A 57,671-nucleotide genomic window follows, 5' to 3' on the forward strand; every position below is an offset into this window, starting at 1 on the left:
CGAACCGAATGGCGCCCTCATCGAGCGCGATGACGTGCGCGTCACCCTCCGCGACCGCCGAACGACCGAGGACCTGCGCCCAGCGCGCTGCCATCGCCGCGGGGTCGTCGGCCTGAATCTCGACCGCGACCAGGTCCGTCACCACGTTGGACTTGATGTGGTTCTTCCAGTCCGGTCCGGCCCACGCCCACTCGCCCCAGTCCTCGGTGCGGTCGACGGACAGAATCGCCCCGCCGACATCGCGCGGGTGCAGGTGGATGCCCTCGATCCCTGCGCCACGGGCGACGTGCACGACGCGGACGCCGTTGGGCTCGAAGGAGGACTTCAACGCATCAAGGTCATCGACCTGCAAGATCACCATGTAGCCACCGTCCCCGCCACGCTTGTCCAGCAGCCGTCCCGCGGTGGTGCCGTCCTCGGTCGGCGAAACCACCTCAAGTAACTTGTCGCCGACCGGGTAAAGCGCATTACGCAGTCCGAAGTGCCCCACCCCCGGGTCGCGGTAACACAACTCGACGCCCAATTGTTGTTCGATCTCTCGCTCGACGGGCCCGAGATCGGCCGCTACAAGCGCCACCTGACGAAGTCGCATTCTCATACCCGGACGCTATCGTCTTGCCATGGTGTTGCGATATCCAGCGAGCAAGGAGATCCGCGATGGATAAGGCGCGAGTGCGCGTAAGGCCCGTGAGCGAGCGGGACGGCGAGCGGTGGCGCGAACTCTTCGCGGCGTACCGTGCGTTCTATCGGCAGCCCGCCGACGAGCAGGTAGTGCAGCGAGTGTGGCAGTGGGTGCACGACGACAGTCACGAGACGAATTCATTGGTGGCTACCGCCGACGAACACGTCGTGGGGATCGCGAACTATCGCCGTTACGCGAGGCCGCTCGCCGGCGGCGCCGGGTTGTGGCTGGACGATTTATTCACCGATCCCTCGGTGCGCGGCCTCGGCATCGGACGCGCTCTCATCACGCGGTTGCAAGGTATCGCACACGATGAAGGCCTCGGTCTGGTGCGCTGGATTACCGCAGCGGACAACGTCACCGCGCAACGGCTATACGACACCTTGGCAGAGCGCACGACGTGGGTCACCTACGACGCACCACCACGCGATCAGTCCTCGCGATCGTCGTGACGGTGGTAGATCGGCCCCAACGCCCCATTGGGGTCAAGCTTGTTCAGGATCGCCTCAGCGATATCGCGAAGCTGGCCGATCTGTTCCGGGGTCAGCACGTCGATCACATGTTCGCGGACGTACTCCAAGTGGTGCGGCGTCGTCTCCTCCAGCGTGCGTAACCCGGTCGCCGACAGCCGCACGATTCGCGATCGCCTATCGTCCGCGGAGAGCGCTCGTTCGACAAGATCACGCGATTCAAGCCGGCGTACGACGTGAGACAAGCGAGGCAGACTGGCGTTGCACTGCGCGGCCAACTCGGTCATCCGCAACTGCTGATCAGCAGACTCCGACAACACCACCAGCACGTAGAACTCGAAGTTGGTGACGCCAGAATCGCGCCGCACTTGGGAGTCGAGTCCAGCCGGTAGCAGTTCCAGAAGCGCCACCAGACGTACCCAGGCCGTCGCCTCTTCTTTGTTTAGCCACCGTGTACTCACCCGTTCATCCTGGCGTAAGTCTGGCGGGCCTGCCAGGAGCCCCGCGACCTCGGCGCGTTGAGGACTCCGCAGCGCCACCACCTCGGCGCGTTGAGCGCAACAGCGGCACAACCGCCACGAGGGCCTGCACCACCTCTCGGCGGTACAGGCCCTCACCTTCGGTGCAGTTATGCCGCCGCTAACGCCTCGACCGGGGTCACCTTCCCGGCGCGAATCGCTGGCAGTACGGAGGCCAACAGACCGCCGACGATCGCCAGGGCGAGCAGGCCGCCGAGCATCCCCCACGGAATCGAGTAAGTGATGTCTCGATCGCCAAGCACGGAGTACGCCGCAACGGCGCCATACCCAAGGCCCAACACGACTCCGATGACGCCACCGATCAGCGCCAGCAGGAAGGCTTCGATCGAAATCATCGAGCGCAACTGGCCACGCTGGACGCCCAGCGCCCGCATCAGGCCACTCTCCCGCTTCCGCTCGATCACCGACAACGCAAGAGTATTAGCGATCCCGACGATCGCGATGATCGCGGTCACGGCCAGTAACCCGGTAGCGACGTTCGTCATGATGTCGACAACGGCCTCGATTTCCTCGCGTAGGTCACTGTCACGTGCACTCTCGAGCGCGGTCGCTCGGGTGATCTCCGCGGCCACCTGGATCATCGAAATAAGCCCGACCCCGACGATGATCGCGACGACCGTGTTAGTGGCGCGGGCAGCATGCCGAGTGACGTCTCGAGCGGCGATCGTACCGGGAGTGCCGCCAATCCGACCCAGCGGCCGCAGCAGTTTGCCAACCGGTACGACGAGCAATTGGGCACCGAACAGCAGACCGCACACCGACACCAGACCGCCGAGGGTAGCGATGGCGACCTGCGTCGAGAACGCACCGAGCGCCATGATCGCCAATCCGCCCACGAGCAGGACGCCGGCGACGCAGATCCGCCAGACGGGAAGTTTCGCGCCACCGACCTGTGACTCGGCCGGGCGAAGCGCTTCGATCGGGGCGACTCGGCAGGCTGAACGGATCGGGATGTAAGCGCCAAGCAGCGTCGCTGCGATGGTTGCTGCGCAAGCGATTGCGATCGTCACCGGGTCAAGGGCGAGACCGCCCGCGGCCGCACCGAACACCTCGGCACCGACCCACCCTGCAAAGATTCCTAATATTGCACCGATCGCGGTACCGCCGACTCCGATAACCGTCGCCTCGACGAGGATTTGCCGGCGCATCTGACGTGAGGTCGCGCCGACCAGGCGCTGCAACGCAATCTGCCGACGGCGCTGTGCCAGCAGAATGACGAAGGTGTTGCCGATGACGATCGCGGCGACCACCAACGCGATGGCCGCGAAGCTGCCGAGCAGCACCGTGATCGCGATCGTGCCGTCGCTAATTTGATCGACCAGCTGGGCACGCGCCTCGGCGCCGGTCAGCACCTCCCAGTCGCTGCCCATGGCCTGTTGCAAGGCCTGGGACGTCGCTTCGGGATCGTCCGCGCGGACCACGAAACTGTCCACCCAGGCAATGTCCTCGTTCATCGCTTCCGGAGTGAGCCAGATGGTCGCACCGGTGAGCGCCGCGACTGATGACTCCTCGGAGATTCCGCTAACGGTGTACGGCACCACATCACCGTCCGGGTTCTCGAAGGAGATTGTGTCGCCGATCTTCACACCTGCGTCGTCCGCGACGGACTGCGGAATGGCGACCTCGTTGTTGGCCGTGGGCCACTGTCCCGATTCGAGTTCGGCGTACGCCAGTTCCGGATCGCTGAAGATACCGCGCGCGTTGATTCCAGTGAGGCTCGAGGATCCCTCGAGCGTGACGTACGAGGAAATGATTGGATCGACGCCGAGTACGCCGTCCACGGAAGCGATTTCTGCTTTTGTGTCCTCGATGCCCGTGGCACCGTCCGGGTACCCCTTCACGACGATGTCGGCGTTCTGCAGGTCCTCGGCGACAGCAACTTCGATCGCGCGACCGGCGGTCGAGGAGAAAACGGTGGTCGCGACGGCGAACAGACTGCCGATCACGATGGCGAGTACGACGGCGGCGAGTCGTCCGGGCTTGTGTTTCAGCTCAGCGAACGCCGCTCTGCTGGTCACAGACATTGCTGCTACACCCCCAGTCCGCGCATCGCGTCAACGACGGAGTCGACGGTCGGGTTGGGGATCTGGCCGGCGATCCGGCCGTCGCTGAGCAGCAGTACGTGATCTGCGTACGACGCGGCGATCGGGTCGTGCGTGACCATCGCGATCGTCTGGCCGCCCTCACGGGCAGCGTTGCGCAGGATGGTCAGCAGTTGCTGGCCAGTGCGGCTATCGAGGGCACCGGTCGGTTCGTCGGCGAACAGGACGTCCGGTTGACTGATCAAGGCCCGGGCGACGGCGACGCGCTGCTGTTGACCTCCGGACAGCTGCCCCGGTAGGTGGCTGAGCCGATCGGCGATATTCAGCGCGCCGGCGATTTCGGCGAGTCGCTGTTCGTCGACGCGGCGGCCGGCGAGTTCAAGCGGCAGCGCGATGTTCTGCTCCGCGGTGAGCGTGGGCAGCAGGTTGAACGATTGGAAGATGAATCCGACGTGGTCACGGCGGACCTCCGTCACGTACTTGTCGGGACGACCGGTAATCATGGCGTCGCCGATAATCACATCGCCGCTGTCGACGGAGTCGAGCCCCGCCAGACAATGCATGAGGGTCGATTTGCCTGAACCCGATGGGCCCATGATCGCCGTGAACGACCCGCGGGGGAACGCCACAGACACGTTGTCGAGGGCTCGGACGACCCGCTCCCCTTCGCCGTAGGTCTTATGCAGGGCGCGACCTTGGACGGCCGGCATGGCCTCAGGCAGGGTGCGCTGGGGTCCGGGGGCGTCCGCACCCGATCCGTGGGCAGTGGTGGCGCTCATCAGCGGATTCCTTCACTGTGTTGACATCTCGTTGACGTCTTCGACGCTAGTGAGCCCATCGGTGCCTGGGAATCCACTTATGGTCGTGATCTGTTGTGGCCAGCAGTACCCCTTTGAGAGGCCTCAGGTACGACCACGGTCGTACCTGATCCGCCCGATAGCGATACCCCGGTCGACGCGGGATCCGTTAGGCGCATTGGCTTAGAGCATCCCGACTTCGTGGGCAAACAAGACGAGCCCGACCCGGTCTCGGGAGGCGGTCTTGCTCAGCAGCCGCCCGATATGCGTCTTCACGGTGCCCTCGGCCATGTGGAGCTGCGCGCCGATTTCCGGGTTCGTGGCGCCGGTGCACACCTGCGCCAGCACTTCGCGTTCACGCTCGGTCAACGATTGCAGCCGTTCGTCGGAAGCGGCCGCGATCGGCGGCCGCGGCGAGAACTGCTGCAACAGTCTCTTCGTGGCACTCGGCGCCAACACGGCGTCGCCGCTGGCGATCGAGCGAATCCCGGACAGCAACTCCTCCGGTCGCGCCCCCTTGAGCAAGAACCCGCTCGCGCCGGCGTGCAAGGCAGAGACGAGGTGTTCGTCGGTGTCGAACGTCGTTAGGATCAGAATTTTCGGGGCGTCATCGCCGTACGCCGCGATCACCCGCTCGGTTGCGCTGACGCCATCCAGTTCGGGCATCCGGATATCCATCACGATGAGGTCGCACTCGGTGCTCGCGAGCGCGTTAACGACCTCGGAGCCGTCGGAGCATTCGGCGACGACCTCCAGGTCATCCTGCGAATCGATCACCATCGCGAAGCCGCTGCGGACCAGCGCCTGATCGTCGACCAGCATGATTCGGACGGTCATCCTCGCTCCATTCGCTCGCTGTGTCCACATCCATACCAACACCCGCCGTTACGCGCTGGGCTGGAGGTCATCGGCCTGACCTGGAGGCCATCGGCCTGCACATCACGGCGCGGCATCCGGCAGCGGCATCATCGCATGGACTTGGAATCCGCCGCCTACCCGCGGGCCGGCCGCGAGTACCCCGCCGTACTGCTCGACTCGGGCGCGCATTCCGGCCAACCCGCTGCCACTGCCGTCCGAGTGCACCACACCGCGTCCGTCGTCCTCGACGGTGATCCGAAGTCCGCGTGCTTCACGCGCCACCTCAACATTCGCATTCACTTGCGGTCCGCCGTGTTTGAGCGCGTTCGTCAGCGCCTCCTGCACGATGCGGTACGCCGAAAGCGCCGGACCAGCCGCGACGCGATCGAGTTCTCCGTGCGTGCTGAGGGTGACAGTCAACCCGGCGCGGCGGACGTTCTCGATCAGCGCCGGTAGATCCGTCAGGGACTTGGCCGGGGCCAGGTCGGAGGTGGGATCCTCACCGCGACGTAGCGCAGCGACCTTCTGCCGAACCTCGGCCAACGCCTCACGACTGGTCTCGGCGATCTGCTCGATCGCCTGCTGTGCGCGGCCGGGATTCTTAGCAACCACCATGGCGGCGCCGTCCGCCTGCGCCACGATGATCGCGAGCGAATGCGCGAGGATGTCGTGGGTTTCCGCAGCGATCCGGCCGCGTTCTTCCTCCGTAGCCAGACGCAGCTGCTGTTCATGTTCATGCCGCAGCAGATCGTTGCGTTCGGCCAAGCCGGCAAGTTGTGCACCGATCGCGCGCACCTTCGCCAGTTGGGTGCGGCCCAGCACGTAGGACCCGACCACGACCAGCGTGAGCGCTGTGCCGACGAACAGGGCTTGAGCTACTTCGTTTCGATAGCCGGTCGCGTAGCTCGGAAAGAGAACCCATTGGACCGTCGCCCACCACGCCCCCACAATGGCGACGGCGAGCGCCCCGTAGGCGAACCATCGAGTCCCGTACCGAGCCGCAGCGTGCACGGCAACGAGGACAATCAGGTCTGCGGCGGTCATCAAGCCATACGGATATATCAGCATCTCGATGATCGCGATCGCGGCGACGAGACTGACAAATAAGACGGTGCGGGTGCGCCGGAACACCAGCGCGGCGCACATGCACAGCGGCAGCAGCACGCCAAACACAACTGCGTCGCTGGCCACGATCATCGCCGAGGACGTCACTCCGAGCACCACGAACGCGACGATCGCTATCACCAGATCGACAACGAACACATGCCGCTCGTACCAGTTGGCGGGCGCGACGTCGGGGGTGCTCACCCCTCCACGCTAGTCAAGGCGCACCAGCGATGACATCGGTCCGCGGTCGTGTCCTGATCTGACCGCGGGCCGATCGATCAGGTCGAGGTTCTTGCGCTCGACTGCGCAAAAAACGCAGAGAAATCGAGGGGGCATCGCTCATACAGCGATGCGCCCTCGATATTGCTGCGACTTTTGCAGCATCAGTGCGACTTTTGCGGCGACTGTGCGACGTCAGTAGGCCGATCAGTCCTCGGTCGGCAGCCTGAGTCGTCGTTGGGCGGGACTGCTGGACTCAAACTCCGGCTCACGCGGGCGGTTCCGCTCGCATCGGGTGGACTCGCCACGCCGTCCGGGAATAGGCGCGATCTCGGTCCGGTGTATGCCGGGGATAGAGGTCCCGGGTAATCCGGGGATAGAAACGAACTGCGGCGCACCCCGACAGGGTGCGCCGCAGCTTCGGTAGTGCAGTGATGCGCTAGGGGCGCATAACCGGTACGTCGTCCTCGGTCTTCTTCGCTGAGCCCAGCATCGGGTTGATCTTGAAGGTGCCGTCGTGCTTGAGGATCTCGCGGCGAGCAATGGTCATCTTGTGGACCTCGTCCGGACCATCGGCAATCTTCAGCGTGCGCATGCTCGCGTACATCTCCGCCAGCGGCGTGAACTGGGTAACGCCTGCCGCACCGAACACCTGGATCGCGTCATCGATGATCTTCAGCGCCATCCGCGGTACGGCGACCTTGATACCCGAGATTTCGGTAGCGGCGGCCTTGTTGCCCACGGTATCCATCAGGTGCGCAGTACGCAGCACGTACTCGCGGTGCATATCGATATTGATGCGCGCTTCGGCAATCCAATCCTGGACCAGGCCCTTGTGCGCCACCAAACTGCCGAACGTCTCACGCTCCAACGAGCGCTGCACCATCAACTCCAGCGCCCGCTCGGCCACTCCGATCGACCGCATGCAGTGGTGAATGCGCCCCGGGCCCAGACGAGCCTGCGAGATCGCGAAGCCCGAACCCTCTTCGCCGAGCAGGTTCTCGGCCGGAACACGCACATTTTCGTAATGGATCTCCGGGTGACCGCCACTGTGATCGAAGCCGAACACGTGCGGCTGACGACCGATCGTGATACCCGGCGTGTCCTTCGGCACGACGATCATCGACTGCTGCACGTGGCGCGCGGCATTCGGGTTCGTCTTACCCATCACGATCAGGACCTTGCAGTTATCGCGCACCGCACCCGAGGAAAACCACTTCGTACCGTTGAGCACGTACTCATCGCCATCACGCTCAATGCGCAGACCGATGTTGGTCGCATCCGAGGACGCCACCGCAGGCTCGGTCATCGAGAACGCCGAACGAATCTCGCCTTCCAGCAGCGGCTCAAACCAGTCCTTCTTCACCCGCTCCGAGCCGTACAGGTTCAGGATTTCCATGTTGCCGGTGTCTGGCGCTGCGCAGTTGAGCGCCTGCGAGGCGAACCCGACCTTGCCCAGTTCCTCAGAGATCGGGGCATAGTCGACGTTCGACAACTTGGTGCCAGGCGCGTTCGGGTCGAGGTGCGGAATGAAGAGGTTCCACAGGCCCTGCTCACGCGCGGCCTTCTTCATGTCATCAAGCATCGCCGGGAAGCCCGAGTGCCCCAGACGCTCCTGCTCCTCGTGGTACGCCTCTACGTTCGGGTAGATGTGTTCGTCCATGTAGGTCTTGACCTTCTCCAGAAGGTCCTTGCCCTGTTGAGTGAACTCGTACGCCATCTGTCGGCTCCTTGCGTTCGCGGGTATACAACCACGTGCTGTATATCACGCGTGCGCTGCACCAACATACTGAGCGCCCGTTATAAACGTCACGACGGGTAACCGGGCATCGGCGTACGCCGCCTGCGCATTCGCTCGCGGCGCCTCGCCTAACGGGCGTCGTCCGGATGCGGATCCGCTGGCATGCTGGCCGCGCGCCTGGTGAGGCGCTGCGCGATCATCGGGAAGAGCAGGACGGTCACCGCGCCGGCAGTGACCATCACCGACGCATTCGTCGCGGTGATGATCTCCGCCGAGACGCCGATGTGCGTGACGGCGACGATGATGGGTAGGCCGGTGGCCGCGAACAATCCGAGCGATACCTTCTCACTGGTGCTCCGGATGCCCGAATCGGTCTTGACTAGCAATTCGCGGATCACGATCGGGGCTCCGCGAACGATCGCGATCATCGCGACGAATCCGATCAACAGCGGCCACTCTCGCAGCACCGCAAGGATGTCGATGTTCATCCCGCTGGTCACGAAGAACACCGGTACCAACAGGCTGAACCCGACGATCTCCAGTTTGTGGGCGATTTCGTCGGCATGTTTCGGCGCCGATGCCCGGAACACCGCATTTCCGAGGATCCCAGCGGTGAAGGCGCCTAGCGCGACGTCGAGATCGAGCGCCGCGGTCAGCAGCATCAACGTAATAAGCAAAAGCACCGTTAGGCGCAACGTTGTCTGCATCGTCGTATTCGACGCGTACGAGAACGCCTTCGCGAGCAGTGGCACACGACGAAAGAGCCGCGCCGGAATGACGACCGCGAGCACTGCCGCTACCGCAAACACGATGAGTACGGCGGCTGCTTCCCAGGTGCCACGAGTCGACAGCAGCAGCGACATAGCGACGATCGGCAGCAGCTCGCCCCACGCACCATGAACCATGGTCGCGGCGCCCAGCGGTTTAGCGATGAGTCCTGAATCCTTCAGGATAGGTAGCAGGACGCCGAGAGCTGTCGACGTACTCGCCAGCGCGATCACAATGGCGGCGCGCACGTCACCATCGACCAGCAGCAGCCCGGCGCCCACACCCAGTACCGCGCAGATGATCCAAGTGAGCGCGGCATGTTTGCCCTGGCGAGAGCGCATGTGCGACGTGTTGAGCTCGAACCCCGCGAGCAGGAAGAGGAACCCGACGCCGAGTTCGCTCAGGAACTCAACCGCCTCGGTCTGTCCGGCGATACCGAACACGTTCGGGCCGATGATCACGCCAAGGGTCAGCAGCCACACCACATCGGGGACGACACGACGAGTGAGGATGGCCAGCACGGGGGCCAAGAACGCCGCTGCGGCGATCCACCACATCGACTGGAGGTTATCGAGTAGCAGGTGTCCTTCGGCCATACGAGAAACCTACTGGGTCCGCGGCGGCTCTACCCCATGGCGACTGCGCATTGATCGACGCGCCCACGCCCTGTTAGCGAGCGGCTCTGCTCGACGGCCGCGTGCCGCCTGCACATGACCCCCACTTGGGTGACATAACTAGCACGACTACACCTATTCGGATTAGATTCATCCGGTCGGATGAGGACGAGAAGATAGGTGATCCGGGATGAATCGGGATCGTCGCGGCCAGATCGCGCGCGTGGCGATCGTCGAGGACCATCTATTGCAGCGACTGCGTACGACCGAACTATTGGAGAGCCAAGCCGACCTACAAGTTGTACACGTCTGCGACACCCAGGCTGAATTCCTGCAGTGGCTCCGTGTAGCACCACCGCACCAACGCCCGCACCTGCTCATCCTCGATCTCGTCGCCGACCGGCAGGCGAACGCTGACCCACGAGTCACCTCCGCGCTGGTTCGGGCCGGACTGCGGATCCTCGTGCTGTCGGCTATGACTTCGCCCGCGCTCGTCCGCTCGATGCTGCGCGCTGGAGTCACCGCCGTTGTCGGCAAACGAGACACCGAGGACGACGTACTTGCCGCCGTACGGGACGCGCTACGTGGCCAGCAGTGGCTTACGCCGGAACTCGCCGGCATCATCGCTGGCGATAGCGAACGGCCGCCGCTGAGTATTCAGGAGGAACAGACGCTGATCCTTTATGCGTCGGGACTCACCCTGCAGGAAGTCGCCGACTCGATCGGCGTCAAACCGGCCACGGCCAAGCAGTACCTAAAGCGAGTCAAGGCAAAGTATGCCGCCGTAGGACGCCCAGCGCACACGAAGCTCGACCTCAGCCGTATTGCGGACGCCGACGGCTATCTCACTTAACCGCGACGAATCGAGGACGCCGACGGCTATCTCGCCTGACCGACCATCGGCGCGACGCCACAGGACGAGCACCTATTAAGGTCGACACATGCTGACGTTCATTCTGGTTCTACTGATCATCTGGGCTGCAATCTCCGTGATCGGCTTCGTCGTAAAGGGCCTGCTATGGCTCGCAATCATCGGGCTGGTGCTGTTCGTGGGCACCGCTCTCTACGGGGCAGCGAAACGCAAAATCAAGAGTTAACCGCTCCAGACAGGATCGGTTCGCACCCTTCAGCGACCCGTCCGATACGTCGTCCGCTGATCAGTTCACCAGTACGCTGGCGCGATCGATCGCGAACAGGTCGGGCTGTGCGCGCATAAAAGCGTCCTCGAGGGCGCCCACTCCACGCTCGGCTACCAGCGCTGCCTCGTCGTCCGTGATCGGCACAAGTTGTAGCCAGGTCACATGTACCTCATCGTCGTCGTACTGCGCGAACCGTCCGTCCCAAGTGAATGGCGGGACCGACATCAGGTGCGGCGTCGTGGCCTCCGGATACCGGTTTGAGACCGCGTCACGATAAACCGTCCCGGGCCGTACATCGATCGTCGGGGCGATCTCGAAGCCGCAGGACGCGACCGCGTCGCCGAACAGGTCGAGAGCGCCATCGACCGCCGCAACGAACTCGACTCGGAGCCCACGGCCATCAGGGGTACGAAGCGGTGTCACGAACGCGCTCGCCGCCACACTCGCCCACGAGTTGACTCCTCGCGCCGGGCAATCGCTCACCTTCAGAATGCCCATGGCACGGGTTCCGTCGGGCGTGGTTCGCGTGGTCGGGGCTTCCCCAAGCTCGGCCTGGAATCCTGCAAGCACCCGGTCGACAACCTCGTAAGAATTGATCACTTACTCCCCTTCGGTGATGCATGTGTATCGAACCCGGCGGGGCTCCCACTCCGAGCCTAATGGCGCGTACTGCCCGTGCGGTGACCGTCGGCGCACGATCCGGGTCAACAGCGGCAACAAGCACGACCTCGTACCGAAAGCGAAAATGCGCCCCACCCGGCGGGGCCAGGTGGGGCGCGGTATGCGAGCCGCCTTGGGGAATCGAACCCCAGACCTATTCATTACGAGTGAATCGCTCTGCCGACTGAGCTAAGGCGGCGGGTGACGCGATCAGTAAGTATACGCACCGGGTCCGCCGCGCCGAAGCCCGGCCGGGGTGATCTAGCCCGCGTCCGAACGGCTGTCGTAAGCCTTACGCGAGGTACAGACGGACGCAACCGGACACGTCACTTGAGACCCGTCAGCGTCGAGTCGTACGACGACCGAATCCGACGGAACCGACTCCGAAACCACTCGCCCGGCGCCGACCGAGGTATCAACCTTCGCGCCGCGCCCGGGTGAACGTTTACGAAAACTCTCGTACAGCGGATGCTCGTACTTCAAGCAACACATCAACCGGCCACACGCTCCGCTGATCCGCAATGGATTCAGCGGCAGATCCTGGTCGCGAGCCATCTTGAGACTGATCGGCTCGAAGTCCTTCAAGAAAGTCGAGCAGCAGGTGTCTCGTCCGCAGGAACCGATCGCGCCCTGGAGTTTGACCTCATCGCGGGCCGACACCTGGCGCAACTCGATTCGGCAGGTGAGCGTGGCACCGAGATCGCGCACCAGCGCGCGGAAGTCCACGCGACGCGAGGCCGAAAAGAACACGGTCACGACGTCGGGGTTCGCTTGTGCATCAGCAATACTGACGTCGGCGCCGATGATCTTCATCGGCAAGTCGTGCTCCTGCACAAGCCGACGCGTCGCGACCAGAGCTCGCGCCTTGTGCTTGCGTACGGCGCGGGCCCGCTTACCGTCGGCGTCCGTCGCCCGGCCGACTAACCGCTCAAAGCCGCTGGTGTCCTCGCTGACCCATTCGCCGGCCCACATCACCTGCGCCATCTCGGGGCGTTCACCCACGGGCACCAGCACATAGTCACCGATGGCGATTTCGAGGTCACCGGGGTCGTAGTAGTACAGCTGCCCATTGCGGTTGAACGAAACCGCGCACAGCATTCCCATTCGCGCGAGTCTACGCGTAGCCGCGGCCAGTGCGCGGTCCGCGAATCAAATCCGCGCCACTGCCGGAGGCCGATCAGTTATTCGCGCCTCTCGGCGCGCACTTTCACCCCGTAGTCGGGGCATAACCGCGCTACGTAATGCGCAATCACGAACTCCAAGCCGTAATGCGCATTTACGAACTCCACGCAAATGCGGCGCCCGGGCACGTGCGGCTAGGTAACCCGATCAGCGGACGCCGCGTCACACCGCGACCCACCCATGGCGGCTCAATGCCGTCCACGGGCACGACGCACCAAGGCCACGATGCCGACGACGAGGAGCACCGTCAGGATTCCGCGAAGTACGCCGCCGACGAACCCGAGCGGGCCACCGACCACCCCACCGATCAGCCACAGCGCGCCGAGTATGCCGATGATGATCCAGACCCGATTCGGATGGCGCTGCAGGCGCTCGGCGTGTGCACGCCATTCGGCGCGGTCGACGCCTGGATGCCGCGGCCGGCAACCCGGCCCCGCACCGGGACGCCCACTGCCGGCCCACGCAGTTGACTCGGCCCTTGGATTCCGATCACCCTCGGCGGGAAGATCCACCACCAATGCGTCCAAGTCACCGCGCACCCGCGCGTCGTACGCGAGTTGAGTCCGTGAATCGAACTCGTCCAGTTGCAGTTGCCCCAGCGTGTGCGCGCGCGACAACCGCTTGACCATTTCTTCCCGATCGGCGTGACCCACGCGCATCTGCTGCGGGTCGATCGGTTGCTCTGTCGTCATCCTGGCTCGCCCTTACTCGTCGTCGGTTTCGTCGCGGCCGCGCGGTCCACAGCCGTCGCGGTGCGGGCCGCGTCCCTCACGGTGGGCTCCGGGTCCATCGCGCCGCGGGCCTCGGCCCTCGCGATGCGGCCCGCCCCGGCGGGGGCCCGGTCCGCCTGGTCGACGCGGGTCCTGTCCGCCGAATACCTCCGACAGAACGCTGGCGATGCTGTTGGCGGTGTCGGCATCAATCCAGCCGCCCGGCCCCCAACCCCCGCGTCCTGGCCCGCGACGCGGGCCGGGCCCGAACGGTGGCCCCGGCCGCTCAGGGCCGCCTTTCGGCCACCCACCGGCGATCTCGCCGATGATGACTTCGGTCAGGTAGGCATTCGTGGACATCCCGCGCCGCTCCGCGCGATCGTCCACCTTGTCTTTAGCCCACTTCGGCAGCCGTAGCGAGAAACGCACCAGCGTTTCGTCGGCTTCCTCGTCCTCGAGAACATCCTCGTCGGTGTCGTCCTCGTCGATGAGTTCGAAGTCGACGTGTTCGCCGTCCGGCTCGGGCTGGGTCTGCTGCACCACGAACGTGGGATCGAGACCGTCCATCGCGACCGTTACGCGCGACGAATATAGACCGTCATTGATTTCATCTGCAGCCTCGGTGACCGCATCGATCAACGCCAAACGCAGCGACGGCTCTGCAGCCGACGCCACCCGTGACGCCACATCTTTCGTAGCGTCGTCCGCAAGAGAGAGCGCGCCGTCGATACCTTCGCGCACCTTCCCGATGTGCTTTGAAATATCCATGACGCCATGGTGCGCGCATTTTGACGCCACCGCAACCCCATAAAGCACACCATTTTGGCGCCACGGGCTCGATAGCCTCCGTCACGTCGGGAGACGCCTCGCCTGTCGTGAACAGAATCTCGACTCACACAGGCTGGGCCACAAGATTTATTGAGATTAGTTCTCCTTTAAACGAGGATTACGTCATGAGCGCGACTGCATCGAGTTCAGACAGTTCCTCCAACGCCTCTCTCACGACCTCCGCCCTCGGCAGCACCACCGCAACCACCCGCTCGGGCAACCCGTGGTTTCAACTCACGCTGGCGACCATCGGATTCGCGGTCAACTTCTGGGCTTGGGCGCTGCTCAGCCCGCTTGGGCCGCTCTTTCGCGCCAACGGAACACTCGGCGACATCACCGAGGGCCAGGTATCGCTGCTCGTCGCGGTCCCGGTCATCGTCGGGTCGATCGGACGTATCTTCATCGGCGGGCTGACCGACAAATACGGCGGACGCCTGATGTTCCCCTTGGTCACCGGCGCCACGATCATCCCGGTACTGCTCATCGGATTCTGGGCCCAAGGCTCACTCGCGGCGATTCTCGTCATGGGATTCTTCCTCGGCATCGCAGGAACGTCGTTCGCCATTGGCGTCCCCTTCGTCAACGCGTGGTTCCCGCCGGCCAAGCGCGGCCTGGCGATCGGCATCTTCGGTGCGGGCATGGGTGGTACCGCGATCAGCGCCCTCACCACCGTGCCGATGTACGAGAACATCGGCGATACGGCGCCCTTTGTCATTTGCGCGATCGTTCTGGCGGTGTACGGCGTATTCGCCTGGTTCTTCATGCGCGACGCTCCGGGGCGGGTCGCGCCCACCACCTCGCTGATGTCGCGGATCGTCGCCAACTCCAAACTGCCGATCACCTGGCAGGCCTCGATTCTGTACGCGGTCGCATTCGGCGGGTACGTCGCGTTCTCGGTTTATCTGCCGGTGTACCTGCGCAATGCCTACGGACTCGAACCCGCCGACGCATCCAACCGGATGGCCGGATTCGTGCTTATCGCGGTAATCGGTCGCCCACTGGGTGGATGGCTCGCCGACAGACTCGGCTCGATCCGGGTGCTTGGGGCAGTCTTCGCCGTCGTCGCCGTTTGTGCGGCAATCGCATCTAGTAACCCGCCGCTGGAGAATTTCGGCACGATCGTCTTCTTGCTGTTAGCCCTCGCGCTCGGCGTCGGATCGGGCGCGGTATTCGCTCTCATCGCGCAAGCCACCGAACCCTCCCGGGTGGGTGGTGTCACCGGGATCGTCGGCGCAGCGGGCGGACTCGGCGGTTTCGTGCCACCGCTGATCATGGGCGCGATCTACGGCCTCACCAGTTCTTATCAATGGGGCCTCTGGCTGCTGGCCATCACCTCCGCGCTGACCCTGCTGCTTACCCTCACGGTGGTTCGCAAGACCAGGGCGCGAGTTGACGCGGCGCCGCACTGACAACGTCACGCGTCACGGATCGGAGGCATATATGCATAACGCAGCAGGCGAAGGCGCCGTACGCCGCCTACCGACAGATGAGTGCGTGAACCAGCCACCTCACCCAAGCAAGGCCGCCGACCTAGTTCTCCTCCACCATGTCGAGCCTGCGTCGCAGGCTTCAGGCGCTGCACACCCGGCCGCTAATCGCGCCTCACCTAGGAGCACCCGATGACCGACAACAACATCGACGACCCACTGAGCGAAGCTCTCGTCGGAACCCGACGCTTCTTCACCAAGGCAGAGGTCTCTGCCGATACGCGTTCGATCTACAAGATTGGCGGCCGCGAAGGCGACCGGTTCTATCGCGACCGGTGGAGCCACGACAAGGTGGTGCGGTCCACCCATGGGGTCAACTGCACGGGTTCGTGCTCCTGGAAGGTCTACGTCAAGGACGGGATCATCACCTGGGAAGCGCAGCAGACGGACTACCCGTCCACCGGCCCAGACAAACCTGAGTACGAACCGCGCGGGTGCCCCCGAGGTGCCGCGTTCTCCTGGTACACCTACTCCCCCACCCGCGTCCGCTACCCGTACGTGCGCGGCGTACTGCTCGAGATGTATCGCGAAGCCAAGGCTCAGTACGGCGATCCAGTCGTTGCTTGGGGCTCGATCATGCAGGATGCCGACAAGACCAAACGCTATCGGTCTGCCCGAGGTAAGGGCGGTCTGGTCCGCTCAAATTGGGAGGAAGTCGCCGAGATCGTGGCGGCCGCAAACGTCTACACGATCAAGCGCTGGGGCCCCGATCGGATCGCCGGTTTCTCACCTATTCCTGCGATGTCACAGGTGTCTTACGTGTCCGGTGCTCGATTCATCGAGCTGATCGGTGGCGCGATGTTGTCGTTCTACGACTGGTATGCCGACCTACCGAACGCCTCACCACAGATGTTCGGCGATCAGACCGACGTCCCCGAGTCCGGCGACTGGTGGGACGCCGGATACCTGATGATGTGGGGATCGAACGTACCGCTGACACGTACTCCGGACGCGCACTGGATGACCGAGGCCCGCTATCGCGGCCAGAAGGTGATCGCCATCGCGCCCGACTACGCCGAGAACGTGAAGTTCGCCGACGAATGGATCGCACCGGCCCCCGGGACGGACGCCGCCCTCGCGCTGGCGATGGGCCACGTGATCCTGAAGGAGTTCTTCGTCGATCGGCTCGAACCGTTCTTTGCCGACTACACGGCAAAGTACACCGACCTGCCCTACCTGGTCACTCTGGACGCACAGGACGACGGTACGTACAAGAGCGGCAAGTTCCTGGTCGCCGGCGACTTCGACAACCCCGAACGTGACTCCGAGAACGCCATGTTCAAACCGGCGTTGGTCGACGGGCGCACCGGCGAGGTGAGCATCCCCAATGGCTCGCTCGGACATCGGTTCGGCGAGGAGGGCGTCGGTCGCTGGAACCTGGACCTTGGCGATGTGGAACCAATGCTGAGCCTGCTGCGAGACGGCGCAGAGCAGGTCGCAGTATCCCTGCCACGATTCGACGCCCTCGACGGCAAGGTCAGCGCCACCGCACGCGCGGTACCTGCCCGCCGCATCGACGGCTACCTCGTCACCACCGTCTTCGACCTGATGCTCGCGCAGTACGGTGTCGCACGCGACGGCTTGGACGGCGACTGGCCCAGCGGCTACGACGACGTCGCCGCGCCGTATACCCCGGCCTGGCAGGAGGACATCACCACCGTCCCGGCCGAGGCCGTCGAGCGGATTGCACGCGAGTTCGCGCAGAACGCTATCGACACCGGTGGCCGGTCGATGATCCTGATGGGTGCGGGCGTGAATCACTGGTATCACGCCGATCTGATGTATCGCGCGATGCTGGTGTTGACCACGATCACCGGCTCGCAGGGGCGGAATGGGGGCGGCTGGGCACACTACGTCGGTCAGGAGAAGGTACGCCCACTAACCGGATTCCAGCACACCGCGTTCGCGCTCGACTGGCAGCGACCACCGCGACACATGAACCAGACGAACTACTGGTACCTCAACACCAGCCAGTACCGCTACGACACGTACGACTCCGACATGATCGGCGCCGGGACCGGCGCGTTCGATGGCGCCAGCGTCGCCGACCTGGTCGCCCAGGCCGCGCGGTTGGGGTGGACACCGTCGTACCCAACCTTCAACCGGTCTCCACTCGACCTCGCCGATGAGGCCGCGGACGCCGGCAAGACTCCCGCCGAACACATCGTCTCCAGGCTGAAGGACGGCACGCTGCGTTTCGCCGCCGAGGATCCCGAGGCCGAGGAGAACTGGCCACGGGTGCTGATGCTGTGGCGCGCGAACCTATTCGGGTCCTCTGCGAAGGGCGATGAATACTTTCTCAAGCACCTGCTCGGGACCAGTAACTCCGTGAACGCCACCGAGGCGGGGCCGGATCAGCGCCCACGCACCATCGAATGGCCCGAACATGCCCCGGAGGGCAAACTCGATCTACTGATGACGATCGACTTCCGGATGACGAGTTCGACGCTGCTGTCGGACATCGTGCTGCCGGCAGCGACCTGGTATGAGAAGCATGATCTGAACACCACAGACATGCACCCGTTCATCCATTCCTTCAACCCGGCGATCAACCCGCCCTGGCAAAGCAAAACTGACTGGGACGCCTTCAAGGTGATCGCCAAGCGCTTCAGCGAACTCGCCGTCGATCACCTCGGCACCCGCACCGACATCGTCGCCAAACCGTTGTGGCACGACACCCCCGAGGCAATGGCAACCGAACATGGAATCGTGCGGGACTGGCGATCCGGTGAAGTTGAGCCGATACCGGGTAAAACGATGCCCGTGCTGGTTCCGATCGAGCGGGACTACCCACTGACCTACGCGAAGTTGACCTCCGTCGGCCCACTACTGGACAAACTCGGGACCACGACGAAAGGCGTCACGTTCGACGTACGCGCCGAGATCGAATACCTACGGGGAAAGAACGGCGTCGTATCGCACGGGCCAACCGCCGGACGCCCGAAGCTGGAAACCGATATCCACGCCGCCGAGACGATCCTCGCGCTTTCTGGCACGACCAACGGGCACCTCGCGACCCAGGGATTCACGACGCTGGAAAAACGGACCGGGTTCGCCATGCACGACCTAGCAGCCGAGCACGAGGGAAAGCGGATCACCTTCGCCGACACCCAAGTCGCACCCGTCCCGGTGATTACTTCCCCGGAATGGTCGGGATCGGAAACGGGCGGACGCCGCTACTCCCCATTCACCATCAACATCGAGCGCAATAAACCATTCCACACGCTTACCGGGCGCCAGCAGTTCTACCTCGATCACGACTGGCTGCAGAAGATGGGAGAGGCGCTACCGGTGTTCCGTCCGCCGTTGAATATGACCCAACTGTTCGGCGAAGCAGAACTCGGCACCACCAACGAGCTCGGCGTATCGGTGCGCTACCTCACCCCGCACAACAAGTGGTCGATCCACTCCGAATACCAGGACAACCTGTTCATGCTGTCCCTATCCCGCGGTGGACAGGGCGTCTGGATGTCGGATAAGGACGCAGCCAAGATCGGCGTCAAAGACAACGACTGGATCGAGGCGGTCAACCGCAACGGCGTCGTGGCCGCCCGCGCCGTCGTGTCGCACCGCATGCCGGAAGGCACCGTGTATATGCACCACGCCCAGGACCGCCTGATCGACGTACCGCTGACCGAGCACAACGGGCAGCGCGGCGGGATCCACAATTCCCTGACCCGGATCATGGTCAAGCCCAGCCACCTCGTCGGCGGGTACGCACAACTGTCCTACTTCTTTAACTACATCGGCCCCACCGGAAACAACCGCGACGAGGTCACGATGATCCGCAAACGCATCACCCCGGTCGAGTACTAGCGGCGAAGGAGAACACCAATGCGAGTCATGGCGCAAATGGCGATGGTGATGAACCTCGACAAGTGCATCGGCTGCCACACCTGCTCCGTCACCTGCAAACAAGCGTGGACGAACCGAGCCGGCACCGAGTACGTGTGGTTCAACAACGTCGAAACCCGACCGGGGCTGGGATATCCGCGGACATACGAAGATCAGGAGACCTGGCAAGGCGGATGGATCCGGGACCGTAAAGGTCGGCTCAAGTTGAAGGCTGGTGGGCGGTTCAAGAAACTCGCGAGCATCTTCAGCAACCCGAAGATGCCGAGCATCCAGGACTACTACGAGCCTTGGACCTACGACTACGAGACATTGCTGAACGCCCCCGTGCAGCAGCAATTCCCAGTCGCTCGACCGCACTCGCTGATCTCGGGCAAGCAGATGAACGTCGAATGGTCAGCGAACTGGGATGACGACCTCGGCGGCTCCGGTGAGCATGCCGCCAAAGATCCCATGCTGAAAGGGATCGAGGACAAAGTCCAGCTCGAGTTCGAACAGACCTTCATGTTCTATCTACCGCGGATCTGCGAACACTGCCTGAACCCGTCGTGCGCCGCCTCGTGCCCCAGCGGAGCAATCTACAAGCGCGCCGAAGACGGCATCGTGCTGGTCGATCAAGACCAATGCCGCGGCTGGCGAATGTGCATCTCCGGATGCCCGTACAAGAAGATCTACTTCAACCACAAGACCGGCAAGGCCGAGAAATGCACATTCTGCTACCCCCGCGTTGAGGTCGGCATACCGACCGTCTGCTCGGAGACCTGCGTCGGTCGGCTGCGATACATCGGTCTCATGTTGTACGACGCTGACCGGGTGCTGGAAGCAGCGACGACCGAAGACGAGCACGGGTTGTACGAGGCGCAGCGCGACGTGTTCTGTGACCCGTTCGATCCGGAAGTGCAGCGTGCCGCGCGCGCGTCTGGCATCCCCGAGGACTGGATCGAGGCGGCGCAGCGCTCACCGGTGCGTCGGCTGATCATGGACTACAAGGTCGCACTGCCGCTGCATCCCGAGTACCGCACAATGCCGATGGTCTGGTACATACCGCCATTGTCGCCGGTTGTCGACATCGTCAAGGAGACCGGTCACGATGCGGAGGATCACGGAAACCTGTTCGGCGCGATTGACACCCTGCGGATCCCGATCGAATACCTCGCAAACCTGTTCACCGCCGGCGATACCAAGCCGGTTGATCGGGTGCTACGCACCATGGCCGCGATGCGCTCCTACATGCGCGATATCAACCTCGGCCGAAATCCCAATGACCACATCCCCGAGGCGGTGGGCATGTCGGGCGAAGACATGTACGAGATGTTCCGGTTACTGGCGCTGGCGAAGTACGACGAGCGGTACGTCATCCCGACCGCGCATGCCGAACAGGCGCACGCCCTGGAAGAGCTCGCAACGGACTGTCCGGTCAGTGACTACGGTGGCGGTAATCCCGCGTTGTTCGGCGAGGGCTCAGGGGGCGTCACGCCCGTTGCGGTCGAGAACTTTCGGATGTTGCAGGTGCGTCAGACCTCGGAGTCGGTATCCGGCGAACTGGTCGGCGGCGGATCGGCGAAGGGCCGCATCAACCTGCTGAACTGGGATGGCAAGGGCGTCCCGGACGGTATGTTCCCGCCGAGCGGTGATCGATGATGCGCTGGAAGCGGCACCGCCGTAGCCGACCACAACACTCCCCTGCGGCTCTTCGGGACGCGTGGCAGTGCGTGTCCCTGCTGTTGGAATATCCGGGAGATGACTTCGCCGAGCGCGTCGACGCGGTGGATCGAGCGTTGAGCGACGTAACGGCGAGCGTCGCGGAGCCACTGCGGGAATTCCTGGTAGGGATCGACGGTGTGTCCCTCCGCGATCTGCGCACGGAGTACGTCGACACGTTCGACGTCACGCGCAAATGCTGCCTGCACCTGACGTACTACACGCACGGTGACACGCGGCGGCGTGGCGTGGCGCTGATCGAGATCAAACAGGCATATCGACATGCCGGCGTCCAGCTCGCCGACTCGGACGCCGAGCTGCCCGACTTTCTGCCCGTGCTGCTGGAGTTTGGTGCCGTCGCCGATCCCGACAGTGCGTGGAAGCTGCTGAATGACTACCGGGTCGGAATCGAGTTGTTGCGGATGGCGTTGCAGCGGCGTAATTCTCGCTGGCTACCGGTGATCACCGCCCTGCGCGTCACTCTCCCGCAACTCAACGGCGACGACCAGGAGGCGCTGGCCGCGCTGATCGCCGCCGGTCCGCCGTCCGAAGACGTCGGTCTCGATACCTCGCCATACTCCCTAGATCCCAGGCTTAATCCTAAACCCGAGCCGTACGACCTAGGTTCGACCATCCCGGTTGGAGTGCCACGATGACGACCTTCTTGTGGGTTATCGTTCCGTACATCTGCCTGGCGATCTTCGTCGGCGGGCATTTCTGGCGATACCGCTACGACAAGTTCGGCTGGACCACCCGCAGTTCGCAACTGTACGAGTCGCGGTTACTGCGTTGGGGTAGCCCGCTGTTCCACTTCGGCATGCTCGGGGTGGTAGCCGGACACGTCATCGGCCTGCTCATCCCGCAGTCGTGGACCGACGCATTCGGGATAACCCGCACGGCGTACCACCTCATCGCGCTGATCGGCGGCATCATCGCCGGCATCGCCGCAGTCGTCGGGCTCGCGATCCTCATCTACCGCCGCCGGATCACCGGTCCGGTGTTCAGCGCGACGACCAAGATGGACAAGGTGATGTACCTGTTCCTCGCCCTGGTGATCGCGCTGGGCATGTGGAATACGTTCGCCTCGGGAGTCTTCGGTCTCGGCGGCGAATACAACTACCGCGACGGAGTCAGCCCCTGGTTCCGAAGCATCTTCTATTTCCAGCCCGACCCTGCCTTGATGGCAGATGCGCCGATCGGTTTCCAGTTGCATGCACTGTTCGCGTTCATCCTGTTTGCGCTCTGGCCGTTCACTCGGCTGGTGCACGTATTCAGCGCACCGATCGGTTATCTGACACGGCCATACATCGTCTACCGTTCGGCAAATCAGCGGGCCGGGCAAGGCACCGGGACCCGGGCCCCACAGCGAGGCTGGGACAAACCTGAACTACAACGTAGCGAGCGAAGATGAGGCTCGGCGATGAGCGACTCATCTGCGGTGGATTCGCGCACGGTGATGGCGTCGTAGCGTGCGTAACTCCACCGCAGAAGCTCGACCTGGCGCGCCGATGAGGTACGACGCGATCATCCTCGCCGGCGGTCAGGGTTCGCGGCTGGGCGGTGTCGACAAAGCGGCGCTCGAGTTGGCTGGGCGACCACTGGTGGAACGACCGTTGGCTGCGGCGTACGACGCCGAACGCATCGTGCTCGTCGGGCCGCCATCGCTCCGACGGGACAACGTGCTGCTCGCCCGCGAGGATCCCCCCGGCGGTGGCCCGGCCGCGGCGACCGCAGCCGGAATGACAACGTTGGGCGATGGGCTGGCGCCGTGGGTGCTGCTGCTGTCGTGTGATCTCCCCCGCGCCGAGGACGGCGTACCGCGCCTGCTCGCGGCAGCCGCACCGGTCGGCGACGCTGATGGATACTGCCTGACCAACTCCGACGGCAGCTTGCAGTGGCTGTTCGCCCTGTATCGCAGCGAGGCGTTACGGGAGGCCATACATTCGATCGGTGACCCTGTGGGTTCCTCAATGCGACGACTACTCCAGCCGCTTCGGCTCGTGGCTGTACCCGACACTGACGACGTCTCAGCCGACCTCGACACGTGGGAGGATCATGAGTCCTGGACGAAACGTTTGGAGCAGAACGGTGAGTGAGATGGCCAGCCGTGAGCAGCAGTGGGATATCTGGGTGGATCGGGCCTGCACGACATTAGGCGTTGATCCAGAGACGGTGGATATCACTGCGATCCACGCTCTGACCAAGCGCGTCGCGCACAATCTGGACCGTCCACTCGCCCCGGTGAGCTCATACATACTCGGTGTCGCGGTCGGCCTCGCGGCCGCAGATAACGCCGTTGACCCCGCCACTCGCGACGCCCTGATGCAGCGCTTGCTGTCGACGGTCCCGGACGATGTGAACTGAACCCGGATGCCGCGGCATCCGTCAAGGGGCGCGCCGCGGCCACGGCACCCCTTGACAGTCGTACGTCGGATCAGCCAGCGAGCGAACGCCCCTTGATCTGCTCGAACTCCTCGGCGGAGATGACCCCCGAGTCGAGCAGGTTCTTCGCCTTGGAGATCTCGTCGGCAGGGCTCGCGGTCGACAGCGAGCGTATGTAGTCCTCTGCAGACCGCTGCGCGGCCTGCGCTTCGCGGACGTTTCGTTCTGTCATCCCCTTGCCGCGGGCGATCAAGTACACCAATGCCGTAAGGAAAGGGACGAAGAACAGGAAAAACAGCCAAATCGCCTTCCCCCACCCGCTGAGGTCCCGATCGCGGAATAAGTCGGTGACAATAGCGACCAGTGCGAACAGGTACGAGATGAAGATGGTGATCCACAGGAACCATCCAATGAGGTCCCAGAAACTGCTCCAGAAGTCCACAGCATTCACTCTTTCGTTGGTTCCGTTGGGTCGACAAGAAGAATCGCGGGAAGACACGGCACCGTCACCACCCGAAAGCGGTGAAGCGACGCGGCTACTTCCGCTGTTTCTTATCGTCTTTTGAGTCGCGCAGCAGAATCGCGTGTAGCACGGCGTGTACCAGCGAAATCACGATCGCGGCGAGCACCGTCTGCAGGAAGCCGCCTACGTCCAGCACATCGGAGATGCCGGCGGTAATCGCCAACAGGACGCCGTTGACGATCAGCGCGGATAGCCCGAGGGTGATGACGGTCAGCGGCAAGGTGAACAGGCGCAGGATCGTCCCGATAAGTACGTTGACCAGGCTGTAGAGGGCAGCAAGCCCGATGAGACCAAACGAGCCGTACCGAATATGCACGTCCGGGATCAGCCACGCGGCGACGCCGAGCGCCGCAGCCATGATCAACCACGCGACGAGAATCCTTCGGAGCATGTCCTCGACGATGCCGCCACCGGTGACGCGCGTCGTCACCCATTACAGGTGACGGCCCGCCAACCGCCTATCGCCCAGTCACCCACCGCGGGTGAAGGCCGGTGCTTGAAACGATGCTGCAATCACCGAATGAGCATCACAGAGTCTACGGTCGAGCCGCCACGTTTCGGCCTACCGCGCGGAGTTGTCATACTGCTTGGCCTAGCCGCGACCGTCGTCGTGGTGGTCGGAATGCGACAGGTCGCCGACATCCTGGCACCGATATTTCTCGCTCTGTCCCTGACAATCACCGTCTACCCCGCGAGAACCTGGCTGGAGCGGCATCGTGTGCCGAGTTGGCTCGCCACCATCCTCGTCGTGCTCGGAATCTACGTACTACTGATCGCGCTTATCCTTTCGTTCGCGCTTGGAATCGCCAAGTTGGCTCAGATCCTGCCCGAGTATGCCGATGAGATTCAGACGCGTATCGGCGACCTTCAATCGTGGCTTGCCGATCGCGGAATCGGCTCCGACGAGGTTCAGGACATCCTGAAGGGCTTCGACTACAGCGCTCTGGTCGGATTTGTCAGCGCGATTCTGGGCAGTCTGCTCAGCGTCGGATCGGTCCTGGTCTTCTTGATCGCCCTGGTGCTGTTCATGGGGTTGGACACCGCCATGTTCACTACCCGGATGCACCGGGTGCGCGGCGAACGGCAGCAGGCGCTGCTCGCGTTGGCCGCCTTCGCCAAGGGCACTCGCAAGTACTTCATGGTGTCGACCGTTTTCGGCGGAATCGTCGCCATCCTCGACTGGCTAGCCTTAGTCATCCTCGGCGTGCCGGCTGCCCTGCTCTGGGGAATCCTGGCCTTCGTTACGAACTATATTCCGAATATTGGCTTCATCATCGGTCTGGTTCCACCGGCCTTGCTGGCGCTGATCACCAGCGGTCCGGGCACGATGCTCGCCGTCATCATCGTGTACATCGTGCTCAACTTCGTTATCCAGTCGATCATTCAGCCCAAGTACATGGGCGACTCGGTCGGACTTACGACGACGGTGACGTTCTTGTCGTTGATCTTCTGGGCCTACGTGCTCGGCCCGCTCGGCGCGATCCTTGCGGTACCGATGACGCTGCTCGCCAAGGCGACATTGGTCGATTTCGACCCGTCCAGCAAATGGCTGCAGCTCTTCCTCGGCGATTCGCCGAACTTCGACGCGCCTAAACGACGCCGTCGACGGCGCAGATCCCGTACCTCCGCCCCCGAGGACGACGATGCCGACAGCGCGTTGCCGACCGATCATGAGTCTCCAGCTGGTTAGATTGCCGGAGGGCGGGTGTACGGCGCTTCCGGCCGCTGGGAGGTAACGGTGGCGGCCACCGCTTGCACGTCCAATGCCCGCCCGATAGCCGATACGACGGCGGACGTCGTCGGCACGTACGTCACGGGATCGGTCCAGTACCGGACCAGCATGGTCAGCTTGCGTCGTTCGATACTCAGCATCAACACCGTTGGCATTGGGTCCGTCAGCACATTCGGGGTGCTGGCCGCGGCGGCGCTCAACACCCGACGTAGTTGATTGATCCGGCGTTCGCGCTCCGGACCGTCAGCGACCAGTTCGCAGCGCACCTCGACCTCCGAGCGTCGGCGACCGAAGCGGGTGTGGTTGACCAGCGGTTCTGCGAGAATCAGCGCATTCGGCACATGCACGATGCGGCCGTCAGTCGTCGTGATCAACACCGAGCGGCCGTTGAGACTGGTCACCGTTCCTACATATCCGTGCGATTCGACCTCATCGCCGACATCTACGGGTTTGCGGCTCTGCAAAACGATCCCGGCGCCGAAGTTGTCCGCGACTCCCCGCAGCACCAGGAACGCCAAAGCGGCGATGACGATGACGACCACCAGCACCGGTCGAATCTGCGCGCCGAGAAATGACAACGCAAAACCGACACCCAGGAACAGCACCAGGTATTTGACGGCACGCACGATCAGCAGCCGTAAGTTCTCCGATATCCCGTGCACCTTGGCCAATGCCGCGTTGACCGTGTGCTTACTGACGCGGAACGCGACCCAGGTCAGCAATAGCGTCGCTACCGCGAAAGCGATATCCCAGGCACTCACCTCACTGGGGGAAACTATGTCCTCAATGGTCACCGCTCGCCATCCCTTTCCGCCCGATCATCACTGCGCCCTCAGGACGCACCTGGTACACCGCTATGGCTTACCGCCGCACCGACCTCCTCGCTGTCACCCGTCGCGGGTGATGTAGCGGCCACACCGCCGAAGCACGCTGACAACAGAAGGCGTGCGGTTCGTGGCCGCTGGCACTCCTCGGATGTGGAGATCATGGTGAGCGACGCAGGGGCATGGGCGCGATGAGCTCGGATATGACCCAGGATCGTCGGTCGCGGCTAGTGGGATTCTTGCCGCGCCGACGGGATATCGGACACGATCTGGGTGCTGGCCTGACCGTCGCGTTGGTCAGCGTCGCGGAGGGTATGGCGTACGCGCTGGTCGCGGGAGTCGACCCGATCTATGGCCTCTATGCAGGCTCCATCACCGTCATCATTGGCTCGTTGCTCGCCTCGACCTCGCTGCTGATGGTGACGGCCACGAACGCGCTCGCGTTGGTCACTGCCGACAAGATCGGCGCCCTCGGCTCAGATGACCCGGCGAAGGCCATGTTTACCTTGACGCTGCTGGTCGGGGTCGTGATGACCATCCTCGGGTTACTGAGGCTCGGATCTCTCATCCGTTTCATCTCCCGAGAGATATCCGCCGCGCTCGTGACCGCCGTCGCGTTACTGATCGTGCTCGGCCAGTACAAGGATCTCGTGGGGTACACCAGCGACCTCGACGGCAACAAGGTCCGTAAAGCCATCGATATCACCGCGCACCTCCCCAGTTGGGATGGGCCAACAGTCGCTGTAGGCGTCGCCTGCATCATGTTGATCGTCCTGACCAAGAGAACCAAGTTTCGCTCGTACGCCGATATCGTGGCTCTCGTCGTCGGTACCGCCGTCGTCGCGGCCTTCGACCTGCAGAGCATCGAAACGATCGGCGACATAGCGTCCATCCCGACCGGCCTGGATTCAGTGCCCACCCCACATATGCCTGACCTGTCGTTGGTTCCCACGCTCATACCGGCCGCGATAGCCGCGGCGATCGTCGGATTATCGGAGGCCGCGACGGTGGGGTCGGCCTATCCGAACAGAGACGGCACCCCCTCGGACGCGAGCCGGGACTTCATCGCGCAAGGGGCTGCAAACATCGTCGGCGGGTTCTTCCGCACGATGGTGGTCGCGGGCTCGCTGTCGCGAACGGGCGTCAACGCCTCAGCGTCGGCTCGCAGTCGCTGGGCCGGCGTGTATGCGGGCATCCTTCTGGTGATCCTAATTGTGCTCGCGGGCAACGTCGCCGAGCTGATACCGCTGTGTACCCTGGCCGCGATCCTCATCGTCATCGGCGCCGAGACCATGGTCCGCGAGTTACGCCACCTGATCCAGTCCCGGTTCGTATCGTGGCCGCACCTGGTCGCCGGCGCGATCACGGTGCTCGTGGGTGTACTGGATGAGATCACGACAGCCGTGTTCACCGGCGTTGGGCTCTCGCTGCTGTTGTTCACCCTGACTATGGGCGATCGGCTCAAGATAACCGCATGGCAACCGATCTCGGCCGGGCAATGGCGCGAGACGACTCCGCCCGAGAGGCTGGAGGTGGGCAGTACGACCGTGCTCGCGCTGAGCGGTTCGGCATACTTCGCGTCGGTGTATCGCGCCAGCCACGCATTCCCGAAGAGTGATGAGCAGGGCGGCGCGGCAGTCATCCTGCAGGTGCGGGGACGACGCCTCTACTCGCTGACCGGTGTCGACTTCCTACTGGACCTCGTGCGGGACCTCAAGAAGTCGAGGAATCTCGTTATTCTGGCGGATGCCGAACCCAGCCAGCGCCGCACGTTCGAACGGACGGGGCTCCTCGCCGAGGTCGGCGAGGAGCACGTGATCTGGCGGGAGAGCGTCATCGGTGCCGCCGCGACCGAGGCGTTTGCGGTCGCGCAGCAGTGGCACTCCGCTAATACGAGTCAGCAGTAGCCGTGCCCGCACTCATCCCGACAATCGCCGGCTACCGCACACAGTGGCTGCCGTCCGATGTCATCGCTGGACTAACCGCCGGCTCCGTGGTGATTCCGCAAGCCATGGCCTACGCGACCATTGCCGAAATGCCCGTGCAGGCCGGATTGTACACCTGCATCGTTCCGATGCTGGTGTACGCGCTACTCGGCGGTTCGCGCACGATGAGCGTATCGACGACGTCCACGATCGCGACGCTCAGCGCCACGACGGTGATAGCGGCAGGTGTGGCGGCGGGTTCGCAGAACGCGCTCGGAACTCTCAGCGCGCTGACCCTCCTGGTCGGCGCGATTCTGCTTGTCGCACGACTGCTGCGTCTTGGCTCGCTCGTCGAAGCGATCAACAAACCCACCATCATCGGCGTGCAGATCGGTGTCGGAATTACCGTCGCGCTCGGGCAATTGCCGAAACTCCTCGGCGAGGGCGATGATCCCAGCGGCGAGGGATTCATTCGCGCGCTGGCTGGCGTCACTCGCTCACTGTCCTCGGCGAACACCGCGACGATCCTGCTCGCAGTCGGCTCAATTGCAACGTTGCTGGTGATCAAGCGCTGGCTCCCCCGCGTCCCTGGACCGCTCATTGTCGTGGTGGCGGGGATCCTGCTCATGGCGCTAACTCCACTCGCTGATGCGGGAGTACGCCAAATCGATGCGATCCCGCGAGGGTTGCCGGTACCTGCATTACCAGACTTCGCCCACCTCAGCGGACTCGTGCCCGGCGCACTCGCGATTTCGGTGATGGTGTTCCTGGAATCGGCAGCTGTCGCTCGTAGCCTCCGGGCGCCTGGGGACAAGCAGATCAACAGCGACCGCGAACTGTTTGCGGTCGCAACCGCCAATGTCGCTGGCTCGCTGTTCGCGGCGATGCCCGCGGCCGGCGGCTTCTCACAGAGTGCCGTCAACCGCGCTGCCGGGGCGCGATCACAGTTGTCCGCGATCGTCACCGTACTACTCGCGGTCCTTGTGGCTCTTCTCTTAGCCCCGGTGCTGAGCATGTTGCCGGAGGCAACTCTAGCCTCGATGGTGTTCGTCGCGGTCATCGGACTGGTCGACATACGCGCCCTGATGCGGATACGGAGGATCAGTGGTCGCGATTTCTGGTTGGCGATCGTCACTGCAGCACTCGGTCTTACCGCCGGACTGCTGGCAGCAGTGGCGGCGGGAATCGTCATCACGCTCGGCCTCGTGCTGCACGAGTTGAACCGGGTCAACATCTCGATTAGCGGGCACCGGGACGACGTGCTCGCGATACTTATCGGAGGCCCGTTATACACGTCCAACATCTTGTCCTCGGAACTCGCGGTGCTCGACTTGGCCAAGCAACACCCTGATGTCCGGGCTATCGCAATCGACCTAGGACGTCAGTATCAGGTCAGCGTCACGATTATCGAAGGCCTGCAGGACCTCGATCGCGAACTTGCGGCGGCGGGAATCCAGCTTCGACTCGCACGCTTACAGCCCACGGTGTCGCAGACCTTGGCCCGAACGCCCTGGTATCAGCAATTCGAGGCCGAGCATCGCGTCTTCGCTACCGTCGGCCACGCGCTCGCTACCCCACCAACTGATTCATTCACCCAACCTGGGTGAACCGCTCTCGGCTTGCAGAAGGCCACTGTGAAGCGTCGGTATCGTCCGGCGGCACAACAGCACAAGCGGAGTCACCATGGGATCGCTTCTCCTGCAGCTACTACCGGTGGGCTTGGGCATCATCATCAGCCCGCTGGCCATCGTGGCCGGGATCGTTGTTCTCGGCTCACGTCGAGCGCGGGTCAACAGCGTCGCGTACCTCATCGGCTGGGTGGCCGGTATCGCCGTGTCGATCGTCGTGTCCCTATGGATCTTCCACCTCTTGGAGATCAACGCGCGACGCGATCCCCCGGCCTGGCTGACCGTTGTCCATTTTCTGCTCGCCGCAGTCCTGATCGTGCTGGCCGTGTTGGTGCTGTCGCGTCAAAAGGCCGCGGTAACGCGTATGGCTGCAGCGAGCACACCGCGGGAGGTGGTCAAGGCAGCACCGTCACTGCCTGGGTGGTTGCGCGCGATCGACGAGTTCACGCCGATACGCACCGGGCTCACCGGCTTCGGTCTCTTCGTGTTGAACCCGGTCGATCTGTCTTGTGCGATCGCCGGCGCGTTGACGCTCTCACTAGCCGATGTGAGTCCCGCCGCGCAACTGACCGCCACGATCATTTTTGTGGTGGTTTCGTCTGCGTCGATCCTGGTACCGGTGTCCTACCTGGTGCTGCGCGGGTCGAGGGCCGAGCCGGCATTGCACCGGCTGCGCGATTGGGTCACCGGCCACACCGGTGTGATGAATGCGCTGTTGCTGCTGGTCATCGCCGCGTTGCAGTTGGTCAAAGGGCTGCAGTCGCTGTGAACCCTCACCTGGCCGTGACGACCGGCCTGCACGTCATCCACGTATGACGCACCGAAACCCCAAATGGCTAGTGCTGCTGCGGACCGACTGACCCTGGCGCGCGGGCGGGCGGTATCGCCGACAGTACGACGGTGCGCAGATGTGTGAGCCGCCCTTCATCACCTTGCGATCCGATTCCGTTAGCGGGCTTTCGGGCGCGCAGCAGGAGTGCGCGACCGCGTCCGCCCCGGCATGGCTCTCGGTCCACGTGGACGTCGTCCACTCCCACACATTTCCGATCATGTCGACGAGGCCCCAGTCGTTCTCGCGGTAATGCCCTACCGGCGTCGTCCGCTCGCGTCCGGGAGGGTCCAAATTCTGCCACGGGAATTCTCCGCGCCAGGTGTTCGCCATGCTCCTACCTCGTGGCTCAAGCTCATCGCCCCACGCAAACTCGGTCGGCGCTCGGCCGCCGCGGGCGGCGTACTCCCACTCAACCTCACTCGCGAGTTCTTTCCCGGCCCATTCGGCGTAGGCCCGCGCATCCTCGAACGCAACGTGCACCACCGGATGGCGCTCGAGCCCATGCAGGGTGCTGCCGGGGCCCAGCGGGCTTTTCCAGGTCGCGCCCGGTACCCATTGCCACCATCGTTGCCAGTTGTCGAGCGGAACCGGGCCGTCGGTCTGGGTGAATACCAGCGATCCCGAAAGGAGTTGCTCCGGGCGCGCGTCAGGAAACTCCTCTATGGTCGGTGCGATCTCGGCGACGGTCTGATGGCCGGTGTCACGAACGAATCGGCGGAACTCGGCATTGGTGACCGGATGCTGATCCATCCAGAATCCTGATACGTGCTCGAGATGCGCGGGACGTTCCTCCGGATAGTGCTTGTCGCTGCCCATCACAAATTTGCCGGCCGGAATCTGCACCATATCCTTGAACGGATCGGCGTTCGTTGCGCGGTGAACGCGGGGCATGGAAGGCCTCCCTAACTCGACGACGGCGCACGATGCCGTTCGCAGGTTCCTAGCGGATCGTCGCCTCAGACGTGATCCCCAGCTCCGAATGCGTGAGCCGGGGATCGCGTCCGACGATCGACTACTCCCTCGATAGCACGGCGAGCGCCTCGGTCTCAAGATCCAGGTACGCCTCAGGACTCACATCGACCGCGACACCGTAGATCCTGCCGCCAGTGAAGGCGAACGGGCTCGTGTAATCGCGGCTCACGTTGTCACCGCTGTCAAAGCCGACGCACAGTCCGTCGCCGCAAAGCGTGAACTTTCCGGTCTGGGTCCGCATCGGCCCGGAATCCACGACTTGGTCATCGACGTACAACTTCGCTGTACCGAGGGACTCACGAAACTCACCCGCCCCCTCCCGGACGAACTCGACCCCAAGTGCGTGCTTACCCGCAGGAAGTACGTCGGATACAAACGTCTGTTCCGGTTTCACGCCGAGGAAGTTGTAGACGTAATGGAGCTTGCGGTTCTTGATGAACAGCGAATGGCCGCCGAACCGAGACCCGTGCGCGAAGATGACACCCTCGGCGTCCTCGGTGATGTCGACGTCCGCGATGATCTTGTACGAGCGTCCCCGTACGCTCACCGCTACACCTTCTGGTACGGCCCCTGAATCGGGGTAGTAGATGTAGCGGTTCCGTGACGGTTCTGCTTGTGGCCGCTCCACGGTCAATTGCTCCAGGGCAGAGCGGTCATCGAGCGGCAACACCTGATTCGCCTCAGCCTCTTCGAACCACGCGGCGACTAACTCCTGCACCTTCTCCGGATAGTCGGCCGCAAGGTTGTGTGCCTCGGCGCGATCCTCTTCGAGGTTGTAGAGCTCCCATTCGTCCTCGTCGAAGCGCCCGTGACCGGTCAGCGGCGCGTGTACCGCGGCAACCTTCCACCCGTCTTGCCAGAGCCCACGAGTCCCAAGCATGCAGTAGTACTGGCGCTGTTTTGCGGTAGGTGCGTCGGCGCCGTCAAAGCTGTAGCGCATCGATACGCCGTTCAGCGGCTTTTGCTCGACTCCGCGGTACACATCCGGCATGTCGATTCCCGCCACGTCCAGGATCGTCGGCACGATGTCCGTCACGTGGTGATACTGGTGCCGGATCTCGCCCTTTGCCTTAATACCCGCCGGCCAGTGGATGATCATCGGATCGCAGGTGCCGCCAGCGTACTGGGAGTAGCGCTTGAACATTTGGAACGGCGCCGAGAAAGCCGCGGCCCACCCTGTCGGGTAATGGTTGTACGTGTCCGGCGACCCGAGGGCATCGAGATACTGCAGGTTCTCCTCTACATCGTCCGGGAATCCGTTGAAGAACTTGTTCTCATTGACCGACCCGCTGGTCGAGCCCTCACCCGAAGCGCCGTTATCGGCGCAGTAGAAGATCAGCGTGTTATCGAGCTGCCCCGACTGCTCAAGGTAGTCCACCATGCGGCCAATCTGCGCATCGGTATACTCCGAGAATCCCGCGAATACCTCAGCCATACGTGAGAACAAGCGCTTCTCATCGTCTGAGCACTGGTCCCACGGTTTGACATAGTCAGCGGCGTTCGCCTGGTCCTCCGGAAGAGGGTTGAACGGTGTGAGCGGCGTGCCTTCGGGCAGGATGCCGCGATCGATCATCCGTTGCAGGACCCATTCGCGATAGGCGTCGTATCCGTCGTCGAACATGCCCTTGTATTTGGCTGTGTATTCCGCGGGCGAATGATGCGGCGCATGATTAGCGCCCGGGCAGAACCACATGTACCACGGCTTCGAGGGATTTCCGGACTTCTGGTCACGGATCATCCGGATAGCCTGGTCGGCCATGTCCTTAGATAAGTGGTATCCATCTTCTGGCGAATAGGGCTGCTCTATGTAGTGGCTGTCCTCAACGAGGTCCGGGTACCAGTTGTTCGTCTCGCCGCCGAGGAATCCGTAGAAGCGATCGAACCCCATCGACAGCGGCCACGCCGACCGACTTCCACCTGCGGAGTTGTCTTCTTCGGGCACATTGTGGTCCTTACCGACCCAGAACGTCGAGTACCCGTTGTCCTGGAGCACCTGGCCGATAGTCGCGCACTCGGCCGGAATGCGACCGGAGGCGCCGGGGAATCCGTTGGTGCCCTCCATGATGCAGGCGACGTTATTGACGTGGTGATTACGCCCGGTGAGGAAGACCGACCGGGTCGGCGAGCACAACGCTGTCGTGTGCCATTGCGTATAGGTCAATCCGTTCTGCGCGAGGCGATCCAGCGTCGGCATGTTGATCCGCCCGCCGTACGGCGACCAGGACGCCATGCCCGTGTCGTCGTACAGGATGACCAGGATGTTCGGGGCGCCCTCCTTCGCCCGCGTGAGTTCGAACGGCCCCCAGTCGGGCACCGAATCACGCACATCCAACTTGATCGTGCCCTGAAACTCTTTCGCCATGACAAGACTCTCCAAACTCGGTGCGCACGCGCGCGATCAGATCAAGTCCACCTACCGGTGTGCTATCCGGAAGGTCAGCGATCGGCAATCAACCGCTACGGGCGAAAATTAACCTCTCATCAGGCGCCGGAGGTCATCCGGGACGGGTGAACTCTGTAGTCATCTACGCAGCCGCACGCCCGGACCACCCAGTGCGGGTGAGCTCATTGACGCCTAGCGCTGGAAGCATGTGCCGACACCCAGTATTCGACGGCGGATCGGATGTTCGATGAACGCGGTGATCGCAGACCTGCTTCCACTAGCGGTTGGCGTGGCGGTTTCGCCGATACCGATCATTGCGGTGATCCTGATGTTGCTGTCGACGCACCCTGGACCGACGAGCGGCGGATTTGCCCTCGGCTGGATAGTCGGCATTGCATTGACATCAACCGCCATGGCGCTGATGTACAACGCTGCCGGGGCTGCAGCCGACGAAGGCTCCTCCGGAGGGGGCGGATGGTTCCGACTCATCCTCGGGCTCCTGTTGATCGCTCTCGCGGTGCGAAAGTGGCGCGCGCGGCCGACTGATGCTGATGCACCGCAGCTGCCGCACTGGATGTCAGCGGTGACGCAGTTCGGCGTAGCTAAAGCAACCGGTCTCGGCTTGGTTCTGTCCTCAGTCAACCCGAAGAACCTGCTGATGGCAGTCGCCGCCGGCACCGTTATCGCAGATGGCGTCGGTGGCGCTGACGAATTCACCGTCGCGGTGGCCGTCTACACGGTCATCGCCGCGAGCACTGTCTTGATACCTGTTATCGGTTACGCCGTCGCCGCGGCTCGGGTACGTCCATGGCTGGATGCCCTTCGCGGGTGGCTCGAGGCCAATAACGCAGCGATGATGGCGGTCTTGCTGTTGGTGCTCGGCGTCATGATCCTCGGCAAAGGCATCGCCGGTCTCGGTTGATTCGCTACCCTTGGCGCGATGGCTTTCACCTACGGGAGGCCTTCGGATCCGCAGACCGATGGACAGAAGGACTAGGTGCCAAGTAGCTTCGCCTTCTGCGCAGCGAACTCTTCCTCGGTAAGCACACCACTGCTGCGCAGTTCACCAAGTTCTTTCAGTTGCGCAATGACATCATCGGTTCCGCTCGCCGCGGGAGTTGCAGGCGGGGGTGGGGTATATGCCTGCTGCTCGCGGTACGCATTGGCCTGTTGCTGCTCCATCGCACGCTCTTGCTGATGCCGCGCGACGCTTCCGGATACGGCACTCGCTGTTCCCGCCACCACCGCCGTACGAGCCATCGTGCCCAGTAACCCCGGCCGTCCGACACGACCGATTCCTCGTCCGAACATGTGCTGCCTCCTTGAAAGGTAAGTACCTGCCTGTGATCCGATACGGACGTCAACCCTGGGTGTCCGTCGCGATCGGGCGTGACTAGTGAACGCTGGCGGGTCGTTGGTTAGGACGCTTCGAGGTCGGCGTACGCCTGCTGCACTTCGTCCTCTGGAACCCGTCCGTGCGCGACAATCGCTCCGCCGGCCTCTTCCAGCGCCGTAAGCAACTCTCGCGCCCAGAGCTGTTCATAGACGATGACCCCGGCGGCCGTGCCCGGCTGAAGTTCAGCTCCCGCTACCGCCAGATCTTCCTCACTCAACAGTCCACCGAACTCGCCATCGATACTGTCGTAGAGGCTTGCCGCGGGCGAGGAGAGCGAGTCGATCTCGAACGCATCGACGACTCCATCGGCGTCCTTCGACACGAACACGAGGTCGATGATCCGGACCAGGTCGCGTTCGACAAGACTCGCGAGCGCATTGGCTATTGCTCCGTGGAATTCGCCATCGCGGAACTCGGCCACGAGGAAATCGATGGGACCTCGCTGCATGATGCCTCCTCAAGAGGTTCGGGTGAAATGTCGGCGCTGCAGCCCGTGTCGCGGCAAACGTAACCCGCACGGAGGGACCTCGATCTCCCCCGTCACGGGTGAACGTCTCCCGGGTATCCGGCGGCGCCAGCTACAGGTGGCGCCGCCGGCGGCAACATCGCAGCCGTACGAGCGGCCTTGGCCTTCGCATTGAGCCACGACAGCAATGCCGCAATCGCCGCTCCAAGCAGTAGGTAGATCAGCGTCGCGAACAACAGTGACGTGTCCAGGACGGATTGCCCCGAAATCTCAACTGGCGGGAAAATTCCACGGAATGGTCGCATCGCAAACTGAGCATTGCGATACACCCACATCGTGAAGGCCGCATCCGTGCTCGCGCCGAAAAGTCGTAGGACGAACGCCAGCGACAACAGCACCGTGTTGATGATGACGAATATGTACGCCATCCACGCCGCCACTTTGGCGATCGCAAGGACAACGGGTATGTCGCCGGTCGATCGCTTACTGGCGTCAGTAGCACTAGTACCTTGCGGCCGCGACGAGTACGAATTCGGGTTTCCGGTCGGATGCTGACCAACGTAGGGATTCGTCATCGCCCCATCGTCATCTCTGAGTGAGCTCGTGTGACTCGCCCGTCACGGGTGAACCGACGCCTGTTCGCCCGGAAAGACTCGCGTCCAATCGTGCGCCATGCTGACGACTGTCCATTCCAATCGGGCGGCCGTGTCGCGGATCGGTTCGCGATCGTCGCCCAACGTCGCGCTGTGTCCCGAATATTCAAACTCCCTCGTAGCATCGTCGTGATCGACGAGCAGAGCGAGCGACGGACCATCTCCGGTGGTCGCCCACTGCATCATCTCGCTATCGCCATCGGAATTGCCGGCCGCGAGAATAGGCCGTCGTCCCAATTGGGTTTGGATGTTGTTCACCTTCACCGGCCCCTCATTGGCGCCACCGACCAGTCGACTCGAGCGCGCCAGGGACGGCCCACCGTCTTGCTTTCGGAAGTCGTACTCGATCAGTGTCCCCACCACAAGTTCCTGGGGCACGCCATACAGGTCGTCGGCAACAGCCCGCACGAACTCGGCTCCACCGCCGGTCACCACCGCGACGGTGAATTCTCGCGCGCGTAATTCGCCGATGAGCTCCAGCATCGGAGCGTAGATCGTGCGGCCCAGTGGTACCCCGAGTGTGGGGTGAACGGCGGATTTCACGAACGCAGCGGACTCAGCGGCGAATAACTCGGGTTCGATACCTTCGAACAGTTCTGTCAACGCGACGGCGATCTGAGCCAGGCCCAACTCGCCGATCGCAGCGCGATCACCATTGATCAACGCGGCGTACTCCGCGCGGTCGACGACCGACGGTTCCGATGCGACTCGATCTTTGAGCGCCTTGACGAAGAACTCCCACTGCACATAGTTCGGTTTCTCGCACCACAACGTGCCGTCGTTATCGAAGCACGCAACCCGCGCCGTGCGCGGAAGCGCCTCGGAAGCATCAAGGAATGCGATCACAGAATCCCGCGTGGGACCCGGACGCCAACTCGGCAATAACCCACCTGTGTTCGTCATGACTTCCCTTCGCCGTACGGGCCCGAATAACACGGTTGTGGCAACCCTGACCCGCGCATCACCGATAAGCCTCACCTATATCGGACGACCCCCACCCCCGTGACGCTGGTGTTAGCGTCCGCTCCATGCGCGGGTATTACCGCGCACTCGACATCGAAACTCATATCCGTCCCCGATCCCAATGCGCAGAGGCGGCAGTTGGCATGTTCGGAAAATCGCTGTGGCGTTCACGCACGAAGCGCTCCTGGTGGGCCTGCTTATTGTCGATCGCACTGGTCGTGCCGATGGCGGCGTTCATCGGTACGCCTGCCAGCGCGGATGAGGGTGATCCGGAGTATCTGCAGATCGAGAAGTCGATCTCGTCCAGTGAACTGACCGCCGGTGACCAGTTCACCTATCAAATCCAGGTGACCTGTTCCGAGGCCGACTGCGTCAACGCAACGATCGATGACGCGTTCCCACCGGAACTTGCCGGGTTCCCGATCACCAACGTGTCGATCACACCCGACGCATCGACGGTGCCTCGTACAGTCACCTGGAACGGCGGTGATGCGCGCCCGGACAACTTCACCGACGACACTGAGCTACACGTTGACCTGCAGCAGCCGCTGCAAGCAGGCGGTGTCGGGCTGAGCAACGGCACAACATTCACAATCACCGTCACGTCCGAGGTCCCGCAGGATCAGCCGCCCGGGGAAGTCACGTTCACCAATACCGCTAACACAACAGCCGACAATGCCCAACCCGTCTCCGATAATGCGAGCGCGACTATCGTGGTCGCACCGACGATCGGCGTGGACGCGACGAAGGCGTGGGCGCCGGAAAACGCCGCCTGGAACCCCGGCACCGAATCGACCATAACCGTCGGGGTCACGAATACGTCGAACGCTCCGGTACAGCGAATGGTGCTACAGGAGCCGCAGACCGCTCCGGATGGCGCGAGTGCGCTTGACCCAAATAACCCGTTCGTCCTGCACGACTTCACCGGCTTTGACGGCGTCTCGATCCCGCCTGTCTGCGAGTCCACGCAGGTGGACGCGTACGTACAGGGCGGTGACGGCACCTGGAACTGGGTGAGCGGCACACCGGCGACCGACCTCGGATTGCCCGATGGCGTGACCAACGAGGACGTCGGCGGACTGCGCGTGACCTGCATCGGCACCGACATCCCGCCGCAGACCACGATGTCGTTTGAGATCGACGTGACGCAACGCGACCTCGACCGCAATACCGGAGAGTCCTTCGAAGCCGAAACCCGCACGACCGACAATGTCGTTGAGGGGCAGACCGAGGCTATCGGCTATGACCCGGCTATTGACACCGCGACCGCGTCACACACGATCACCCCGACCGACTTGTCGGCCGGGGCCACCAAGAACATCGAGCCCGCCCGCATTCCTGCCGGCGACAGCGCGGCAGCCACGATCTCCGGCACGAACACCTCATCCGGACCAGTCAGCGAACTACGCATTTCCGACCTCGACTACTTCACCGAGGACGTGACCTTCGGCGGCTTCAGCGAGCCACCGACCTGGCCCGAAGGCGCCACGTCAGCGGAGGTCATCTACTACCCGCTAGGCGGCGGCAACCCCGAGATCGTCCCCTTCGACAACGGCCAGACGCCCGCGCCACCGTCCGAAGCGATATCGGGATTCGAGATCGTCTACTCCGCCGAGGACGACGCGATTATCGCCACTGCGAATGCGAGCGCCGCGTTCACCATCGACACGGACGCCGACACGGCGGCGGACGGCGAACTCGCAACGACCAACAACATCACCACAACCGTGAACACGGCATCGGGACGCCAGGCGACTGCAGACGCCAGCGACGACCTCACCGTGGTGGATCCGAGCATCGTGGTGGACCTGGCCAAGTCGATCCTGCCAGCGACTGCCGTGCTACCAGGCGAATCGGTAACGACCTCACTCACCGCAGTCACGGCCTCGGCATCGGAGTTCATTGACCCGAAAACCATCGTGGTCGAGGATTCCTGGGGCGACGAGGATGACTTCTGGAACGCATTTAATCTGTCATCGGTCGCGCCTACCCAGGTGCCGCCGAACTCGACTCTCGAGGTAGCGGTCGAGGTCAACGGTGAGTGGGTCAGCGTCGCGTCATTCGAATCGCAACCTAACCCTCGCACCGTGACCGTGAGCCAGGCGGAGATTGAAGCTGCGATCGATCCGGCAACGATGGACGATGTCACCGGTATCCGGTTCACCTTCACTGCCGATGACGTGTTCCCGGCCGGCACTACCGTCGCTCCGTATTTCACCTCCACGGCGCGCGCCGAGTTGCGTGATGGCAGCGGCCCGACAACTCCCGGCGAGGCCCAGCCGGTGACGTACACGAACGCCGCCACGACGACCGGGACCGGTGTGACCCCTGACGGCCAGGAACTCGAGGGCACCGATGACGCCAGCGATGACGCCACGATCATAAGTTTCGACGGCGTCGGGCCGGGAGCACTCGACGTCACCAAGAGTTGGTCCGAACCAACCGTCGATGCGCAGTCTGGCCAGACTCGCGCCACCACGCTGTCGTGGGGTGTCGCGCCCGGGTACGACACCGTGACGCTCACCGATCCCCTGAACGCCGAGGCGACCGAGAACCCTGAGGACACGGTGTTCCAGGCATTCAACCTGATCGCCGTCAATCCGATTGCCCCGAGTGATCAACCGTACGCGAACGGGTGGTGGTTCAAATACGACACCGTGACCGCAGTCGAGTTGTACAACGGCTCCGGCTGGGTCACTGTCCCCGAGCCGGCCGGCGGATGGAACGGTCCAGGCGGCTTCGTCGGGTATGACCTCAGCGGTCCCGAGCAGCAGTCCACTACCGGAGTGCGACTCATCATGCAGGAGAACACCGCAGCCCGCGAAGCGGCGCAACAGGATGGGCCAGACTTCGACCCGTACGCCCCAGATCCAGGAAGCGGCGTCGGTTCGACCAGTACCTTACGCACCTTCGACCTGACCTGGCAGATCCGGGACAAGACTCGGGTCGGCGACCAGTTCGTCACCGCCGAGGACGTATACAACACGTCCGATCCCGGCGTCGTGAACAACACCGTCCGGATCGATGCGACCGATGGCGACACGACGAATTCCGACTCGGCGGACGCCGACATCCTGATTCTCGACCAACCACCGGCCGTCAACGTCGTTAAAACCGCAAGCGACGACCTGCTGTACATACCTCCGGCCGACTCTCCGGCAGATGCATACCCGAGTGTGAATTTCGGGATCACTGCACAATCGGAATCAACGGCGGCAGCCTCGTACGTGCGACTCACCGATCCGATGCCGTGCGACGACGGTGATCTACCGGTCTGCAACACCCCGAACACCGCCGCCGACGCGAGCGCTAACCCGTACGCAGACGTCGACAGTTGGGACGACCTTGGCTCGGTCGAGAACCCGTTCGACCGGTTCACCATGACCTCGATGGTCATCGGCGCGAGCGTCACCGATGAGGTCGATCTGTCGCAGACAACCGTGTGGCTCTTGGAGTACGTCGACGGATCCTTCTCCTCGGTGCCGAGCACCGCTGCGGACATCAACAGCGGATCGGTCGATCTCACCGATGTGGTCGGGTTCTCGATTACCTATCAGGGAAGCGATCCGGCCGAGGACGGCGGCACAATCACGTCCGGCAACGTGCTGAGCGTCGACATCGACGCGACCCTGCGTTCGACGATTCGTAGCACCTCCGAGCCGCAGACCGCGGACGCGGACGAGACGATCGACGTGACGAATTACGTATTCGCGCAGTCATATGATCCGGTCACCGCGGATGAGGATGCGATCGCTGCCGACAATGCGCAGGCCGGGGTAGTACTGTCCGGCGGCACGATTGACGTCGTCCCGTCGAAGACCGTCGATCCGGATGAGCTTCCCGAGCCGCAGCGTGATGATCCGGTGACGGTCACGTTAGGGGCGACGTCGGGAGACAGCACGCTCCCCTCGGTGGATGTCACGCTGGAAGACCAAGCGTTATCACCAGACTTCTGGAATTCGTTCGACTTCATCGGTCTCGGCGCGATCGCGGCCCCGGACGGCGCCGACCAAGTTCAAGTCGACGTGTACGGACCATTCGGTGACGGCGACGAATTGACGTGGGCGGCGGGTACTCCGAGTCCGCTGGATTCGCCGACGCTGGCCGTCGACGAGGCGCAGTATCCGGATGTGCAGGGCATCCGATTCACCTTCTCGAAGGCCGACGGCACCGTATTCTCCACCACGCTGCCGGCCCCGGCGTGGAGCGCAGATGCCACGTTCGAGGTTCAGCTCCGAGACGAGTACCGCGACGGCTCCGGACCGACCCCCGTTGAGGGGTCGGTCGAGAACACCGTCACGGTGCAGAACAACGGCCAGCTCGCCTCCTCCGACGAGGAGACCGCACCCGCCGAGATCAACCTCAGCACCGGAACTCACGACATCGAGGTCAACAAGCTCGCGAATGAAGGCACCCACTTTGCTACGCCTGGGACGCCGATCCCGTGGCGGCTGCAGTTCCAGAACACAGGCACGGGTTACCTGACGGTCGATCAGCTTCAGGACACGCTGCCCGAGGACCTGGTCTATCTACCGAATCCCGCGCCGACGTACACCGCGCAGGAAGACGGGTTGCTGTCCGAGGATGTCACGTTGACCCAGGATGGGCAGGACCTCATCTTCACCTGGCCGGATGACGGCAACACGATGGCTCCCGGCGAGATCTTCGAGATCACCCTCTACCTCGAGTTGCAGCCCGTCGCCGCAGATGTACAGGTGGAGAACACAATGGTCGTCCACACCGAGGAAACGCTGGACAGTTGCGCCAACATCTCGCCCGACCTCGAGGTCACTGACGATTTCGAGAACGACCCGACGACGTGTGGAACGACGGACTATGTCGAGCCGACCCCGGGCCCGAATCTATTCACGCTGAAGGGCGTTCAGGGTTCGCTCGACGGCGCCATCAACCCCAACGGTCCTGATTCGAATTGCTTGACCTTCGAGACCGCAGGTGAGACCTACTACCGCTCGCCGTGTGCCGCCAACAGCGTCGTCGGCGGCGTGGACCAGTGGGTGTTGCATGTGGCGAACGCCGGCACGACACCGGTCGAATCGATGACAATATTCGACCAACTGCCTGTCGCCGGCGATCAGCAATTGGTCTCCGGGGCGAGCCGCGGTTCGCAGTACAAGGTGGAGTTGGTAGCGGAATCCCTACAGGCGTACCTACCCGAGGGCACGATAGGCACGATCGAAGTCACCACCGATGCCGGTGCCTGCGTTAACACCTGGCCCGTGGTCCAGACCAAGGATCCGTGCACTCAGAACGGCGAGACCTGGACGGAGGTCACCGACGGCGCCGAGATCGACTGGAGCAACGTAACCGGCGTCCGGATGACTATGGACTTCACTTCGACACCCAGCGGGGGGTTGCAGCCGGGTGACGAGGTGAACCTCGTTGCGCAAACCCAGAACACGCTGATCAGCGAGGATTTCCCCGAGGGCGTGTCCCCCGTCGTTCCCACGCAGGATGAATTCGCGTGGAACCAGTTCGGCGTGAAGTACCACTCCGCAGGCGAGGATCACAAAATCGCGCCGGCCATCGTCGGCGTCCATCTGCTGAATGGGCCGATCCAGCTCAGCAAGGCAATCACCGGCCCGGGAGCGACGTACGCCGCGACGAGTTTCGACGTCGACGTCACGTGCACTCTCGATGGTGTCGACCTCAACCTCGGTGAGGCGTCGACCGTGACGTTAACGGCGGAAAACGACTACGCCCATCGGATAGATGGAATCCCTCTCGGCGCAGACTGCACTCTGCAGGAGGCTGGTGACCTCGGCGCTTACGGGGAAACTTCCCGCTCCGGCACGCCGGTCACCCTCGATGTCGATATACCGGCCGGCGAGGGCGATCCGGTGCCGGAGGCTCAGGTAGCCACGATCACGAACGACTATCAGATGACGGGGCTGTCGATCACTAAGCAGGTAACCACCGACGCCGTGGTCGGTGACTTCGGACCGTTCGACTTCACGCTGGCCTGCACCTCGATCACCGGAATCCCGATCACGTTTGGTGACGAAGGAACCACCGAACTCACCTTCACGCTGACCGGCGGCGAGACGTTCACGGCGCCCGAGAACACCATCCCGGTCGGTGCGGAATGCACCGTCGCAGAGGTCGATTCGGCGGCGGCAGACTCCACGATCATTATCGGCGACAATGTCACGGACAACGGCGATGGCACCGCCACGGTAACCCCTGGCGCGGAACCGGTCGAGGTCATCTACACCAACGCTTACGACGCGGGCGTGTTGGCTATCGAAAAAGTCGTCGACGGAAACGGCGCTGACCTGTACGGCGCCGGCCCGTTCACCTTCGAGGTGCTCTGCACCTGGCAGGGTCAAACGGTCGTCGATGCCAGCTACGACGTCGTTGCCGGCGGAACCCGCACGATTGGCCCGCTGCCAACAGGCACCGTCTGCTCGGTGCAGGAGACATTCACTGGCGGCGCAAACTCGACGACGCTCGAACCGGACGGCGAGATCGTGATCGAGCCCGACGCTGGCGAGATTCCCACGGTGAGCGTGATGGCGACCAACACCTTCGACGTAACCGAGCTCGTGGTCACCAAGGAGGTCACCGGTGACGAAGAGGCCGCCTCGGCCGCGGGCGAATTCACGATCGAGTTGACGTGCACCCGGCCGGTAGACGGGCAGAGCGTCCCCGTCGATATTCCCGGCGGCGCGCAGCGGTCGATCGCTGCCGGCGAGTCGACGGTGTACCCCGACCTGCCGGTCGACGCGACGTGCGATCTCGCCGAGACCGATGACGGCGGCGCTGAGAACACCTCGCTGGTCATCAGCGGCGAGGCGGCATCCGAGGTCAGCACCGACGGTGGCTCCGGATCAGTAACGCTCGGCGCTGCCGATGACGCGAATGCTGTACTGACCAACCACTTCGAACCCGCACCCCCCGGCGGCGACGGCCCTCCCCCGGTCGGGCCGAACCCCGCACCGGATGGGGGCGGTTCGGACTCGATCGCGTCCACCGGGGCCGACGTGTGGGGCCTCGCCTCGGTCGCGGTGGCGCTGGTGCTCGCTGGACTGGGGGTGCTAGCAGCCGCCAGGCGGCATCGGCTCTGATCGGATCTCATCAAAATAGTGTGAGGACACATGGCCTACTTCGGATAGTCTCGATGTACATGCCTGAGCAGGCGATCGTCACGTCCGCAGCACGCATCCGCGCCCGCTGCGAATGTCCGATGGAGGCTCCATGACCGCCACCCACACATCCGCCCGACGCTCACACCACCCAGACTCCACCGATAACGAACGGAGCCCAAGCCGTCCACCGGCGGCCGGCACCCCCTGGTTGCCGCGCAAGTACCTACCGCGCACCCGACTCTGGGCCAGGTTGGATATCGCAACTCAGGAGGCCATCACGGTCGTCGTGGCACCAGCCGGATCCGGCAAGACGCTCGGCGTCGCCGGCTGGCTGCAGCAGACGCCTGATGCAGAAGGCGCGATCTGGCTGGATGCGAGTTCGCCTATCACCACCGCCTCCTTCGAGCAGACCATCGACGCGGCAGCCGCACCGAGCGCCAAACCACGCATCGTTGTCATTGATGATGCGCACCTGCTATCCACACGCTGTATCCGGTACATCGAAGAGCGGTTAGAGCACGATCCGGAGTCGCTGCGGTTGGTGTTGCTAACGCGCTGGGATCTCCCGATACGCGGGTTGCTGGCCGAGATGCTTGGCAACCTCACGATTGTGCGTGGCAATGTACTCACGCTCGACGACACCGAGACGGCCTTCCTCATCACGTCGCACGCCGGCGAGCAGCCGCAAACCGTTCACGACATCATCGCCGAGCGCGCACAAGGCTGGTGTGCAGCGGTCGTGCTCGCGGCGCGGGCCTGCGCGGCAGCGAGCTCACCGGACAACTTCGTGCGTTACTACCGCGCCTCCAACGCCGGGACGGCGGACCTATTTGTCTCCGAGGTATTCGCGAGTTTGCAGAGCAGAGAGCGGCACCTCATACTCTGCACCGCAACTGAACCCACCGTCACCGCGGCCACGGCGCGGGAACTGACTAATGATCCCAATGTGGGCGACGTACTCGTGCGCCTGGAAACCACCGGCCTGCTGGTGCACCGAATCTCCGAGGGGCCGTTGCCCGGGGCGCCGGAGGACGATGATGAACATGTCAGGTATCGCCTACATCCGCTGATCGCGGAAATCGCGCGACGTCGGCTCGCGAGTGGTGGCGTGGAGGTGGAGTTAGCGCGCGCAACAGTACGGCGCGCGGCCGACGCGTACGTGGGGCGAGGGCACATCGGAGCTGCGCTACGACTGATGTACGTCACGCGCGAGTTCGAGCGAGTCGCGGGCATCATCGCCGAGAACGGTCCGAGAGTCATCACCCCCGACACCACGACGACGCTGCACGCCGTCGTCAACAATTGCGCCGATGTGCTCGAACAGCACCCGGATACCTGGGCGACGCTCGCGCGCGCCGCGCATCAAGGCGGCGAGATATCAACCGCCGGGTACTGGGCCGAGAAACTGTTCGCGTACCACGCGACGGAGCACAGTAACGCGTCCGCCGTCGACATCGCTTGCACCCGCCTGCAGTACGCGCGCTCGGGCACCGGACCGTCCGCAGCGCTGGTGGCTGATGCCGTACAACTACTCAGTAACACTGGCGACCAGATTCACCACAGCCCGTTCGTCCCCCTCCTTTCGCTCGAGGTCGGGATCGCCGAGAACTGGCTGGGCGACCTCGAGTCGGCACAGCTACACCTCAGCGATGCTCTCGTCGAGAGCCGCGCTATCGGTATGTCGGCGATGGTCGCCGAGGCACTCTCGCACCTGTCAGTCAACGCGTTCATGCGTGGCCATGACGACACGGCTCGAGATCTAGCCGGGGAGGTCCTGGCCGCGGAAGCGATAGCTCGGGGTCCTGCATCGTCGACGACACAACGAGCAGAGATCATCAGCTCGTTGGTACAACTCCAGCGGCCGAACCGACCAGGATCGCCGGAGATCGGCAAGATCTCCCAGCACATTCTCGACGATCCGACGGGGCGATTCTGGCAACAGATCCTGGCCGCCCGTTTGCAGATGTATCAGGGTTCGACGACCACGGCGCAGGACATGCTTCGGGGTGGTCCTGATCAGACCCACCTGCCCCGTCATCTTGAGTTGACGCTGATTGCCGAGCGTTCACGGATGAGCGTTCTGACGCTCGATCATGAGCAATTACGTGACGCTGCCGCCCAGTTCGATCGGTTGGCAGCACCAGGTGAGAGCGACTGGACCCGCGCCATGCTCGCCGACCTCAAGGGCGATCTCGCAGCGGCTGCAGAACTGTATGAAATCGCGGCCGACGTGGCCGACGTGCGACAACCCGACGTACGCGCGATGAGCAGGGTGTGCGCGGCACAGGTGCACCAGCAGTTAGGACACGCGGCGCGCGCCCGCACCATCATCCAAGAAGCGATCGCTCTCTCGGCGCACACCCGTAACCGCTCATCATTCTTGGGGTGGAGTACGCACGGCGCGCCGGTGAGTTGGTTACTACGCGAACACGCGGACGTGGTGGTTCCGTGGGCGAACGAACTTGTCGAGGCGTTCCGCGACTACCCCGGCGTGGTGGCATCGCTGCGACCGCGAACAGCGACCGTTCAGGAATCGAATACGACCGCGGAGCCCGCGGTGCGACCGTCGCTGAGCGCGCGCGAACGAGAAGTGCTCGCCGAATTAGCGCGCGGTGCCACGTATGCCGATATCGCCGCAAACCTCATCGTCAGCGAGAACACGGTGAAGACCCACATCTCAAGCATGTATCACAAACTGTCGGTCGGACGACGCAGCGACGCTTTAGCGGTGGCGCGCAAACTTCAATTGATCTGAGTTCACAGCAAACCCCACTGCTCGGCACTGAGCACGGCGTCACGTCGGCGTTTCACACCAAGTTTGCGGTAGATCGCCCGTTGGTGGGTCCGCACCGTATTCACGGACACGAACAAGTGCTCAGCAATCTCAGCGATCGTCAGCGAACTCGCCAGATAGCGCAACAGGTTGGTTTCGCGCTCGGTCAACGGCGCGAAAGCGCGCGCTGACGCATGCGGTCGACTATCAGCGGTACGCCGAACACGGCTGATCAGGTCGACGATGAAGTCCGGATGTCGACTGCCGAGCGCCAGACGCGCGTTAAGCATTGTGGCGATGCCCGGGACCGCGAGAAGCGGACTCCGAAGTTCATCTGCCGCGGCGAGGTCCAGCGCCTGTTCGAGCACGTCCATCGCTTCGGCATCGGATTCATTCAGCGCAGCCAACTGCTCGAGCTTCTCGTTCAACCGCGACCGCCGCGAACCGGCAGCACCGCCGGTGATCAGGACACCGCTCGCGATCTCGTTAGGTCCGGGCAGTTGGCCGTCGATCTCGCGCGCGATCCGAGATGACATCGTGGCGATTTCGTTCTCGAGTGCGACCGGCAACGATTCCATGTCCGAAGCACTCATTACCGCATCAATCACCATGCGCGCGCTGTGCAGATCTGCATCGGCCAGCAACACCCGCGCTCGCAGAATTTCCACCACAGCCCTGGTGAACGGCTCCGACGTGGTTTCCCGCGCGAACGTCAGCCAACCCTGGGCTACGTCAAGCTCGTCGCGGTCCAGTGCGACACCTAGCAACGCGATGTAGGCGCTGGTCGCCTGCACCGCCGCCGACATCCCAATTCGCCCAAGATCATCGGCTACGCTGCGCCCGGCCTCTTCGGCCGCCACTAGGTCGCCATTGAGCCAGTGTAGGTATGCCAACTGCGCGCGGACGTTGACTTCTGGCAGCACGAACTCTTCGCCCGACGTGCTCGCGGTGGCCTCACACAGGATCGTCATCGCGCGCTCGTGCTCACCCAGCCACAGTTCGCTCGTACCCCAATTGCTCAGCACCAGGACCCGCAGCGAGTACCAATCGGGCAACCCCAACGCGCCAAGCCATGCCGGATCGCTGCGGATCTGCCGGAATCTGGCTCGGGCGCCCTCGATATCCCCAATCCATCGGCGGTTTCCGGCAGCCACCATCTGCAACACGAGGTCGTAGCGTCGCCGTCGCCGACCATGGACTACCTGCAGTTTGTCTCGGGTGACCGTCAATGCGGCGTCATCTACCACCTCGCCCGACATCCCCCGTGCCGCGTATAGCCCAATTGCGAGACCCGGCTGGCTCAGTACGGCCTCCGATGGCAGCGCTTCGAGGATTCGTCGCAGGGTGTCCGGCGGACGACGCATTGTCCAGGTGACGAAATGAGTGCCCACCAAATCAGCGGCCAGGCTCCATTCCTGGGCTTCTATGGAGTGGCGGAACGCGGTCAGCGGCTCGCCCCGACCACGAAACCACGACGCCGCACGTCGCTGCAGCAACCGCCAGGCGCGATCATCCGGCACTCGTCGGCGTACATAATCGCGCAGTAGCGGATGCAGACGGTACCAACCTGGTCGTGCCGAGATCTCATATACGAAGGCGTTCTGACGCGCCAGATCGGCCAGCCGCTCGCCGCTGCCCGTTACCTCCAGTAACGCATCTGCTAGGTCCGCACATACTTCGTTGACAGCGCCGCCTGCAATCAGCAGTTCACGCAGTTCTGGACCTAGGCCGTCGTAGACCTCATGCGTGAGGTAGTCGCCGATATACCCGGTTTCGGAGGACATCGAACGCAGGAATGAGGCTGCGTCGGTGCGCGAACCAGCCGCCATCGCGGCCAGCCGAAGTCCCGCCGCCCAGCCCTTCGTTTTCTCGAGGACCACACCGAGGTCGGGGGCGGTCAGGTCAATCCCGAGCTGGCCAAACAACTCCTTCGCCTCGTCGCGATCGAAACCGATCTCCTCCTCACTCAGTTCGTCCACGAGTCCGGCGGCCCGCAGCCTGCTGAGCGGCCACGGCGGCGATCGCCTGGTCACCACTATGAGCTGGAATCGCGCCGACGCCGTAACGATGAGTTCCACCAACTGTGCGTGGACGTCACGATCGGTGACCTCGTGCAGGTCATCAAGCACCAACACGACGTCCTCGGGCTGCCCGGCGATCCAGCGAACGATATCTGCGGGTGTTTCCTGCGGGGCACGCATCGCACGTTCGTCGATCCCTGGTGGTTTGCGGGCCGGAAGGCTCTCGGCTAGCGCGGAAACGATGGCGGGCCACATTTGCCGCGGGGCTGTCCCGACGGCCGCAACATTGACCCATGCGACGTGACGCCCGCCGGAATCCTTCAACCAGGAGGCAGCCAACAACGTCTTGCCGTAGCCGGCGGGAGCAGTAATCAGAACTGCCCGCGACCGTCCGAGTTTCTCCAAACGTTCAAATAGGCGGGACCGCGCGATGACGTTGTCGACAATGGGCGACCCGGCACGCTGAAAAGCGCTATCCTCCCCCACAATCGCGCGCGACACACGCCCACTTTAATCGGCAGTACCGCTTGACTTCCAAATCCGACGCCGGATGTCGCGGTCGATATTGGCGTTCGGAATCGACCAACTCATTCAGGAATGGTCGTCACGTCGATAATCGTGATTCCGAGCGAATCCAGATAATTCAGCACCCCTTGCAACTCGGACTGGTCCGCAATATTGCCGGAAAGAGTCGTGTGCGCGGGCTGGGTGAGCGGAGTCAGATACGGAAATGCGCTCAGTAGTTCGTCGCTCAACTCCTGGTTGACACGAATCAGCACTCTGGTCATGGCCGGCTACACCCTGCCCTCAGATCGAGGTATGGACCACATCTGAGATCACTCTTAACGACGACTCCCGTCGTGGCCTCACCGGATTTGGGCCATCACCGCCGCAGTAGCCCGGCACGTCGTACACCTCGCGACGCGCACCCGATGTGGCCGCGCTGCGGCTTCACCAGGAATGGGCGAGGACGGCGAGGAGGTGATCGTTGACGCTGGGGGCATCGGAACTGCTTGGGGAGGAACCATGCCACAACCAACGCTCACAGTGTGGAAGTTCGATTCGCCCGACGGCGCAGATCGGGCCGAGCAGACCTTGGAAGACCTGGGGCGGGAGAACATCGTCACCATCCACGACGCCGCCACCGTTTCCTGGGAGAAAGACGCTAAGAAACCCAAGACGCGGCAGCGCACCTCCACCACTGGATCCGGGGCGCTAGGCGGCGGCTTCTGGGGGTTGCTTTTCGGGCTGATCTTCTTTGTCCCCTTGCTCGGTGCGGCTCTCGGCGCGGCGACCGGCGCATTGAGTGGTTCGTTGACCGACGTAGGTATCGACGATGGATTCATCAACCGTGTACGCGACCAGATCACCCCGGGCACCTCAGCCTTGTTTGTGATGACGTCGGATGCGGTAGTCGACAAGGTTCGCGATGCGCTCGCAGGTAATGAACCAGCCGGACTGATCTTCACCAACCTCTCCACCGAACAAGAGGCTGCGATTCGCGACGTATTCCGGGCCGAGTAGCCCGAACAGTCGTCCCGCTACTACGAAGGAGCGCCCCATGAGCACGCCCACCCAGACCACGAAGCGGCCGATGAGTAGTTCCGGCGTATTCGGGGGAACGGCGTTCGCCGTCGCCGTACTCACACTCGTCGGCCTGTTTCAGATCCTCCTGGGCATCGCAGCCGTCGCCGCAGACAAAGTATTCGTATCGGGCGTCGATTACGTCTATATGTTCGATCTGACCGTGTGGGGCTGGATTCATCTCATCGTCGGAATCGTGTCGGTGGCCGTAGCCCTCGGCCTGGCAATGGAGCAGACGTGGGCGCGGATCGCCGGCATCGTCATCGCATCGATCGCTGCGGTCACGCATTTCGCCTTTGTCCCGTATCAGCCGATCTGGAGTCTGATCGTCATCGCATTCTGCGTGCTCGTCATCTGGGCGCTTTCCAGGCAGGTGGACGACGACGTATCGCTGTAGGACTACGACTCGTTACCCGGCCTTGCGTGGAACCGGCAAAGTTCGCACGCTAGCGAGCTGGCAGCCGTAGTGCCGTGGTGAGGGCGGCGAGCGCGACGCGCGGCTTCACGTTCTCCTCCAGCGATGTACGGGTGGCGACGAGTCGATCGAGGGTTCGCAACACCCACGCTTGCGACACCAGATCAGCAACCTCCGCGGCTTGCTCGCGGTGGTCCTCGTGCGCCAACGCCACCTCCGCGCCCACCTGCAGCAGCAACACGTCCCGATAGAAACCGGTCAGGTCTACCAGCGCGCGATCCAACGAATCGCGTTGCACCCGCGTCGCACGGGTCTTCTGCCGGCGTTCCAATTCCTTGATCTGACCGGCCATACCGCGCGCGGCGGTTCCCGCTCCCTTGCCCGTACCGCCGGCCCCAAGAGATTGACTCAACGCCTCCTTCTCCGGCGCATCAAGAGATTCGCTGATCTGCTTGGCTTCGTCCTCTGCGGCCGCTACGAGTTCATCGGCGGCCTGCAGGCATCCCGCCATCGACACCAGCCGCAACGGAACCGACAGCACTGTCTGTCGGCGCTTTCGCGCGTTGGGGTCGGTGGCTAGGCGCTTCGCCCGACCGATGTGCCCCTGCGCCGCGAGCGCGGCCCATTGCGCGATTTCCGGATCGATGCCGTCCCGGTTGATCAATACGTGCGCCACGGCGTCCGCCGGCGGCGTACCGAGCGAAACGACGCGACAGCGCGACCGCACGGTGACCGAGACATCGTCCTCGTGGGTGGTTGGCGCGCACAGCAGGAAGACCGTATGCGGGCTCGGTTCCTCGATCGCTTTCAGCAAGGCGTTCGAGGCTCCTTCGGTGAGGCGGTCGGCGTCCTCGATGATGACGATCTGCCACCGCCGCCCGGATGGCTGGAACGCCGCTACCCGCACGATCTCACGCATCTCCTTAACTGAGATCGACAGGCCCTCGGGGGCGACCACGTGCACGTCGGTATGCGTGCCCACCTTCACGGTGTGGCAATCGGGACATGTGCCGCAGCCACCGAACTGACATTGCAGCGCCTGCGCGAAGGCGCGCGCCGCGGTGCTGCGTCCCGAGCCTGGTGGGCCCACGAACAGCCAGGAATGGGTCATTGACGTACCGGGCCCGGACCCGTCGATCATCTGCGCTGCTGCGCTTGCCGCGCGGGTGAGGACTTCGACGGCCTGCGACTGGCCAACGAGCTGCTCATAGACAGCGGGTGCGTCCATGGCGGTCATCCCAACCGCTCCCGAGCGGCGACGCCGATCTGCGTGGTGACCTCGTCCATCGACGCGGACGCATCGATGACCCGGAATCTCTCGGGTTCGGCGTCGGCGAGGTCCAAAAACCCACGGCGTACGGCGTCGTGAAAAGTCAGTCCTTCGGCCTCGATCCGGTCGCCCTCCCCGTCGCCGCGGGCCCGCTGCAGGCCGGTGCGTGGGTCGACGTCCAGCAGCAGGGTCAGGTCCGGCCAGCAGCCGCTGACGGCAAAGTTCATGATGTCGCGGACGGCGTCAGTATCCAGCCGCCGGCCGGCGCCCTGATATGCGAACGTGGAGTCGGCGTACCGGTCGCAGATGACGATCTTGCCGGCAGCCAACGCGGGCTCGATCACGGTGTCCACGTGATGTGCGCGGTCGGCGGCATACAGCAGAACCTCGGCACGCGGCGTGACGTGATTGCCGGAAGTGAGCAGCATTCGCCGTACGGATCGGCCCAACTCGGTGCCGCCCGGTTCCAGGGTCACTACGACATCGTGACCGTCGGCCCGCAGCGATTCGGCGAGCCGCACGATCTGCGTCGATTTGCCGGCGCCCTCGCCGCCTTCGAACGAAATGAAGAGTCCTCGCACGCGGTCTAACCTACCCGCCGCCACCGTCATCCGGACGGCTGATCGGAGACCGCGTGCTCCCCCTCCGAGCGGATCAGATCCCGACGTACGTGCAGCGCGACCCGCACCTGCCGCAGTAGGTCCGCGTCAAGGTCGTCACCCTCGGCGGAGCGCACCACGACATACCCGCGGACGACGGCTTCACGGCGCTCCAGGAACGCGGCGCGCACGGCGCCCAGAGGGGTGTCGGGATCGACGTCCTTATCCAGGATGACGGTCAGATCCGGGCGCAGGCTCTGCGTGCCCCAGTTCGACAGTCGCAGGATCTCCTCGTTATCGGTCTCGCTCGTCGCGCCGAAATAGGCAACGGTGGTGTCGATGTAGCCCGCGCTGATGACGACCTGTCCCTCGGCGAGCGCCGGCCGGATCACCTTCTCCACGTGCTCGGAGCGATCGGCCGCAGCCAGGAACACGGCGGTCGACGGTAAAACGTCGTCCTCCCCCGGCTCTGCTGCCGCAATGCGGTCCATGATCGCTCCCAGGCGGCGTCCTACTGGGGATTCCGTCGGCTCTCCGGTGAGCACGACGGGGAAACCGTCATCCGTCAACCGGGCCGCAAGCAGTCGCGCCTGCTCGGTGATTCGCGCCCGGTCAGCGCCCTCCACGACAACGAACATGCCCAACTGATTTTCGGCGAACACATCGCGACGGGGTTTCATTCGGCTCATCAACCACCGCACACCCAAGGTTCGATTGGTGACGTTACGGCCGGCGTAGGCGCCGACGAGTAACGCCATCACACCGGCGGCGAGCAAGGTGAGCGCCGAGCCGCTGAAGGTGTAAACCACGTCGCCGATCTGGACAACTCGGTCCCCGAACAGTCCGGCGAGCAACGGGCCCAGGGCCAACGTGATCATCAGCATGATCCGCCCCGAGGACACCACGAAGGAGAAGGTGCGGCCCCGGATGTGCTCCTCGACCTCTTGTCCGATCATGGTGTAACCAAGAATCCAGGCGATTCCGGCGAAGAACCCGACACCGGAGCTGAACACGACGCCCAGCACAAACGTCGGCGCCAGGCCCATCCCCATCAAGAATCCGCCGGCGATCGCGATCGAGACGCCGAAGATGCGTTTGCGGGAAACGGCCGGGAGGACCCGTGGCCCCGCCACCATTCCCGCTGCCAGGCCGGTGAACGCGACGCCCAGCAGAATGCCGTAACCGGCGAACCCGGCATCCAACGAATTGACGTACGTCAGCGCCACCCCAGCGGTGATGCCAGCGGCAGCGAATGCACCGATGACGCCGATGAATAGCGCCCGCACCGTGGGATTGGAGAAGACAAACTTCACGCCTTCGCCCATTAACTTGATGATGCTGTCCTTGCGGTCCTGCTCGCTGGCCGCGTGCCCTGGTAGCAACCGTCGTGACCAGAAAATGATCGCCGCCGACGTGAAATAGGTCGCCGCGTCGACGAACAGCGCGGCGATGACCACGAACTTGGCCTCGGTGAGTCCCGGAGAGGACGCCGCATCGACGAAGAACGAATGGAACCAGGAAAGAATCGCGTAGAACCCCGCGGCCAAAGGAAACGAGCCGTAGATGCTGAACATCAGCACCTGCTGTCCGGGCGCGATCTTTTGTCGCGGAACCGACGACATCCACAGCGTGTTCTTGGAGGCCATGGTGATCAACCCGATAGCCTCAATCGCGAACTGCCCGACGTACATCGTTTTGATGTCATAGGTCAGCGCGATCATCACGTACAGCGCGCCCGCGAGCACCTCGCCGATGATCACGGTCTTACGTCGGTCGAACTTGTCGGCGATGCTGCCCGCGATCGGGGCAAGAATTAGATCCGGCAGCAGCCGGACGATCAGCACGCCGGAGATCGCGGCGGCTTGTCCTTCGACGGAGCCCGATTTGGTGAGTTGCTGCGCGAGTCCCATCATCGCGAGCAGGCCGAGCCAGTCGCCGAAACTAGACAGCCCGATCGCGGCCCACATCCGTCGGAATGCCTTTATGCCCAACAGCGTGTCGCCCGACTTCTGCGGTTTCGGCGCCTTGTCGTTTCGGCGCGCGATCCTCATCTACGCCGCTCCCGCTCTATGCCACCAAAAACGCAGCGAAATCGACCGCCCATCGGCTCTACGGCGGTGCGTGCTCGATTTCGCTGCGTTTTTTGCGGGGATCCGCCCTCGCGCCGGCTCCGCTACTGGATCGACTCGTTTTGCATCGACTCGTTCTGCATCGAATCGTCGAATGTCGGTCGGCACGCGATCACGAGGCATGCGTTCGATCTTAACGAGAACCAGCCTTGATCTCAGTGAACGCGCAGAGCGCCGGCGTGACCAGCACGACCGGGTCGCCCGACCCCGACGCGGCGGATCGCGTGCCGTTCTGCCAGGGTCACCGGCACTACCGAGGCGCCATCCGGTGACCAGCACCGCCGACCGATCGACACCACCCGGTGACCAGCACGACCGGGTCGCCAGCACCGCCCGGCAATCGGCACCGGACGGTGGCCAGCACGACCTGGTTGCCAGGACAATCGAGTCCCCGGCACTGCCCACTACTCGGCGGTGGGCACGAGCAGGTCACCAACGCTGGCTGGCGTTGATGACTACCCAGTGGTCGGGCCATCGATCCCTCAGGTGATCAGCACGACTCCGCAGTACGCCACCCCCGCAACGAGGACCCAGGACAACAAACCAAGCAACAGCGGACGCCCCCCGGCGCGGCGCATCACCCGCCAGCTGATCCCGGTGCCGAGCGCGAACAACGCGACGGCGAGCAAGATCTCCTGCGCGGTACCGGCGATGTCCAGCAGCGTCTCAGGGAACGTGAAGATCGAGTTCAGCAGGATCGCGCCGATAAAGCAGGCTACGAACAACGGGATCAACGCCGGGCGTTTCCGGCTCGGGGACGTCTCAGCGTGGCGCCGCTGGCTCAGATAGAGACCAACGCCGAAGACCAACGGCGCGAGCAGGATTACCCGGGTCAGCTTCACGACGACCGCGGATTCGAGGCTGCCTGGGACGGCGTTACCTGTCGCGACGACCTGCCCTACGTCGTGTACCGACGCGCCGACCCACTGACCGAACGTGAGCGGATCGGTGAGTCCCAGTGGGCGGCTCAGTAGCGGCAGAACGATGATGGCGAGCGAGCCGCACAAGGTGACCAGCGCGACCGAGACGGCGGTGTCATCCTTCTTCCCTTTCGCGAGCGGCTCCATCGCCGCGATGGCTGACGCTCCGCAGATCGAGAACCCGGTGGCGACCAGCAATCCGGTCGCGCGGCGCACCCGCAGCACACGTGCCAGCGCTATCGTCCCGAAGAACGCGATAGTCACGGTGATGAGGACGACGAGTAGGCCCGGACCACCGAGTTCGGCGACTTGGCGCAGCGACAGCGCAAACCCGAGCAGGACGACAGCCACCCGCAACAGCTTCTTACTGGCGAACGTCAGACCACTGCCTGCGGCGTCCGGCACCATCCGCAGATTCACGCACAATGCACCGAGAGCGACCGCAATCGTTCCTGGCTGTACACCGGGCAACCACGCGTGCACCAGGTATCCGATGCCGGCACCGGCGCCCGCCATCAGCAGTCCGGGTAAGACGGACTTGGTCCATGTCAGGGCGTTTTGGCCTCGGGTCGCAGTAACAGTCACGGGGCCAGTCTGGTTGCTTTCCTCGCGAGCCGGTACCACCGAACTCAGAATGCGGGCCATAGGATTTGACTATGACCCGCCCGCCTGATCCTGAGGCGCTGCGGCTGTTCATGTCGGTGGTCGATCTTGGATCGATTGGCGCGGCAGCCCGCGCCGAACAGATCAGCCAGCCGACCGCGAGCACCCGCATCGCG

The 57,671-nt window shown here is 63.5% G+C and carries 47 protein-coding genes and 1 tRNA gene (2 of these 48 only partly in view); 20 read left to right on the plus strand and 28 right to left on the minus strand.

The genetic code is table 11. The features are described from left to right. A protein-coding gene (locus E1H16_RS02530; RefSeq protein WP_134322095.1) for a VOC family protein crosses the window boundary here: on the minus strand, window positions 1-598 show its 5' portion. It extends 113 nt beyond the left edge of the window; only the first 598 of its 711 coding nucleotides appear in the window; it begins with the start codon at window positions 596-598; its stop codon lies off the left edge, out of view. Window positions 599-657: 59 nt separating this feature from the next. Between E1H16_RS02530 and E1H16_RS02535 the strand changes: the two genes are divergently transcribed. Further along, entirely contained in the window at window positions 658-1,134 is a 477-nt protein-coding gene (locus tag E1H16_RS02535) for a GNAT family N-acetyltransferase (protein ID WP_134322096.1), read from the plus strand. On the opposite strand, the gene E1H16_RS02540 is transcribed toward E1H16_RS02535, so the two are convergent. From E1H16_RS02540 to E1H16_RS02570, 7 genes are all read right to left on the minus strand, one after another. Beyond that, a complete protein-coding gene (locus tag E1H16_RS02540) occupies window positions 1,113-1,613 on the minus strand; it encodes a MarR family winged helix-turn-helix transcriptional regulator (protein WP_134322097.1) in 501 nt (166 codons plus the stop codon). The two genes, E1H16_RS02535 and E1H16_RS02540, sit on opposite strands and share 22 nt — an antisense overlap. Before the next feature lie 167 nt (window positions 1,614-1,780). After that, entirely contained in the window at window positions 1,781-3,709 is a 1,929-nt protein-coding gene (locus tag E1H16_RS02545; protein ID WP_166741590.1) for an FtsX-like permease family protein, read from the minus strand. Window positions 3,710-3,720: 11 nt separating this feature from the next. Next, the gene (locus tag E1H16_RS02550) at window positions 3,721-4,512 is read right to left on the minus strand and encodes an ABC transporter ATP-binding protein (RefSeq protein WP_134322099.1); all 792 of its coding nucleotides are present in this window, start codon (window positions 4,510-4,512) and stop codon (window positions 3,721-3,723) included. A 201-nt stretch (window positions 4,513-4,713) separates the two neighbouring features. After that, on the minus strand, window positions 4,714-5,367 hold the full coding sequence (locus E1H16_RS02555) for a response regulator transcription factor (protein WP_134322100.1): 654 nt from the start codon (window positions 5,365-5,367) through the stop codon (window positions 4,714-4,716). Between the two features lie 102 nt (window positions 5,368-5,469). After that, window positions 5,470-6,696, minus strand: coding sequence for a sensor histidine kinase (locus tag E1H16_RS02560; RefSeq protein WP_134322101.1), 1,227 nt, complete (start codon window positions 6,694-6,696; stop codon window positions 5,470-5,472). A gap of 457 nt (window positions 6,697-7,153) precedes the next feature. Further along, the gene (locus tag E1H16_RS02565) at window positions 7,154-8,434 is read right to left on the minus strand and encodes an acyl-CoA dehydrogenase family protein (protein ID WP_134322102.1); all 1,281 of its coding nucleotides are present in this window, start codon (window positions 8,432-8,434) and stop codon (window positions 7,154-7,156) included. A 149-nt stretch (window positions 8,435-8,583) separates the two neighbouring features. Beyond that, a complete protein-coding gene (locus E1H16_RS02570; protein ID WP_134322103.1) occupies window positions 8,584-9,819 on the minus strand; it encodes a cation:proton antiporter in 1,236 nt (411 codons plus the stop codon). Window positions 9,820-10,027: 208 nt separating this feature from the next. Here E1H16_RS02570 and E1H16_RS02575 point away from each other — a divergent pair, with 208 nt between their 5' ends. Together E1H16_RS02575 and E1H16_RS18325 are read left to right on the plus strand one after the other, a co-directional pair. Continuing rightward, window positions 10,028-10,690: a response regulator transcription factor gene (locus E1H16_RS02575; RefSeq protein ID WP_134322104.1), complete on the plus strand. Its 663-nt coding sequence runs from the start codon at window positions 10,028-10,030 to the stop codon at window positions 10,688-10,690. 88 nt (window positions 10,691-10,778) lie between these two features. Next, entirely contained in the window at window positions 10,779-10,934 is a 156-nt protein-coding gene (locus E1H16_RS18325) for a hypothetical protein (RefSeq protein ID WP_166741555.1), read from the plus strand. Window positions 10,935-10,994: 60 nt separating this feature from the next. On the opposite strand, the gene E1H16_RS02580 is transcribed toward E1H16_RS18325, so the two are convergent. The 5 genes from E1H16_RS02580 to E1H16_RS18555 form a co-directional block, all read right to left on the minus strand. Next, window positions 10,995-11,576: a suppressor of fused domain protein gene (locus E1H16_RS02580; protein WP_134322105.1), complete on the minus strand. Its 582-nt coding sequence runs from the start codon at window positions 11,574-11,576 to the stop codon at window positions 10,995-10,997. Between the two features lie 186 nt (window positions 11,577-11,762). After that, window positions 11,763-11,835: transfer RNA gene (locus E1H16_RS02585), tRNA-Thr, on the minus strand. Window positions 11,836-11,897: 62 nt separating this feature from the next. Continuing rightward, complete coding sequence (locus tag E1H16_RS02590; RefSeq protein ID WP_134322106.1) at window positions 11,898-12,740, minus strand: PSP1 domain-containing protein; 843 nt, start codon at window positions 12,738-12,740, stop codon at window positions 11,898-11,900. Window positions 12,741-13,006: 266 nt separating this feature from the next. Continuing rightward, the gene (locus E1H16_RS02595) at window positions 13,007-13,510 is read right to left on the minus strand and encodes a DUF1707 domain-containing protein (protein ID WP_134322107.1); all 504 of its coding nucleotides are present in this window, start codon (window positions 13,508-13,510) and stop codon (window positions 13,007-13,009) included. A gap of 12 nt (window positions 13,511-13,522) precedes the next feature. After that, on the minus strand, window positions 13,523-14,296 hold the full coding sequence (locus tag E1H16_RS18555; RefSeq protein WP_134322108.1) for a hypothetical protein: 774 nt from the start codon (window positions 14,294-14,296) through the stop codon (window positions 13,523-13,525). 185 nt (window positions 14,297-14,481) lie between these two features. On the opposite strand from E1H16_RS18555, the gene E1H16_RS02605 reads away from it, so the two are divergent. The 7 genes from E1H16_RS02605 to E1H16_RS02635 all read left to right on the plus strand — a co-directional run bounded on the left by E1H16_RS02605 (window position 14,482) and on the right by E1H16_RS02635 (window position 23,760). Next, the gene (locus E1H16_RS02605; protein WP_134322109.1) at window positions 14,482-15,765 is read left to right on the plus strand and encodes a nitrate/nitrite transporter; all 1,284 of its coding nucleotides are present in this window, start codon (window positions 14,482-14,484) and stop codon (window positions 15,763-15,765) included. A 210-nt stretch (window positions 15,766-15,975) separates the two neighbouring features. Then, entirely contained in the window at window positions 15,976-19,659 is a 3,684-nt protein-coding gene (locus E1H16_RS02610) for a nitrate reductase subunit alpha (protein ID WP_134322110.1), read from the plus strand. An 18-nt stretch (window positions 19,660-19,677) separates the two neighbouring features. Further along, window positions 19,678-21,336 (plus strand): nitrate reductase subunit beta, encoded by a 1,659-nt coding sequence (gene narH / locus E1H16_RS02615; protein WP_134322111.1) that lies wholly within the window; start codon window positions 19,678-19,680, stop codon window positions 21,334-21,336. A gap of 71 nt (window positions 21,337-21,407) precedes the next feature. Next, window positions 21,408-22,052, plus strand: coding sequence for a nitrate reductase molybdenum cofactor assembly chaperone (narJ, locus tag E1H16_RS02620; RefSeq protein WP_166741591.1), 645 nt, complete (start codon window positions 21,408-21,410; stop codon window positions 22,050-22,052). Beyond that, window positions 22,049-22,807 carry a respiratory nitrate reductase subunit gamma gene (gene narI, locus E1H16_RS02625; RefSeq protein ID WP_134322113.1) on the plus strand — a complete coding sequence of 253 codons (759 nt, stop codon included), beginning with the start codon at window positions 22,049-22,051 and terminating at the stop codon, window positions 22,805-22,807. Before narJ ends, narI begins: the two co-directional genes overlap by 4 nt. A gap of 97 nt (window positions 22,808-22,904) precedes the next feature. After that, the gene (gene mobA, locus E1H16_RS02630) at window positions 22,905-23,492 is read left to right on the plus strand and encodes a molybdenum cofactor guanylyltransferase (protein ID WP_134322114.1); all 588 of its coding nucleotides are present in this window, start codon (window positions 22,905-22,907) and stop codon (window positions 23,490-23,492) included. A gap of 1 nt (window position 23,493) precedes the next feature. Continuing rightward, window positions 23,494-23,760, plus strand: a complete 267-nt coding sequence (locus E1H16_RS02635; protein WP_243837644.1) for a DUF6457 domain-containing protein — start codon at window positions 23,494-23,496, stop codon at window positions 23,758-23,760. A 70-nt stretch (window positions 23,761-23,830) separates the two neighbouring features. Here E1H16_RS02635 and E1H16_RS02640 read toward each other — a convergent pair whose 3' ends face one another. Together E1H16_RS02640 and E1H16_RS02645 are read right to left on the minus strand one after the other, a co-directional pair. After that, window positions 23,831-24,220 (minus strand): SHOCT domain-containing protein, encoded by a 390-nt coding sequence (locus tag E1H16_RS02640; RefSeq protein WP_134322116.1) that lies wholly within the window; start codon window positions 24,218-24,220, stop codon window positions 23,831-23,833. A 94-nt stretch (window positions 24,221-24,314) separates the two neighbouring features. Beyond that, window positions 24,315-24,731 carry a phage holin family protein gene (locus E1H16_RS02645; RefSeq protein ID WP_166741592.1) on the minus strand — a complete coding sequence of 139 codons (417 nt, stop codon included), beginning with the start codon at window positions 24,729-24,731 and terminating at the stop codon, window positions 24,315-24,317. Window positions 24,732-24,821: 90 nt separating this feature from the next. Between E1H16_RS02645 and E1H16_RS02650 the strand changes: the two genes are divergently transcribed. Then, entirely contained in the window at window positions 24,822-25,991 is a 1,170-nt protein-coding gene (locus E1H16_RS02650) for an AI-2E family transporter (protein ID WP_166741593.1), read from the plus strand. Here E1H16_RS02650 and E1H16_RS02655 read toward each other — a convergent pair. Continuing rightward, on the minus strand, window positions 25,988-26,827 hold the full coding sequence (locus E1H16_RS02655) for a mechanosensitive ion channel family protein (RefSeq protein ID WP_134322119.1): 840 nt from the start codon (window positions 26,825-26,827) through the stop codon (window positions 25,988-25,990). The two genes, E1H16_RS02650 and E1H16_RS02655, sit on opposite strands and share 4 nt — an antisense overlap. A gap of 233 nt (window positions 26,828-27,060) precedes the next feature. Here E1H16_RS02655 and E1H16_RS02660 point away from each other — a divergent pair, with 233 nt between their 5' ends. The 3 genes from E1H16_RS02660 to E1H16_RS02670 all read left to right on the plus strand — a co-directional run bounded on the left by E1H16_RS02660 (window position 27,061) and on the right by E1H16_RS02670 (window position 31,179). Then, window positions 27,061-28,764 carry a SulP family inorganic anion transporter gene (locus E1H16_RS02660; RefSeq protein WP_166741594.1) on the plus strand — a complete coding sequence of 568 codons (1,704 nt, stop codon included), beginning with the start codon at window positions 27,061-27,063 and terminating at the stop codon, window positions 28,762-28,764. A 2-nt stretch (window positions 28,765-28,766) separates the two neighbouring features. Further along, complete coding sequence (locus E1H16_RS02665) at window positions 28,767-30,389, plus strand: SulP family inorganic anion transporter (RefSeq protein WP_134322121.1); 1,623 nt, start codon at window positions 28,767-28,769, stop codon at window positions 30,387-30,389. A 76-nt stretch (window positions 30,390-30,465) separates the two neighbouring features. Next, window positions 30,466-31,179, plus strand: a complete 714-nt coding sequence (locus tag E1H16_RS02670; RefSeq protein ID WP_134322122.1) for a GAP family protein — start codon at window positions 30,466-30,468, stop codon at window positions 31,177-31,179. A 33-nt stretch (window positions 31,180-31,212) separates the two neighbouring features. Here E1H16_RS02670 and E1H16_RS02675 read toward each other — a convergent pair whose 3' ends face one another. Beyond that, window positions 31,213-32,133: a formylglycine-generating enzyme family protein gene (locus E1H16_RS02675; RefSeq protein ID WP_208378809.1), complete on the minus strand. Its 921-nt coding sequence runs from the start codon at window positions 32,131-32,133 to the stop codon at window positions 31,213-31,215. A 121-nt stretch (window positions 32,134-32,254) separates the two neighbouring features. Then, on the minus strand, window positions 32,255-34,576 hold the full coding sequence (locus E1H16_RS02680) for an arylsulfatase (RefSeq protein ID WP_134322123.1): 2,322 nt from the start codon (window positions 34,574-34,576) through the stop codon (window positions 32,255-32,257). A gap of 268 nt (window positions 34,577-34,844) precedes the next feature. Between E1H16_RS02680 and E1H16_RS02685 the strand changes: the two genes are divergently transcribed. Then, window positions 34,845-35,519, plus strand: coding sequence for a GAP family protein (locus E1H16_RS02685; RefSeq protein WP_134322124.1), 675 nt, complete (start codon window positions 34,845-34,847; stop codon window positions 35,517-35,519). Between the two features lie 71 nt (window positions 35,520-35,590). Here the strand turns inward: E1H16_RS02685 and E1H16_RS02690 are convergent, their stop codons facing one another. The 4 genes from E1H16_RS02690 to E1H16_RS02705 all read right to left on the minus strand — a co-directional run bounded on the left by E1H16_RS02690 (window position 35,591) and on the right by E1H16_RS02705 (window position 38,015). After that, window positions 35,591-35,908 (minus strand): SHOCT domain-containing protein, encoded by a 318-nt coding sequence (locus tag E1H16_RS02690; RefSeq protein WP_134322125.1) that lies wholly within the window; start codon window positions 35,906-35,908, stop codon window positions 35,591-35,593. A 107-nt stretch (window positions 35,909-36,015) separates the two neighbouring features. Then, a complete protein-coding gene (locus E1H16_RS02695; RefSeq protein ID WP_134322126.1) occupies window positions 36,016-36,441 on the minus strand; it encodes a DUF6325 family protein in 426 nt (141 codons plus the stop codon). Between the two features lie 92 nt (window positions 36,442-36,533). Then, window positions 36,534-37,034, minus strand: coding sequence for a YggT family protein (locus E1H16_RS02700; protein WP_134322127.1), 501 nt, complete (start codon window positions 37,032-37,034; stop codon window positions 36,534-36,536). 42 nt (window positions 37,035-37,076) lie between these two features. Next, a complete protein-coding gene (locus E1H16_RS02705) occupies window positions 37,077-38,015 on the minus strand; it encodes an HAD family hydrolase (RefSeq protein WP_134322128.1) in 939 nt (312 codons plus the stop codon). A gap of 125 nt (window positions 38,016-38,140) precedes the next feature. Between E1H16_RS02705 and E1H16_RS02710 the strand changes: the two genes are divergently transcribed. Beyond that, the gene (locus E1H16_RS02710; protein WP_134322129.1) at window positions 38,141-45,160 is read left to right on the plus strand and encodes a DUF5979 domain-containing protein; all 7,020 of its coding nucleotides are present in this window, start codon (window positions 38,141-38,143) and stop codon (window positions 45,158-45,160) included. Between the two features lie 130 nt (window positions 45,161-45,290). Next, window positions 45,291-47,936: a LuxR C-terminal-related transcriptional regulator gene (locus tag E1H16_RS02715; RefSeq protein WP_166741595.1), complete on the plus strand. Its 2,646-nt coding sequence runs from the start codon at window positions 45,291-45,293 to the stop codon at window positions 47,934-47,936. 2 nt (window positions 47,937-47,938) lie between these two features. Here E1H16_RS02715 and E1H16_RS02720 read toward each other — a convergent pair whose 3' ends face one another. Together E1H16_RS02720 and E1H16_RS02725 are read right to left on the minus strand one after the other, a co-directional pair. Next, window positions 47,939-50,476 carry a winged helix-turn-helix domain-containing protein gene (locus E1H16_RS02720; RefSeq protein WP_134322131.1) on the minus strand — a complete coding sequence of 846 codons (2,538 nt, stop codon included), beginning with the start codon at window positions 50,474-50,476 and terminating at the stop codon, window positions 47,939-47,941. Between the two features lie 86 nt (window positions 50,477-50,562). Then, window positions 50,563-50,763: a hypothetical protein gene (locus E1H16_RS02725; protein ID WP_134322132.1), complete on the minus strand. Its 201-nt coding sequence runs from the start codon at window positions 50,761-50,763 to the stop codon at window positions 50,563-50,565. A 238-nt stretch (window positions 50,764-51,001) separates the two neighbouring features. Between E1H16_RS02725 and E1H16_RS02730 the strand changes: the two genes are divergently transcribed. Further along, window positions 51,002-51,499, plus strand: coding sequence for a DUF1269 domain-containing protein (locus tag E1H16_RS02730; RefSeq protein ID WP_134322133.1), 498 nt, complete (start codon window positions 51,002-51,004; stop codon window positions 51,497-51,499). 37 nt (window positions 51,500-51,536) lie between these two features. Continuing rightward, window positions 51,537-51,956 carry a DUF7144 family membrane protein gene (locus tag E1H16_RS02735; RefSeq protein ID WP_134322134.1) on the plus strand — a complete coding sequence of 140 codons (420 nt, stop codon included), beginning with the start codon at window positions 51,537-51,539 and terminating at the stop codon, window positions 51,954-51,956. 49 nt (window positions 51,957-52,005) lie between these two features. On the opposite strand, the gene E1H16_RS02740 is transcribed toward E1H16_RS02735, so the two are convergent. From E1H16_RS02740 to E1H16_RS02755, 4 genes are all read right to left on the minus strand, one after another. Then, the gene (locus E1H16_RS02740) at window positions 52,006-53,202 is read right to left on the minus strand and encodes a DNA polymerase III subunit delta' (RefSeq protein WP_134322135.1); all 1,197 of its coding nucleotides are present in this window, start codon (window positions 53,200-53,202) and stop codon (window positions 52,006-52,008) included. A gap of 5 nt (window positions 53,203-53,207) precedes the next feature. Further along, entirely contained in the window at window positions 53,208-53,825 is a 618-nt protein-coding gene (gene tmk, locus E1H16_RS02745; RefSeq protein WP_243837588.1) for a dTMP kinase, read from the minus strand. Window positions 53,826-53,851: 26 nt separating this feature from the next. After that, window positions 53,852-55,894: a dTMP kinase gene (gene tmk / locus E1H16_RS02750; protein WP_134322137.1), complete on the minus strand. Its 2,043-nt coding sequence runs from the start codon at window positions 55,892-55,894 to the stop codon at window positions 53,852-53,854. A 560-nt stretch (window positions 55,895-56,454) separates the two neighbouring features. Continuing rightward, window positions 56,455-57,477 (minus strand): YeiH family protein, encoded by a 1,023-nt coding sequence (locus tag E1H16_RS02755; protein WP_208378810.1) that lies wholly within the window; start codon window positions 57,475-57,477, stop codon window positions 56,455-56,457. 71 nt (window positions 57,478-57,548) lie between these two features. Here E1H16_RS02755 and E1H16_RS02760 point away from each other — a divergent pair, with 71 nt between their 5' ends. Next, window positions 57,549-57,671, plus strand: the 5' end (the start) of a protein-coding gene (locus E1H16_RS02760; RefSeq protein WP_134322139.1) for a LysR family transcriptional regulator. The gene runs 756 nt beyond the window's last position; the window shows 123 of its 879 coding nt (coding positions 1-123); its start codon is at window positions 57,549-57,551; its stop codon lies beyond the right edge, outside the window.

It is taken from the genome of Cumulibacter soli, assembly GCF_004382795.1.
Classification (GTDB): domain Bacteria; phylum Actinomycetota; class Actinomycetes; order Mycobacteriales; family Antricoccaceae; genus Cumulibacter; species Cumulibacter soli.

Excerpts from the sequence above, each read along its gene's own strand:
- E1H16_RS02535 (WP_134322096.1), top strand. The coding sequence starts at position 658 with ATGGATAAGGCGCGAGTGCGCGTAAGGCCCGTGAGCGAGCGGGACGGC.
- E1H16_RS02550 (WP_134322099.1), bottom strand. The coding sequence starts at position 4,512 with ATGAGCGCCACCACTGCCCACGGATCGGGTGCGGACGCCCCCGGACCC.
- E1H16_RS02555 (WP_134322100.1), bottom strand. The coding sequence starts at position 5,367 with ATGACCGTCCGAATCATGCTGGTCGACGATCAGGCGCTGGTCCGCAGC.
- E1H16_RS02565 (WP_134322102.1), bottom strand. The coding sequence starts at position 8,434 with ATGGCGTACGAGTTCACTCAACAGGGCAAGGACCTTCTGGAGAAGGTC.
- E1H16_RS02570 (WP_134322103.1), bottom strand. The coding sequence starts at position 9,819 with ATGGCCGAAGGACACCTGCTACTCGATAACCTCCAGTCGATGTGGTGG.
- E1H16_RS02575 (WP_134322104.1), top strand. The coding sequence starts at position 10,028 with ATGAATCGGGATCGTCGCGGCCAGATCGCGCGCGTGGCGATCGTCGAG.
- E1H16_RS18325 (WP_166741555.1), top strand. The coding sequence starts at position 10,779 with ATGCTGACGTTCATTCTGGTTCTACTGATCATCTGGGCTGCAATCTCC.
- E1H16_RS02590 (WP_134322106.1), bottom strand. The coding sequence starts at position 12,740 with ATGGGAATGCTGTGCGCGGTTTCGTTCAACCGCAATGGGCAGCTGTAC.
- E1H16_RS02595 (WP_134322107.1), bottom strand. The coding sequence starts at position 13,510 with ATGACGACAGAGCAACCGATCGACCCGCAGCAGATGCGCGTGGGTCAC.
- E1H16_RS18555 (WP_134322108.1), bottom strand. The coding sequence starts at position 14,296 with ATGGATATTTCAAAGCACATCGGGAAGGTGCGCGAAGGTATCGACGGC.
- E1H16_RS02605 (WP_134322109.1), top strand. The coding sequence starts at position 14,482 with ATGAGCGCGACTGCATCGAGTTCAGACAGTTCCTCCAACGCCTCTCTC.
- E1H16_RS02610 (WP_134322110.1), top strand. The coding sequence starts at position 15,976 with ATGACCGACAACAACATCGACGACCCACTGAGCGAAGCTCTCGTCGGA.
- narH (WP_134322111.1), top strand. The coding sequence starts at position 19,678 with ATGCGAGTCATGGCGCAAATGGCGATGGTGATGAACCTCGACAAGTGC.
- narI (WP_134322113.1), top strand. The coding sequence starts at position 22,049 with ATGACGACCTTCTTGTGGGTTATCGTTCCGTACATCTGCCTGGCGATC.
- mobA (WP_134322114.1), top strand. The coding sequence starts at position 22,905 with ATGAGGTACGACGCGATCATCCTCGCCGGCGGTCAGGGTTCGCGGCTG.
- E1H16_RS02635 (WP_243837644.1), top strand. The coding sequence starts at position 23,494 with ATGGCCAGCCGTGAGCAGCAGTGGGATATCTGGGTGGATCGGGCCTGC.
- E1H16_RS02650 (WP_166741593.1), top strand. The coding sequence starts at position 24,822 with ATGAGCATCACAGAGTCTACGGTCGAGCCGCCACGTTTCGGCCTACCG.
- E1H16_RS02660 (WP_166741594.1), top strand. The coding sequence starts at position 27,061 with ATGACCCAGGATCGTCGGTCGCGGCTAGTGGGATTCTTGCCGCGCCGA.
- E1H16_RS02670 (WP_134322122.1), top strand. The coding sequence starts at position 30,466 with ATGGGATCGCTTCTCCTGCAGCTACTACCGGTGGGCTTGGGCATCATC.
- E1H16_RS02675 (WP_208378809.1), bottom strand. The coding sequence starts at position 32,133 with ATGCCCCGCGTTCACCGCGCAACGAACGCCGATCCGTTCAAGGATATG.
- E1H16_RS02680 (WP_134322123.1), bottom strand. The coding sequence starts at position 34,576 with ATGGCGAAAGAGTTTCAGGGCACGATCAAGTTGGATGTGCGTGATTCG.
- E1H16_RS02685 (WP_134322124.1), top strand. The coding sequence starts at position 34,845 with ATGAACGCGGTGATCGCAGACCTGCTTCCACTAGCGGTTGGCGTGGCG.
- E1H16_RS02690 (WP_134322125.1), bottom strand. The coding sequence starts at position 35,908 with ATGTTCGGACGAGGAATCGGTCGTGTCGGACGGCCGGGGTTACTGGGC.
- E1H16_RS02695 (WP_134322126.1), bottom strand. The coding sequence starts at position 36,441 with ATGCAGCGAGGTCCCATCGATTTCCTCGTGGCCGAGTTCCGCGATGGC.
- E1H16_RS02700 (WP_134322127.1), bottom strand. The coding sequence starts at position 37,034 with ATGACGAATCCCTACGTTGGTCAGCATCCGACCGGAAACCCGAATTCG.
- E1H16_RS02705 (WP_134322128.1), bottom strand. The coding sequence starts at position 38,015 with ATGACGAACACAGGTGGGTTATTGCCGAGTTGGCGTCCGGGTCCCACG.
- E1H16_RS02710 (WP_134322129.1), top strand. The coding sequence starts at position 38,141 with ATGCGCGGGTATTACCGCGCACTCGACATCGAAACTCATATCCGTCCC.
- E1H16_RS02715 (WP_166741595.1), top strand. The coding sequence starts at position 45,291 with ATGACCGCCACCCACACATCCGCCCGACGCTCACACCACCCAGACTCC.
- E1H16_RS02725 (WP_134322132.1), bottom strand. The coding sequence starts at position 50,763 with ATGACCAGAGTGCTGATTCGTGTCAACCAGGAGTTGAGCGACGAACTA.
- E1H16_RS02730 (WP_134322133.1), top strand. The coding sequence starts at position 51,002 with ATGCCACAACCAACGCTCACAGTGTGGAAGTTCGATTCGCCCGACGGC.
- E1H16_RS02735 (WP_134322134.1), top strand. The coding sequence starts at position 51,537 with ATGAGCACGCCCACCCAGACCACGAAGCGGCCGATGAGTAGTTCCGGC.
- E1H16_RS02740 (WP_134322135.1), bottom strand. The coding sequence starts at position 53,202 with ATGGACGCACCCGCTGTCTATGAGCAGCTCGTTGGCCAGTCGCAGGCC.
- tmk (WP_134322137.1), bottom strand. The coding sequence starts at position 55,894 with ATGAGGATCGCGCGCCGAAACGACAAGGCGCCGAAACCGCAGAAGTCG.